The following is a 57671-nucleotide window of genomic DNA, read 5'->3' on the forward strand; positions in this document are numbered from 1 at the left end:
GCGTTGATTTTTGGCACGCTGTTGAGTTCTCAAGGAACGGACGCTTCCTTCGTACTCACCCTCTCGGGCTTTCCTCCGGGCGCTTCCCTTCGGTGATCCAAACTCTATCAGGCTTTTTCCGTCTCTCTGACCACCGTCCTGCAGGCATGCAGAAGATGATCCCGAGATAGGATCTGACAAGTATGGGTGCTGCCCGGGCAAGGCCGCCTGGTGACGTCACTCAGCCCCGAGCAGGGGTACGACTGTACATGGCCTCGCGGAGTGGGTGCAAACCGCTCCGTTTGGTGGTCTAGACCACCAACGTGAGCTGTGTAAGCTCTCGCCCGTAACCGGTACTTACCGTGACATAGCTTGCCGCCACACCACGCCGGCCCCGGCGTCGAGTGACGGCGCACATGAATCTCCACCCCTGGGAGGCTTCCCATGACCACCGTGACGTCCCCCGTCGCAGGACGCGCCATCGGACTGACGGCCGTGCCGGATCCGGTCTTCTCCGGAGCCATGGTCGGCCCCGGCACTGCGCTCGACCCGGTACGTGAGCCCGCCGACGCCGTGGCCCCCGTGGACGGCGTCATCGTCTCGCTGCACCCGCACGCCTTCGTCGTCGTCGACGACCAGGGACGCGGAGTCCTGACCCACCTCGGCATCGACACCGTGCAGCTCAACGGCGAGGGCTTCGAGCTGCTGGTGAAGAAGGGGGACACGGTCGTGCGCGGCCAGGCGGTGGTGCGCTGGAACCCCGCAGCCGTCGAAGCCGCCGGCAAGTCCCCCGTGTGCCCGATCGTGGCCCTGGAGGCCACCGCCGACAGCCTCTCCGATCTTCGCGACAGCGGAGAGGTGAAGACCGGCGACAGCCTCTTCACCTGGAAGTGACACCACTGCCTCCCCAGGGACGGTCTCCCGAGGGGCGGCGCACATCAACCACCGCGGCGGTGGGACCCGCCGCACTACCGGAGACGGGTGAGATGGAGACAACGCTGCGAGGCGTCGGTGTGAGCCACGGTGTGGCGATCGGCGAGGTTCGGCACATGGGAACGGCGGTGCTGGAGCCGCCCGCCAAGCAGATCCCCGCGGAGGAGGCGGAGCGCGAACAGGGGCGCGCCCGTCAGGCGGTGGAGGCCGTGGCGGCCGATCTGATGGCGCGCGGCCATCTGGCCGGGGGCGAGGCGCAGGCGGTGCTCGAGGCGCAGGCCCTGATGGCGCAGGACCCTGAGCTGATCGCGGACGTGGAGCGGCGTATCGCCGTCGGCAGCACGGCCGAGCGTGCCGTGTACGACGCGTTCGCCGCCTACCGGGACCTGCTCGCCGGTGCCGGCGAGTACTTCGCGGGCCGGGTGGCCGACCTGGACGACGTGCGGAATCGTATCGTCGCCCGTCTGCTCGGGGTGCCGATGCCGGGAGTGCCCGACAGCGACGAGCCTTACGTGCTGGTCGCCCGTGACCTCGCGCCGGCGGACACGGCGCTGCTGGACCCCACTCTGGTCCTGGGCTTCGTCACCGAAGAGGGCGGGCCGACGAGTCACAGCGCGATCCTGGCGCGGGCGCTCGGTGTGCCGGCCGTCGTCGCGCTGCCCGGTGCCGTCGAACTGGCCGAGGGCACGGTGATCGCCGTCGACGGCAGCACTGGCGAGATCTTCGTGAACCCCGGTGAGGACAAGAAGGCTCAGCTGGAGGCCGCGGCCGCCGAGCGCAGGGCCGTGCTGGCGTCCTCGACCGGTCCCGGTGCCACGTCGGACGGGCACAAGGTGCCGCTGCTCGCGAACATCGGCGGTCCCGCGGACGTGCCGGCGGCGCTCGAAGCCGGTGCCGAGGGTGTGGGTCTGTTCCGGACCGAGTTCCTGTTCCTGGACGACAACAAGAACGCGCCGTCCGAGGCAAAGCAGGTCGCGACCTACCGGCAGGTGCTGGAGGCCTTCCCCGAGGGCCGGGTCGTGGTGCGCGTGCTGGACGCGGGCGCGGACAAGCCGCTGGACTTCCTGACGCCGGCCGACGAGCCGAACCCGGCCCTCGGTGTGCGGGGGCTGCGGACGCTGCTCGAACACCCCGAGGTGTTGCGCACCCAGCTTTCGGCGCTCGCCAAGGCCGCCGAGGGCCTGCCGGTCTACCTCGAGGTGATGGCCCCGATGGTCGCGGACCGGACGGACGCCAGGGCGTTCGCCGACGCGTGCCGTGCCGCGGGGCTGCAGGCGAAGTTCGGTGCGATGGTCGAGATCCCGTCTGCCGCGCTGCGGGCGCGCTCGGTGCTTCAGGAGGTCGAGTTCCTTTCGCTGGGGACCAACGACCTCGCGCAGTACACCTTCGCCGCCGACCGTCAGGTGGGTGCGGTGTCGCGCCTGCAGGACCCCTGGCAGCCCGCGCTGCTCGACCTGGTCGCGATCGCCGCCGAGGCGGCACGGGCCGAGGGCAAGAGCTGCGGTGTCTGCGGTGAGGCCGCGTCCGACCCGCTGCTCGCGTGTGTGCTGACCGGTCTGGGTGTCACCTCCCTTTCCATGGGTGCGGCGTCGCTCCCCTATGTACGGGCGACGCTGGCGAAGTTCACGCTGGCGCAGTGCGAGCGTGCGGCGGCAGCGGCGCGTGCCGCGGACAGCGCCGACGAGGCGCGCGCCGCGGCGCAGGCGGTGCTGTCCGGCGAGTGACCGGGGCCGGCCGTTCGCCGGCCGGTGTGCGAGGGGCGCTCCACCTGCCGGGTGGGGCGCCCCTCGGTGTTCAGTGGTGCCGTGGAGCCGGTCCTTCTTCTCCGAGGTCGGGCGGCTCGCCGTAGTCGACGCCGGATTCCGGGGAGATGAGGTCGCCGGACTCGATGTCGGTGCAGTAGGCGTCGAACACCTCACCGGCGGTGAGGGGTTGGAGGCCGCCGGCGCGCAGACGCCAGCCGTAGACGCGGTCGGCGGTGCCGGGTGCGGTGGTGCGCATGACCAGCCCGCCGGGGCCGTCGGTCGCGATGCCGAGGGCCAGGACCGTGGTGAACTCCAGGGCTTCGGCCTCGTCGAGCCGGGTGGCGTCGCCTTCGTCGTCGGCGTGGAGGACGGCGAGGAGGGTTTCGGGTGTGCCGGTGACGCTGCACACGAGGTGCCGGTTGCCGGGCGGGGCCGTGTCGAGGACGCGGACGACGAGGTCCGCGGCTCGGGCGAAGGCGGCGCGGCCGATGTTCTCGCCGCAGGAGGCGCAGGGTCCGAGCCGGGCCAGGAGGGTGGAGGCGTACTCCCAGGTGGCCTGGCGGACGGCCTCGTCGACGAGGTCGGGGACGAGCTCGGCCAGGGGCCGGCCGTCGTAGGGAAGGGCGGGTCCCGTGCCGGCGAGTTCGGCGGTGAAGCGGGCGCGGCTGGACGGGACGTCGGGGTCGAGGCCGGTGGCCGTGCAGTATTCGGCGTACTCCTCCGGGTCGAAGAGGGCCACGGTGGTGTGGCCGCCCTGTGCGGCCACCAGCCGGAGGAGTTTCTCGACCTGGTCGAGGTAGGTGGTGTGGTCGTCGAAGGTGAAGCTGCGGTAGCGCCGCATGGCGCGGAAGTCCTGTTCGTCGGTGAGCAGGCCGATGGTGCCGGCGATCTCCCGGCGCAGGACGCGCCGCATGGTCAGGTGGTCGGTGTGCGCCATGTTTCCCCCTGTGAGCGCAGTCGATCTGTGCTCACTCACCGTAATCGGCACCACTGACAACGGGGCCGGGCAGGCGTTCGCGGGGCGTGCGGTCCCGCCGGCCGTGGGGTGGGGGGACCGGGGCGCTCAGGCGCGCTTGCGGGCCAGTTCCTCGTAGAAGCGCAGCAGGTCGAGGTCGTCGACCGAGCCGGGGTTGACCGCCTTGTCGAGCGGGGTGCCCTGGAGGAGGCGCTTGACCGGGACCTCGATGCGCTTGCCGGTGAGGGTGTGCGGGATGCCCGGCACCTCGATGACCTCGTCGGGGACGTGGCGTGGGGAGAGCTGCTCGCGGATGGTCCCCTTGATGCGGCCGAGCAGCGCGTCGTCGAGGGCGGCGCCGGGGGTCAGTTGCACGAAGAGGGGCATCCAGTAACCGCCGTCGGGCTGTTCGACGCCGATGACGAGGGATTCCTTGATCTCGGGGAGGCGTTCGACGGCTTCGTAGATGTCGGCGGAGCCCATCCGCACGCCCTGGCGGTTGAGCGTGGAGTCGGAGCGGCCGTGGATGATCACCGAGCCGTGGGAGGTGAGCGTGATCCAGTCGCCGTGCCGCCACACGCCGGGGTACATGGCGAAGTAGCTGTCGTGGTAGCGGCTGCCGTCGGGGTCGTTCCAGAAGTGGATCGGCATGGACGGCATCGGGTTGGTGACCACGAGTTCGCCGACCTCGTCGATCAGCGGTGTGCCGTCCGGGTCCCAGGACTGCAGGTCGGTGCCCAGGCAGGGGGCCTGGAGCTCGCCGATGTGGACCGGGAGGGTCGGTACGGCTCCGGCGAAGCAGGAGCACACGTCGGTGCCGCCGCTGACGGAGGCGATCCACAGGTCCTGGCGGACCTCGTCGTGCAGCCAGCGGAATCCGTCGGGCGGCAGCGGTGATCCGGTCGTGGCGACGCACCGCACCGTCGACAGGTCGAAGTCGCGCGAGGGGTGCACTCCGGCCTTGCGGCAGGCCATCACGTAGGCGGCGGAGGTGCCGAAGAGGGTGGCTCCGGTGCGTTCGGCGATACGCCACTGGGCGCCGGTGTCGGGATACCCGGGGCTGCCGTCGTACAGGATGATCGTCGTGCCGGTCAGCAGTCCGGAGACGAGGAAGTTCCACATCATCCAGCCGGTCGACGTGTACCAGAAGAAGCGGTCGCCGGGGCCCAGGTCGCAGTGCAGGCCGAGCTGTTTGAGGTGCTCGACGAGGATGCCGCCCTGGGACTGCACGATCGCCTTGGGCAGGCCGGTGGTGCCCGAGGAGTACAGCACCCACAGGGGGTGGTCGAAGGGCACCGGTTCGAAGACGGGTGCGACGTCGGCGGAGGTCAGGCCGGACCACTCCAGGGCGCCCTCGGGGGCCTCGGTGCCGAGGAGCGGGATGTGGACGACCGCGCGCAGGGTGGGCAGTTCGCGGCGCAGTTCGGCGACGACGTCGCGGCGGTCGTGCTCCTTGCCGCCGTAGCGGTAGCCGTCGACGGTGAACAGGACGACGGGTTCCACCTGCTGGAAGCGGTCGAGGACGCTGCGGGCGCCGAAGTCCGGGGCGCACGAGGTCCAGACGGCGCCGACGGCGGCCGTGGCGAGGAGGGCGACGACGGCCTCGGGGATGTTCGGCAGGTAGCCGCTGATCCTGTCCCCCGGACGTACGCCGAGGGCGCGCAGCTCGGCGGCCAGGGAGCCCACCTGGCGGCGCAGCTCGGACCAGGTGACCGGGCGCGGTTCGTGCGTCTCGTCGACGTGGAGGAGGGCGGGCTCGTCCGCGCGCGTGGCGGCCGCGCGCAGGGCGTGCTCGGCGTAGTTCACGGTGGCGCCGGGGAACCACTCGGTGCCGGGCATCGACCGGTCGCCCAGCACGCGCGCGTAGGGGCTGGTGAACCGTACGTCGAACCACTGCGTGACGGCTGTCCAGAAGGCTTCCAGCTCGTCGACGGACCAGCGGTGCAGGGCCGGGTAGCCGCCCAGGGCCGGAGCGCCGTGGTGCTCGGCCGCCCAGGCCTGGAACTTCGTGATCTGTGCCTGGGCGATCCGCTGCGGATCGGGCCGCCAGAGCGGCTGGGGGTTCGCGGTCGACATGGGGCGGCTCCCGGACTGTGCGCGTCGTGTGCGTCGGTCCGCGCACGTGCTGGGGTGTGCGCGTGACGCGGCTGACACGGACGATGCCATGTGATCGACTTCTGCACCAGGGTGCACCGCACATAGTCCGCGTCGTGAAGATGTGGTCGCGGCACGGATGAACGGCAGTTGAACGCCACGCGCGCGCACAGCCGTGAATGGCAGGGTGAGCAGCATGGACGGTCGTGACCTGGTGCGTTCGGTGAAGGCGGTCGGTTCGGCGGGGGTGGCCCACGGGCTGCGCACGGTGCGGGCCGCGTGGCGCCGGCGGCGTGCCGACGCCGGCGGCCTGCCGTCGCGTGGGGCCGAACGCGCGCGCGTGCCCGGCGCGGTGCTCGACGTGGAGCCCGGGCCCGGGGGCGGGGTCGTCCGCTTCGCCCGCTCGGAGCTCCGTATCGCCGTCGCCGCGAACGGGGCCGTGTTCTGGGGCTGGGACGGCGCCGGCCCCGAACCGTCGTACGCGCTCGGCGGCCGGTGCCCCGAGCCGGACCCGCGCGCGGTGCTGGAGCCGGACAAGGACGGGGGCTGGCGGGTCGTGGCCGAGCGGGTCACCGTCGCCGTCTCGCGGCACGGCGCGATCGAGGTCCGTACCCCCGGAGGCGTGCCGCTGCGCCGTGATCTGCCGCCCCGCTGGTGGGAGCCTGCCGGTGGGGGCCCGGCGCGGTGGTCACAGCGCTCGGAGGTGGCGGCCGACGCGCGGTTCTTCGGGCTGGGCGGCCGGGCGCGCGGTCCGCGGCTGCGCGACGGCACCTACCGCCTGTGGAACACCGATCCCGGCCACGCGTGCGGTCCCGGTGACGACCCGCTCCACATCACCATGCCGGTCCAGCTCGTCGTGGCCGACGCGGGCACGCACCTGGTGTTCCACGACAACTCCTGGGACGGCGCGGTCACCCTGCGGGAGGGGGAGGAGGGGGCCGGCTCGGGTCACGACCGGGCCGGGGCGAGCGAACTCAGGATGGCCGGGGGCCCGCTGCGCTGCTGGGTGGTCGTCGGCACCCCCGCGCGCGTGGCACACGTCTGGTCCTCCCTCACCGGACCGCCCGCGCTGCCGCCCACGTGGGCCCTGGGTCACCATCACACGCGACGGGGCTTCGGCGGCGAACAGGATGTGCGACGGGTGGTCGCGGCCCACCACGAGCACGGACTGCCGCTGGACGCCGTGCACCTGGACATAGAGCACTACGAGGCGCACCAGGTGTTCACCGTCGACGAGGACCGCTTCCCCAAGCTGCCGGTGCTGGCCGAGGAGCTGCGGCGGGACGGGATCCGGCTGGTGTCCGTCGTCGAACCGGCCGTGAGGGCCGCGCCGGGGAACGCCGTGTACGACGGCGGCACGGACGCGGACGCCTTCGTGCGGGACGCCTCGGGCCGGACGGTGCGGGGCGTCGTCCATCCCGGCGAGACGGTCTTCCCGGACTTCACGCACGCGCGCGTGCGGCAGTGGTGGGGCGGCCTGTACCGGGAGCGGCTGGACCGGGGCTTCGCCGGTTTCTGGCACGACATGAACGAGCCGACCTCCTTCGCCGCCTTCGGCGAGACGACCCTGCCCCGGTCGGCCCGGCACGCCCTGGAGGGCCGGGGCGGTGACCATCGCCAGGCGCACAACGTGTACGCCCTGTGCATGGCCGAGGCGGCGTACGAGGGGCTGCTCGGCCTGGTGCCCGAGGAGCGGCCGTTCCTCATGTCCCGCTCCGGGTGGGCCGGGATGCAGCGCTACGGCGGCGCCTTGCCGGGAGACGTGGCCACCGGCTGGCCGGGGCTGCGGGCGTCGCTGTCCCTGGTCCTGGGGCTGGGTCTGTGCGGAGTGCCGTACTCCGGCCCGGATGTGGGTGGGCCCGACGGCGGCCCCTCGCCCGAGCTGTATCTGCGTCGGCTCCAACTGGGGTCCTACCTGCCGCTGTTCCGCACGCACGCGAGCCCACGAGCGGGGCGCGGGGAGCCGTGGGAGTCCGGGCCGGAGGTCCTGGAGCACGCGCGCGTGGCGCTCGTCGAGCGCCGGCGTCTGCTGCCGTACTTCGTGACTCTCGCGCATCTGGCGCGGCGCACCGGGGCGCCCTGGGTGCGGCCGCTGTGGTGGGGCGCGCCGGAGGACCGGGCGCTGCGGGACTGCGAGGACGCCTTCCTGCTCGGCGACGGCCTTCTGGTCGCCCCGGTGCTCGACCCCGGCGCGGACCGGCGGGCGGTGCGGCTGCCGCGGGGCCGCTGGTACGACACGGCGACGGGAAGGGCGTACGAGGGGCCGGGGCAGGTGCTGGTCGACGCTCCGCTCGCGCGGATCCCGGTCTTCGCGCGCGCGGGTGCCGTGATCCCGGTGCGGGGTGAGGAAGGCGGTCTGGAACTCGAGGTGTGGGCGCCCGCGCCGGGGCGTACCGGGGGCGGCCTCGTGGTGCCGGACGCGGGCGACGGCTGGGAGGAGCCGGAGATCGAACGCTATGCGACCCGCCTGCAGGGCGGTCGGGTCGTCGTCGAGCGCGAGCGGGAGGGCGGTACCGGCGAGCCGCCTCGTCCAGTGCGCATACGGGGGCTCGGGCCGTCCTGAGTCCGGACGGGCCCGAGCCCGGGGCAGCGGCTGTTTCGGGAAGTCGCGGCCGGCTCAGGCGTAGCGGCCGTCGAACCAGGCCCGGACGGCCCGTGTGTGCAGGGGGAAGGCGAGCTCGGCGGACGTGCGCAGCAGCTGCCGGTCCTCCGTCTCGTCGGTGACGGTGAACGGCGGCAGGCCCTCGAGGGGGCGCTCCGGCAGCAGTCCGAAGAGCAGCAGATGCCCGTCGGGCGAGCTCATCGCGTCGGCGAGCCGTACGTCCCGCGCGGCCGCCTCGATGCCGGTCTCCTCCCGTAGCTCGCGGACGACGGCGTGGCGCCAGTCCTCGTGGTCGTCGATGTAGCCGCCCGGCAGGGCCGTTCCCCCGCGCGCGGGGGCGATGGCGCGGGTGATGACGACCAGGGCGGTGCCCCGGGTGTCGTACACGGGCTGGAGGGCCACCGCGACCGGCAGCGGGTTGCGGTAGGCCACGGTGCGGCAGGCCGGGCAGGTGCGGGGCCAGCCGCCGATTCCCTCGCCGTACGGCGCTCCGCAGCTCGAACAGTGGGAGTGCGGTACGGAGTTGGCGGTCGCGTGCGGGATGTCGGACACGCGCGGACTGTATCCGATCAGTGGGCGCACGTCCTCCGCCGGCGGTTGTCACCGTTGCCGCCGGCGTCCTTGACGCTCCCCGCGCGCGGGAGAACACTTCCCCGGACGTGGGCGCCCTTGCCGCTCATCCCGGGCTGATTCCGCCGATGTGGGACAAACTGTTACCAGTGAGGGCGCAGGGGATCAACGGTCCCGGCCCTCGGCCGCTTCTCCACCTCACAAGGGGTAGCCATGCCGGACAACGCCGAGAAGTTCGTGGCCGCCATCGACCAGGGCACCACTTCGAGCCGCTGCATCGTCTTCGACCACAGTGGTGCCATCGTCGCCGTCGACCAGCGCGAGCACCGCCAGATCTTCCCGAAGCCCGGCTGGGTGGAGCACGACGCCACCGAGATCTGGTCGAAGGTGCAGGCGGTGGTCGCGGGCGCGGTCGCCAAGGCGGGGCTGCGGGCCGACCAGCTCAGCGCGCTCGGCATCACCAACCAGCGCGAGACGACCGTCCTGTGGGACCGGGCCACCGGCAAGCCCGTGCACAACGCGATCGTCTGGCAGGACACGCGGACCGCGGCGCTCTGCAACGAGCTGGGCGGCTCCGAAGGGCAGGATCGTTTCCGCGAGCAGACCGGCCTGCCGCTCGCCAGCTACTTCTCCGGCCCCAAGGCGGCCTGGCTGCTGGACAACGTGCCCGGCCTGCGCGACCGCGCCGAGCGCGGTGAGATCGCCTTCGGCACGATCGACACCTGGCTCATCTGGAACCTCACCGGCGGCGTCGACGGCGGCCGGCACGTCACCGACGTGACCAACGCCGGACGCACCATGCTGATGAACCTGCAGACCCTCCAGTGGGAGCAGCCGATCCTGTCCGCCATGAACGTCCCCGAGGCGATGCTGCCCGAGATCAGATCCTCCTCCGAGGTGTACGGGTCCGCCGTCGGCCAGCTCGCCGGAGTCCCCGTGGCATCCGCCCTCGGCGACCAGCAGGCGGCCGTCTTCGGGCAGGCCTGCTACGACGTGGGCGACGCCAAGAACACGTACGGCACCGGCAGCTTCCTGCTGCTCAACACGGGCAACCGGCCCGTGCCGTCCAAGAGCGGCCTGCTCACCACCATGGGCTACAAGATCGGCGACGAGGCCCCGGTGTACTGCCTGGAGGGCGCCATCGCCATCACGGGCGCGCTGGTGCAGTGGTTCCGCGACCAGCTCGGGATCATCCGCACCGCGGACGAGATCGAGCCGCTTGCGGCGAAGGTGGAGGACAACGGCGGCGCGTACATCGTGCCCGCCTTCTCCGGCCTGTTCGCTCCGTACTGGCGCTCCGACGCGCGCGGTGTGATCACCGGCCTGACCCGGTACGTCACCAAGGCGCACCTCGCGCGGGCGGTGCTGGAGGCGACCAGCTGGCAGACGCGCGAGGTCGTGGACGCCATGTACCAGGACTCCGGGGTCCGGCTGACGACCCTGAAGGTCGACGGCGGGATGACGAAGAACAACCTGCTCATGCAGCATCAGGCGGATGTGCTGGACGTGCCGGTGATCCGGCCCCGGATCTCCGAGACCACCTGTCTGGGCGCCGCGTACGCGGCCGGGCTGGCCACGGGCGTGTGGAACGACCTAGACGAGCTCAAGTCGCACTGGCAGAAGGACGCCGAGTGGACCCCGGCCATGGACGCCTCGGTCCGTGCCCGCGAGTACCGCAACTGGCGCAAGGCCGTGGAGAAGAGCTTCGGCTGGCTGGAGGACGGAGACAGCTAGGAGTCCTCCCTTGTGCGTGGCGTCAGACGGCGGCGGCCCGGCGGCGCTGCGCGGCGTGGGCCACCGCGTGCTGGACGACCTCGATGAGGACCTCCTTCACCGACTCGCGTTCACGGGCGTCGCACAGCAGCAACGGCACGTGGTCGTCGAGGTCGAGGGCCCGGCGGACGGTGTCCACGGCATGGCGGGCGGCGCCCTCGAAGCAGTTGACGGCCACGAGGAAGGGGATGGAGCGCCGCTCGAAGTAGTCCACGGCGGCGAAGCACTCTTCCAGTCGGCGGGTGTCGGCCAGCACGACGGCGCCGAGCGCGCCCTCGGCCAGTTCGTCCCACATGAACCAGAACCGCTCCTGCCCGGGCGTGCCGAAGAGGTACAGCACGAGGTCCTCGCGCAGCGTGATACGGCCGAAGTCCATCGCCACCGTGGTGGTGTGCTTGCCCTCCACGCCGCTGAGGTCGTCGACCGGCCGCCCCGCCTCGGTCAGCAGTTCCTCGGTGCGCAGCGGTCTGATCTCGCTGACCGCGCCGACGAGGGTGGTCTTGCCCACGCCGAAGCCGCCGGCCACCAGGATCTTGAGCGTGACGGGCTCGACCGGGGGCTTGCCGCGCTCAGAACGGCCGAGGATCATCGCTTGCTTCTCCTGGTTCCTTCGTGTGGGTCTGACGACGGCGGGCCGTATCCTCCGCCGCCGGGGGTTTCGACGACGAGTACGTCACCGGGGGCGACGTCCACGGAGTCCCTTCCGCCGAGTTCGACGACCGTGCCGTCCGCGCGTTCCACCCGGTTGGCGCCGAGGGCGCCGGGCTCGCCGCCCGCCATGCCGTAGGGGCGCACCCTGCGGTGCTGGCAGAGCGTGGAGACGGTCATGGCCTCCAGGAAGCGGATGCGGCGCACCGCGCCGTCCCCTCCCTGCCATCGTCCGGCGCCGCCGCTGCCGCGCCGGACGGCGAACTCCTCGAGCCGTACGGGCAGGCGCCATTCGAGGACTTCGGGGTCGGTGAGCCGGGAGTTGGTCATATGTGTCTGGACCACACAGGCGCCGGGGAATCCGTCGCCCGCGCCCGATCCGGAGGCGACGGTCTCGTAGTACTGGTGGCGTTCGTTGCCGAAGGTGATGTTGTTCATCGTGCCGGAGCCCTCCGCCTGGACGCCGAGCGCCGCGTAGAGGGCGCCGGTGATCGCCTGTGAGGTCTCGACGTTGCCCGCGACGACGGCGGCGGGGGGCCGCGGGGAGAGCATGGAGCCGGGCGGCACGATGATCCTCAGGGGTCGCAGGCAGCCGTCGTTGAGCGGGATGTCGTCGGCGACGAGCGTGCGGAAGACGTACAGGACGACCGCGTTGACCACGGAGAACGGGGCGTTGAAGTTGGTCGTGAGCTGCGCGGAGGTGCCGGTGAAGTCGATCGTCGCCGCCCGCTGCTCGCGGTCCACGCGCACCTGTACCCGGATGACGGCGCCCGAGTCGGTCTCGTAGGCGTACTCGCCGTCGTCCAGGGCGTCGATGACGCGGCGGACGGCCTCCTCCGCGTTGTCCTGGACGTGCCGCATGTAGGCCTGGACGACGTCGAGGCCGAAGTCGTCGATCATGCGGGCGACCTCGTCGACGCCCTTCTGGTTGGCGGCGATCTGGGCGCGCAGGTCGGCGAGGTTGGTCTCCGGGTTGCGGGAGGGGTGTCGCGCGCCGGTCAGCAGGCGGCGGGTCTCGTCCTCGCGCAGGCGGCCGTTCTGGGCGAGCAGCCAGTTGTCGAAGAGGACGCCCTCCTCCTCGATGGTGCGGCTGTCGGCCGGCATGGAGCCCGGTGCGATCCCGCCGATCTCGGCGTGGTGGCCGCGCGAGGCGACGTAGAAGAGGATGCGGTCACCCTCTGTTCCGGCGGTGTCGAACACCGGGGTGATGACGGTGACGTCCGGCAGGTGCGTGCCGCCGTGGTACGGGTCGTTGACCGCGTAGGTGTCGCCCGGCCGCATCCGGGGTCCGCGGCGCCGGATGACCTCCTTGACGCTGGTGCCCATCGAGCCCAGGTGCACGGGGATGTGCGGGGCGTTGGCCACCAGGTTTCCGTCCGGGTCGAACAGGGCGCAGGAGAAGTCGAGGCGCTCCTTGATGTTGACGGACTGGGCGGTGGACTCCAGCCGGGCGCCCATCTGTTCGGCGATGGACATGAAGAGGTTGTTGAACACCTCCAGCAGCACCGGGTCCGCTTCCGTGCCGAGACCGGAACTCTGCGTGACCGCCACACGTTCCAGGAGCAGATGCCCGTCGTCCTTGGCCACGGCCCGCCAGCCGTCGTCGACGACGGTCGTCGCACTGGCCTCGGTGACGATCGCGGGGCCGGTGACGGGGTCGCCGGGGGCCAGGTCCTCCCGGCGGTGGAGTGGTACGTCGCGCCAGGCGCCGCCGGTGTGGAGGCGGACGGTCTCCGTGGCGGTGGAGCGGCCGGCGCGTGCGTGCTCGTTCGGGGCGAGGGCGGACAGATCGGGGGGTTCGGTGACGCCGGTGGCTTCCACGGAGAGGGCTTCGACGACGATCGGGCGGTCGAGCGTGAAGGAGTACGTGGCGCGATGACGTTCTTCGAAGGCGCGCCGCATGGCGGCGGGCTCGGTCAGTTCGACGGTGAGGGTGGTGTCCGTGCCGTCGTAGCGGAGCTGGGCGCGGCGGGTGACGCGGACGCGTTCCTCGGGGACGTCCTCGGCGCGCAGTTCGGCTCGGGCCGCGCCCTCCAGATCGTCGGCGGTCTTGAGCACGCCGGGCATGGCGGCGGGCTCCAGGGGTGCCTCGACGGACTGCTCGCGCATGGCCGTGGTGTCGGCGAGGCCGATGCCCAGCGCGGACAGGACGCCGGCCATGGGCGGGACGAGCACGGTGCGGATGCCGAGCGAGTCGGCGACCATGCAGGCGTGCTGGCCTCCCGCGCCGCCGAAGGTGGTGAGGGCGTAGCGGGTGACGTCGTGGCCCTTCTGCACGGAGATCCGTTTGACGGCGTTGGCGATGTTGGCGACGGCGATCCGGAGGTATCCCTCGGCGACCTGCTCGGGGGTGCGGTCGTCGCCCGTCCGCTCATGGATCTCGCGGGCGAGGGTGGTGAAGCGCTCGCGTACGAGCGCGTCGTCGAGGGGCTGGTCGCCGCCGGGGCCGAACACCTCGGGGAAGTGGGCGGGCTGGATGCGGCCGAGCATGACGTTGGCGTCGGTGACGGTGAGCGGGCCGCCGCCCCGGTAGCAGGCGGGTCCGGGGTCGGCGCCCGCCGAGTCCGGTCCGACCCGGTAGCGGGAGCCGTCGAAGTGGAGGACGGATCCGCCGCCGGCGGCCACGGTGTGGATGTCGAGCATGGGGGCGCGCAGCCGGACGCCGGCGATCTGCGTGGTGAGGACGCGTTCGTACGCGCCCGCGTAGTGGGAGACGTCGGTGGAGGTGCCGCCCATGTCGAAGCCGATGACCCGGTCGAAGCCGGCGAGCCGGGACATGCGGGCCATGCCGACGATGCCGCCCGCGGGCCCGGACAGGACGGCGTCCTTGCCGCGGAACTGTCCGGCCTCGGCGAGCCCGCCGTTGGACTGCATGAACATCAGCCGTACGCCGTCCAGTTCGGTGGAGACGTGTTCGACGTAGCAGCGCAGTCCCGGCGACAGGTAGGCGTCGACGACGGCGGTGTCGCCGCGTGGGACGAGCTTCATCAGGGGGCTGACCTCGCTGGACAGCGAGATCTGCGGGAAGCCGATCCGGGCGGCCAGTTCGCCGACGGCCCTCTCGTGCGCGGGGTGCAGATGGCTGTGCAGGCAGGCCACGGCGACGGCGCGGATCCCGTCGTCGTACGCCTGCCGGAGGGGGCCGTCCAGGGCGTCCAGATCGGGGGCGCGCAGGACGGTGCCGTCGGCCGCGATGCGCTCGTCGACCTCGACGACCCGCTCGTACAGCAGCTCGGGCAGTTCGATGCGGCGGGCGAAGATGTGCGGGCGGTTCTGGTAGGCGATGCGCAGGGCGTCACGGAAGCCGCGGGTGACGACGAGGAGGGTCCGCTCGCCGGTGCGCTCCAGCAGGGCGTTGGTGGCCACGGTGGTGCCCATGCGGACCGCCTCGATGGAACGGGCGGTGTTGTCGGAGCCGTCAAGGAGTTCGCGGATGCCCGCGACGGCCGCGTCGGCGTACCGGGCGGGGTTGTCGGACAGCAGCTTGTGCGTGACCAGACGTCCGTCCGGGCGCCGCGCCACGATGTCGGTGAAGGTGCCGCCCCGGTCGACCCAGAACTGCCAGCCCGTCATGTCACCATCCCGTTTCCTCGTGGTTCACAGCGCCCGCAGGCCGTTGATCACGTCCCGCAGGATGCTCTCGTCGGGCAGTTCCGCGGGCGGCACCGGACGTGTCACGTGAACGTACTCCTCGTCCACGAGGTCGCCGACGAGCACGCGCACCACGCCGAGGGGCAGATCGAGCTCCGCGGCGAGTTCGGCGACCGACTGCGGGGAGCGGCACAGCTCGACGATGTCCACGTGTTCCGGCGACAGCGTGACGTCCGCCTCCGCGTCGTCCACATGGGGCTCCGTGACGACGACCGCGATCAGGTCGAGGCGGTGCTGGGCCGCATGGCTGGTGCGGCCCCGCGTCATGGCGTACGGCCGGACCACCGGTCCGGCGTCGTCGTCGAACCAGTGGCTGCGTGCCTGACCGTCTCCGCTCATGTCATCCCACTACCCGCCTCAGGGCACATCGGTGCGCGGAGCGGCACCCAGATGCGCGCCGACTCGTTTGACGAGCAGGGTCATCTCGTAGGCCACCTGGCCGACGTCGGAGTCGGCGTCCGACAGGACGGCGAGGCAGCTGCCGTCGCCGGCCGCGGTCACGAACAGGAAGGCGTCGTCGAGCTCGACGACCGTCTGCCGGACGCCGCCCGCGTCGAAGTGCCGGCCCACGCCCTTGGCGAGGCTGTGGAAGCCGGAGGCCACGGCGGCCAGGTGCTCGCTGTCCTCCCGGGTCAGGTCCTTGGACACGCCGGTGGCCAGTCCGTCCCGGGACAGGACGAGGGCCTTGCGGATGCTCGCGACCCTGTCCACGAGTTCGTCGAGGAGCCAGTTCAGCTCCGCCTTGTCCGTCGCGGTGTGGCCGGTCGCCTTCGGTGCGGTCATCGACCGTCCCCCTTTGTCGTTCCTTGTGCTGTGCTGCCCTGCGGGGCCTGGTCCCCCGCGGCGTTCTCCTCGCGGCCGCGCTGCCAGCCGCGCTGGAGCGAGGCCATCCGGCTGCGTACCTCGTCGGCATCGCGTTCGACGGGGTCAGGGCCGTCCTCGGCGGGCCGGCCGGGGCTCTGTTTCAGTTGCGGGGCGAGGCTGGCCTGCCGCACGCGCCGGGGCAGCGGGTCCTCGTCGGGTCCCGGGCCGCCGGGTGCCTCGGCCGGGTCGCGCCCCTCGCCGTCCGGGCCGCCGCCCGCGAGCGCGGGACGGACGGTGCGCCGCGGAAGGGCCGGAGCCTGCCGCGGCCCCTGGCTCGTCGCCGGGGATTCCTCGGTGCTGTCGCGTTCCCCGCGGCCGTCGGCCGCGGCCGCCGCGGGTCCGAGCGGGGACTCGTCGCGGCGGCGGACCGGCAGCGGGGCTGCCGCTTCGCGCTCCGGACGGCAGGCACCCGCCGTGCTCCCGGCGTCGGCCGTCTCGCGCCCGGACCTCTGCTCGGTGACGGGACGTCCGTGGGAGCTGACCAGCTTGGGTGTCCGCCGCCGGGGCAGCGGGACCGGGCGCCCCGGTGTGTCCTCTTCGCCGGTCTCCTGCGGTGTGCCGCGACGGCCCGTGCTGTGCCGGTGCTCGGCGAGGCTGCGCGGCAGCGCCTCCTGGGCCGTCTGCCGTGCCGGGGAGGGGCGCGGCCCGAACAGTCCGCCGCGTTCGCCGGGCTCCTCGTCGAGTACGCGCGGGAAGTCCTCGATGGCGTCCAGGTCGACGGGCGCCTCCAGTTCCACCGGCCCGTCCAGGACCGAGGCGGGCAGTCCGGGAAGCCGCGCCGGCGCCTGGGCGAGAGCGGTCCCACGGCCCGGCTCGCGGTCGGCCTTCCCGGAGGGCCTGTCGAGGCGGAACCCGATGCCGTTGGTGTCCGGGACGTCGTCGGTCAGCAGCGCGTCGGGGATGAGGACGACCGCGGTGGTGCCGCCGTACGGGGAGGTCTGGAGCGAGACCCGGACGTGCTGCCGCTGGGCGAGCCGGCTGACCACGAACAGCCCGAGCCGGTCGGTGTCGGAGAGCTCGAACTCGGGTGTCTCGGCGAGCCGGAGGTTGGCGTCCAGCAGCGCCTCGGCGGCCATGCCGAGGCCCCTGTCGTGAATCTCCAGGGTGAAGCCGTTGGCGACGCGTTCGCCGATGACCTGGACCGCGGTGTGCGGCGGCGAGAACACCGTGGCGTTCTCCAGGAGTTCGGCGACGAGGTGGGTGAGGTCGGCGACGGCGGGGCCGATGACGGCGGTGCGTGGCAGCCGCCGGACCTCGATGCGTTCGTAGTCCTCGACCTCGGCGACGGCGGCGCGCACGATGTCCATCAGCTGGACGGGTTTGCGCCACTGCCGGGACGGGGCGGCGCCGGAGAGGATCACGAGGCCTTCGGCGTGCCGGCGCATCCGGGTGGTCAGATGGTCCAGCCGGAACAGGTCGGCGAGCTCGTCGGTGTCCTCGGTACGGCGTTCCATCGCGTCGAGGAGGGTGAGCTGCTTGTGCAGCAGGACCTGGCTGCGGCGGGCGAGGTTGACGAAGACCTCGGAGACACCGGCGCGCAGTTCGGCCTGTTTGACGGCGGCCTCGACGGCGGCCCGCTGCAGGGTGTTGAGCGCCTGGCCGACCTCGCCGATCTCGTTCCGGTCGTACTCCAGGCGCGGGACCTCGGTCTCGACGTCGACCTGTTCGCCGGCCGACAGACGGCGCATCACGCTGGGCAGCCGGACACCGGAGGCCTCGTGGGCGTCCAGGCGCAGTTGCCCGAGGTCGCGGATCAGGCTGCGGCCCACCCGCACGGACAGGACGAGGGAGAACAGCACGGCCATCAGGCCGAGGACGCCCGCGACGGCGGCCTCGAGTATGACGCGCAGGGCGAGCGGGCGGACACGGTCCTGGAAGCGGTCGTTGGCGTCGTCGTTGAGGGTGCCCAGCTCGTCGAGGACGTCTCCCGCCGCGGTGTCCCAGCTCTGCACGCTCACCGTCCGCGGTGTGCCCGACGTACTGGAGACGGCGGCCTGTTCGGCGGTCCGCACCGGTGCGGAGGCAACGTTCTGCCAGAAGCGGTCGTAGCGGCCGCGTTCGGAGGAGGGCAGCAGGGGCAGCTCGACGTCGTACAGCAGGGAGCGCTGGGCGACCAGGTCGGAGATGCCGCGGGTCTCGGCGCGGGTGAGGTGGCCGACGATCAGCGAGGAGCCGAGCAACGCGTCCTCGCGGGAGAGGAGTTCGCGGGCCTGGGCGAGACCGACCAGGGCGCGGTACTGCCTGGCCAGGTCGGCGTCGTCGACGACGTGGAGGTTGGCGAGCAGCGCGTAGCAGGGGTCGACGAGCCGGTTGTAGAGGTCGAGTGCCTGGGCGCGTCCGACGCTCCGGTCCTCGACACTGCGGCGCAGGGAGTCGATGCCGTCGAGGGCGTCGAGGGCGACGCTCAGACGCCCGGCGCCGTCCGAACCGAGCGCTTCGCGGACGTCGGGATTCCCGGCGGCCTTGCGGATCTTGGCGATGGCCTCGTCGGTGACGCTCCTGCTGCGGCGCAGTGCGGTGAGGCTGTCGGAGGCGCGGGGGTCGGCGAGGTGGACGAGGGTCTGACGGCGTTCCTGCTGTACGGCCCGGACGGTGTCCTCGGTGGGATAGGCGACCTTCTCCACCACGGAGGACGCGTTGAACAGCTGGGTCACGTGCCGCCCGGTGATCAGCGTGGCGAAGGCCCAGATCGCCGTGAGCGAGAGCAGCGGCACGAGAAGCAGCGCCACGATCTTCCGGCGGATGGACTTCCCGCGAAAGCGCATGGCCTCCCCCAGCTCGTCCCCCAAGGGCCCGGGGGTACACATGTGCGTCAACAAACGGCGCGAGCCTACTACCGACATGCAGTCAACTCGAAGAGCCGTCCGGAGCCTGTTCTTCCGCATTGGCGCCGGGTACGGGCGAGTTGTCGGGGCATTGCGGGAGATGCCGGTCCGGAAGGGCGGGACCGCGGGGCGCGGGAACGGGACGTGCGGCCTGGTCGGTTGACCGATTTTTTTCGTCGGCCGGGAATCTTCGTGACGTCTCGTTCGTCCTTGTCCATGCGAGATGGGGGCGGAATCGGCCACAGCACGCGCACTGCGCGTCCGGGCCGCGTAAAACAGCGCAAGCCGGGCAGCCACTGGGAAGCCGAATCTTCGGGCACCGGGGTGAGTGGTCTGCCGGCGGGGAGGGACACAGTGATGGGGACAGCGGAGCGACCGCGGGTCTACGAGCCTTCGGCGCACACGGGCGGGCGTACGGGGCCGCCGTCCTACAAGCCGTTGTGGGTCGAGGAGCCCGCGCGGCGGCGCAGGCTGCCCGATCCGGTGCGTTCGGCCGCCGTGCGGGCGGTGCTGATCGTCTCCGTGACGCTGATACAGGCCGTGGTGGCGTTCCTGTTCAGCGTCTCCGGGTCCTGGCTGGCGTTCCCGATGGTCCTGAGCAGTGTGGCCGGCACGGTGGTGGCCACCTGGGCGGCGCTCGACGTGTGGGTGACCCGCCAGGTGTGGAACCAGCGCAACGGCGTGGTGTCGGTGCCGAGCAGCACCGCGCGTACCCGGCGGCGCGAGCGGCGCCAGGCACGGCGGGAGGCGCGGGCCGCCGAGCGGGCGCGGAAGCGGATACGCGGCCGGGGCGGCGCGGGTCGGCTGTCGCATCCGTAGGGTGACCGGCCGCCGTCGGGCGGCGGCCGGCCGAACGGCCCGGCCCGGTCGAACCGGCAGGCGCACCGGCCCGATCGAACCGGGCCGGTTCTGCGACCCTGCCAAGTCGGGCGAGCGTACCGGCCCGGTCGAGTCGGGCCAGTACAGCGGCCCGGTCGAGTCAGGCAGGCGTACCGGCCCGGTCGAGTCGGGCCAGTACAGCGGCCCGGTCGAGTCAGGCAGGCGCACCGGCCCGGTCGAGTCGGGCCAGTACAGCGGCCCGGTCGAGTCGGGCGAGCGTACCTGCCGCCCGTTCGGTCTGCCGGGCCGTCAGGCCGGGCGCTTGAACATGCGGGTCGCCGTGATCTCGCTGTGCACCGCCTCCCCCGCCGGAGTCTGCTGCGGCAGCCCCGGCCTGAGGTGCTCCTCCACGCTGATGTACTTCAGCCCGGCCCTGAGGTCGGCGTCGTTGCGCAGCCGGATGACCAGCGGGAACTCGGCGAGCGCCGTCGTGTCGAACAGGCCGGTGGTGTAGAGGAGCTGCACACCGAGCGCGTCGGAGACGGCCCGCTGGAGCTCCAGCAGATAGGTGGCGTTGGCGCGGCCGATCGGGTTGTCCAGGAAGAGCGTGCCCGCGTGCCGGTGCTTGTCGCGGCCGCGGTCGTTCGACCTCAGGGCGGCCATCGTGCAGTACAGGGCGATGGCCGCGGTGAGCAGCTGGCCGCCGGAGAACACGTCGCCCATCTGTCCGACGGGGACCCGCTCGGCGCGCAGCACGGCGTCCGGCTTGAGGATCTCCACGGCGACGCCCTTGGGCTGGAGCGCCGCGCCGACCCCGCGCAGCAGCAGGGACACGCCGTCGCGCCGCAGGTCGGAGTTCTTCTTCACGGCGGCGCGGGTCGCCTCGTCGATGACCTCGCCGAGCCGCTCGGTCAGGGTGGCCTGGTCGGGTTCGTCGAAGCGGATGCGCAGGAACTCCTGCCCGGACCACTCGCCGAGCCCCTCCGGGAGGCGGGACAGGCGCTGGGCCGACCTGAGCGTGGCGAGCGCCGACTCGACCAGTCCGCGCAGGCGGTCCACGATCGAGTCCCGGTTGCGTTCCAGCTGGGTCAGCTCGTCGGTGAGGACCCGGAGGCGGGGCGCGAAGGCCTCCGCCCACTTCTGGGCGTGCTCGGGCAGGGCGGAGGCGGGCAGTTCGCGGATCTGCTGCCGGGCGGGGGTGCGCACCTGCTCGTAGCGGGTGGAGTTGGCGTGCCGGACCAGGACGTCGCCGGCCTCGCGCACGGCGGACTCCGCGGCGGACAGGTCGGCGGCGCAGCCGCGCAGTGACCTGCGGGCCTCGGCGGCCGCCTGCCGGGCTCCCTCCGGGCTGCCCGGGTACGGCTCGGGTTCCTCCTGCTCCTCGTCGCCCGCCTGCTCGCGCAGCAGGTCGCGCAGCATGGCGGCGATCTCGTCGAAGCCCCCGGCCGCGTCCTCGGCGGCGCGGTGGTCCTCCAGCAGTCCGGCGTGCGCCTCGCGGGCCTGGGCCAGTGCCTCGGTGCGGGAGGCGAGTTCGGCGGTGGCGGTGCGCAGCAGGGCCTGTGCGTGCTCGGCGTCGCGCGGGAGGAGTTCCTCCGGGAGTTCGGTGTGGGCCTCGCCGTCCTCGGGCGCGTGCCGTTCGGCCTCACCGCGCAGCCGGCCGAGCTGTTCGCTCGCGGAGGACGTCCGGGTCTCCAGGAGCTGCACCAGTTCCTCGGCGCGGGCGGCGGCGGCCTGCCGGGACGGCCCGTCGGAGCCCTCGAAGGACTCCAGGAGTTGTGCCGCGCGGGTGCGGACCTTGTTGCTGAGCCGGTCGAGTTCGGCGCGGGCGGCGCTCTCGTCGCTCTCCGCCCGGGCCTGCTCGGCCCGCAGGTCCGCGCCCACGCCGACCTTCTCGTAGACCTGGGAGGCGGCGCGGTAGGCCTCGCGCAGGGCGGGCAGGGACACCTTGGGCGCGTCCGCGTCGCCCTCCGGGACGTCGTCGGGGGCACCGGCGATCTCGGAGCGCTCGGCGCGCAGCGCCCGTGCGGTGCGGCGGGTGTCGTCGGCGGCGCGCTGAGCGGCGCGCCGGTCCTCGTCGGCGGCGCGGGCGCGTTCCAGGCAGGCCTGGGCGCGGGCCTCGGACTCGGCGGCCTCTTCGGCGAGTTCGCGCAGCCGGGCCTGCCAGCCGGCCCGCTCACGCAGCCGGAACGCGAGCCCGGCGAGGGCGTCGGCGGCGCGCCGTGCCCTCTGGGCGGCCTCCTGCCGTTCGTCGCGCTCCTGGGCGGCCTCGGCGGCGGCCTCCTCGGCCTCCGCGCGCAGGCTCCGTGCCTCGGCCAGCTCGGCCTCGGCCTCCTCGGCGAACACGCGCGTGTCCTCGGCGGACCGTGCCAGCTCCAGCAGCCGGCCGGCGGGGCAGCCGGCGCGCCAGGAGGCGAGCCGCGCGGCCAGCTCCCGGTCCTTGCCGAGCCGGGCGGCGAGCCGGCGGATCTCCTCGTCCCGCTCGGTGGCCCGTACGCGCAGCGCCTGCCGTTCCTCGTCGGCCGCGAGTTCGTCGTGCATGGCCGGGTTCGGCGGGACGAGGAAGACGTCGCCCTCGGGCGCGCCGTCGGCCGGGGTGGGGGCGAGCAGTGCGGCGGCGGTGCCGACGGCCACGGTGGAGCGGGGCAGCAGGGCGGCGTCCGCGAGGGCCGCACGGGCACGCGCGTGCGTGTCCGGGTCGGTGATGATCACGCCGTCGACCAGCTCGGGCCGGGCCGCCAGTACGCGCGCGTGGTCGGCGGGGGCGACGGACTGGGCGAGGTAGCGCCAGCCGGGCAGCGCGGGGATGCCGTGCTCGCCGAGGAACTCCACGGTGGCCAGGACGTCCGGACTGGGCGGCAGCAGCCCGCCGTCGCCGAGCGCGCCGAGGATCCTGGAGTCGTCGGCGGCGGCGGTGCGCAGCTCGAACAGGTGCCGCTCGGCGGAGGAGACGGTGTCGTCGAGCAGTTCGCGCAGCTCGTCGGCGAAGCGGTCGAGGTCCTCGGGGGTGAGCGTGCCCTCGGACCCGGCCGGGTCCGCCGGCGCTTCTCCCTGCCCCGCGGTGTCGTACGGCGCCTCCGCGGTGCGGTGGGCCTCCTCGGCGCCCGGGGCGGTGGCGCCCGTGGTGTCCGGTCCGGTCCGGGGCGCCGGTACCCCTGCCCGCGTGGTCGCGGTCGCGCCGGGCAGGCTCAGCAGTTCCGCGAGCCGTCCCTCGGCCGCCAGCGCCTCGGCGATACGGCGTTCGGTCTCGTGGGCGCGCCGGGCCGCCGTCGCCGCGTCGGCGGCGCGGGCCGCGGTGAGCTCCGCGCGGGACTCGGCCGAGGCGGCCTCGCGCGCGTGTTCCGTGGCCTTCCTGGCGGCCTCGCGGGCCTGGTCCCAGGCGGCCACGGCGGTCTTCTCCGCGTCGCTGGCGGCCAGGGCCGCACGGGCCGGGTCGGCGTCGGGGGCGCTGTCGTCCAGCCAGCCGGCGCGGACCGCCTCGGCGGTCTCCTGCTCGACCTCGGCGAGGCGCTGGCGCAGATGCCCGGCCTCGCTGCGGGCGCGCTGCGCCTCGGTCGCGGCGGCGGTCTGGTCCCGGTACGCGGACTCGCCGATCTCCTGGAGCTGTGCGGACCGCTCCTCGCCCTCGTTGGCGAGGGTCTCGGCGCTCTCGGCGGCGGCGTGCAGGGCCCGTACGAGGTCGGTGGCGGCCTTGGCGCGCGCGGCGAGGGCCGGGGCCGCGTCCCGCTCGGCCTCCTGGATCGCGGCGGAGACACGGGCCACGCGGTCGGCGGCGGCGCGGTGGCGCAGCACGGCCTCGGCGGCCTGCCACGCCGAGTACAGGGTGCGCGCGTCGGCGAGTTCCCGCTTCTGCGCGGCCGCGGACTTCTCGGCGGCGGCGAGGGCCAGCGAGGCATGCCGGTAGGCGAGTTCGGCGGCGATCAGGGAGCTGCGCTCGCGGGCTCCCTCGGAGTGGGTGACGGCGTACGCGGCGGCCGTGACGCGCTGGGCGAGGTCGGCGGCCCGGACCCGCTCCCGCACCGCCCGGGCGGACAGCCGCCGTGCCAGCGTGCGGGTGCGCCGCTCGGCCCCGGCGTGGATGTCACGCGCGCGTGCGCGGGCCTCCGCGGCCTCCACGATCCGGCCGAGCAGGTCGACCGAGCCGGCGGTGAAGTCCCGTTCGGCGATCAGCTCGGCGCGCCGGCCCAGCTTGTTGCCGAACCCGCTGACCAGGTCGGCGAGCCCGTCGGTGTCGCGGGTGTCGGTGACCGCGCGCAGCAGCAGGTCGGTGAAGTCGGAGTCCTTCTTCACCGCGAACAGGCCGGCCGCCTCGCCCTCGTCGGCGTTCATCTCCCGCTGGTAGCGGAAGAGTTCGGGGTCGAGGCCGAGATCGCCCAGGTGCTCGGTCCAGCGCTCGTGGATCTCCTCGAAGTGGACCTCGAGGTGCGGGTACGTCTTCCCCGCCTCGGTGATGGCGTCCCGGAAGCCCTTCATGGTGCGGCGGCGGCCCCGCGCGCCCGACTGGCCCTCGGCGGGCGGCCGTACGGACGTGGCCTCGGCGACCGGGAGGTTGTCCAGGGTGAGTCCGGGGCCGGGCCGGAAGGAGTACCAGGCTTCGGCGAACTTCCGTGGGTCGTTGGAGACTTGGCGCCCGCGCCACTCGCTGGCCTTGCCGACGACGACGCACTCGCCGGTCTGCACGTGCTGCCACTCCAGTGCCACGTGCCCGCAGTCGTCGGCGAGCAGGAACTTGCGCAGCACGCCGGAACTGGCGCCGCCGAGGGTGTTGCGGTGGCCGGGCAGCATCACCGAGAAGATCAGCTTGAGCAGTACGGACTTGCCGCCGCCGTTCTCCAGGAAGAGCACACCGGCGGGGGCGGGCCGGCGGGGCGGGCCGACCGGCTCCTCCTCGAAGAACTCCGCCTGGATGGGCGCGGGGTCGGGCACCGGCCGGCCCACGCCCCGCAGGTCAAGCACGGTGTCGGCGTAGCGCGCACCGGCGGGCCCGATGGAGTAGAGGCGGACCCGGGACAGCTCGTACATGGCGGACTCTCGTCAGTCTTCTTGCAGTTGGGGGTGGCGGGCTTCGTGCGTAGGAAGGGCGGGGAGGCTGAGAGGTCTCGGGCCTCAGGAGTGGAACGGCAGCCCCGCGTCGGCCACCAGGTCCAGGTCGTCGGTGTCCTCGGCGGGCAGCAGGCTCGGGGTGCCGCCGGTGACCGGGACGACGCCCAGTTCGAGGAGTTCGGCCAGGGCGGCGCTGCCCGCCATGTCGCGCACCTGGAGCTGGTAGCGGGCCGTCGTGCGGTACGTGCCGCCGCTCTCGTCGCCGGTGCGCTGGAGGAACCCGGAGTCGGTCAGGAACGCCAGGGCCTTGGCGACGATGCCCGTGGTCGAGGCGGCCGGGCGGCGCGCGTCCTTGGTGGCGCCGGTGGCACTGCGTCTCGCCCAGATCCGCCAGGCGGCCTCAAGCCCTGGCGCGTCGGTGGCCGGGTCGGTGTTCTCGCCGCGCTGCTCGGCGCGTTCCTCAAGTCGGCGGCAGGCCTGGCGGACGAAGGCGTCGACGCCGTTGACGGTGACGCGCCCGATGTAGCCGTCGTCGGCGAGGTCCTCGGGGCGCGGGAACGCCAGGGCGGCGACCGCGAGGTGGGCCAGTCCGTGCAGGAAGCGGTCGGCGGAGTCGGCGGCCGTGCGGCGCGCGTAGTCGCTCATGCGGACGGCGAACACCGAGTCCTCGGCGGCGGTGACCGCCATCCCGGCGCGCGGGGACACCTCGAGCACGACCAGCCCGAGTCCGGCGGCCACGGCGTCCGCGAGCCGCGCGAACGCCGGGTCCTCGCGGTGGCGGCGCAGCAGATCCGCGTACTCCTGGTCCCGGGCGGGCTGCAGCTTGGGCTGGAGCCCGAAGGCGACGAGCCGGGCCGCGTCGGCGGCGTCGGCGGGTGTGACGGCGACCGCCGTGGGCGCGCCTGCGGCTTCCGGCTCACTCCGGTCGACGTGCTCGGTCACGGTTGGGGCTCCTTGCTGCGGTGTCGCTCGTGCGTGGGGTTGCCGGCGGGGCTCACGCCGCCTCCGTCCGGTCGGCCGCCATGCCCGCCGCGTCCAGCAGTGCCGTGCCGACGATGAGGTCGGCGCCGCCGAACTCCTGATCGTCCAGTGCGGTCCCGTCGTCCACGGCGAACAGCAGCTTCTCCTCGCCCTGCCGGTAGGCGGTGCCGACCGGGGGGCTGGCCGCGTGGACGGCCAGCAGGGCGACCAGGTACGGCAGGTCGGGGTCCTGGTCGCGGGCCTCGGCGAGCAGGCCCGACAGCCGTCGCGGGGCGTCGGCCGGCAGGTCGAGGAGTTCCATGGCGGCCGCGAGCTGCTCCTCGCTGAACCGGCTGTCGTCCGGGGTGGCGATCAGGTCGGGCTCGGGCATCTCGGCGCCGAGGTGCTCCCGCTCGACGGGCGGCGTCAGCAGGATGTCCACGAGGTCGGTGACGCGGACGGACACAGGAGTGCGCAGCCCCGTCCCGCGCGCGAAGAAGGCGTCCGTGACCCGGATGGCCTGCTCGAGCGGCAGCGGGAGGGTGGGCGCGAGCAGATGGCCGTAGAGGTCGGTGCCCGAGGTGGTCAGGGGGGTGGCGAAGGCCTGCCGGTCCTGCTCGGCGCGGAACAGGGGGCCGGCCTCGAGGAGCCGGGACTGCAGCTGGGTGTGTCTGCGGATGCAGTCCTTGACGATGTCCACCAGCTCGGCGGCGCGCCGCTTGTGCTCGGGTTCCTCGGACTCGTCGCGCGCCCTGCGGATGTTGGTCAGGATCGCGTTCTCGTGGCGGTAGCGGTCGGCGACGTGGTCAAGGGCCTCGGCGATCATGTCGGGGACGGCGCCGAGCCAGTCCACCGCCCGGACGTTGCGCCGGGTCGCCTCCAGGGCCCTGCGCAGGGTCTCCGAGTACTGCACAGTCCGGTAGCGGGCCTGTTCGGCGGCGAGCTGGGCGTCCGCGAGGCGGCCGCGGCTGATCAGCACCTCCAGCTTGACCTCGGCGGCGATCTGGGCGCTGGTGACGTCGGTGTCGAGGGCGCCGACGAGGACGTTGACCGCCTCGTCCGTCGTGCGCAGGTAGACGGTGCCGCCGGGTCCAGGGACCTCCTCGATCAGCTTGAAGTCGTAGTCCCGGCGGACATATGTGCCATCCGTGCCGAAGGTGCCGTACACCGCGCGGAAGCCGCGGTCGACGCTGCCGACGTTGATCAGGTTCTCCAGGACCCAGCGGGCCACGCGCTCGTGCTCGCCGGCCGGGCGCCGCGGGGCCTGTGCGGCGACGCGCGGGAGGAGCCGGGCGACGACCTGGTCGTGGTCGGCGCCGGTGTCGAAGTCCATGTTGAGGGTGACGAGGTCGATGGCGGCGAGCGCGACCTCCGCCATGCCGTACCCCGAGTACTCGCCGGCGAGATTGGCCTTGCGGGCGTCCAGGTCGTGCAGCGGCGCGGTGCAGGCGAGCGCGCGCAGCCGCCGCGCCAGCCCCTCGTCGGCGGCCGGCCCCTGGGCGGGGCGCGGCCCCGCGCTGAGCTGGGGCGGAACACTGTCCGTCGATGCAGGCGAAGTCACGGTGCACAGATTAGGTCCTTGGTCCGACAAGGACCCAAACGGCGCGGACCAGGCCGGCGCCGTGCGTCTTCGCGCCCGCCCTCGGGCGGGCCCGGAGGAGTCGCGGCTGGTGCACGGCCCGTCGGCCGCCGTCGGCCGTGCCGGGTCACGCGCGACGAGGCGGGCGAGGGCGGTTCGGCGTCCACCGAGAAGTTCGGCGTCCACCGAGGAGACCGGCTCGTCCCCGCGGCGCGGCCACTTCGGGCTCGGGCCGAGCCGGGCTCAGCCCAGTGGGGCCCGGCTCACGCCACTTCCGGCTCCGGCCCCTCCGGTGCCGACAGTGCGGCCAGTGCCGCCGACACCGATGCCGACGACCGCAGGTCGAGGCGGGTGCTGGTGCCGCGGGCCCGGTGGCGGAGTTCGTCGGCGGCCAGGGTGAGGAGCTGGGGCAGCAGGTCGGTGCAGCGGCGGGCCACCCAGCCGGTGCCCGCCGTGGCCAGCCACCACAGGCTCGCCGACCTGGTGGGCGCGGGGAACTCCGGCTCGGGCGAGGGGGCGGGTCCGCTCGCCACGCCCGCCTCCGCGAGCAAAGCGTGGAAGCGCACGGCGAGTTGGCGGTGCCCGCGCTCCCCCGGGTGCAGCCGGTCCGCGCTCCACATCGCGCGGTCGGTCAGCCACTGGCCCGCCTCGGCGTGCAGGTGCACGGCCCCGTACCGCTCCGACAGGGCGTGCACCACCGTGTTGACCGCCCGCTGCCGCCGGGCCAGCGGACGGGCCAGCGCGCCGGGCAGGCCGAGCATGGCCCCGGGGTCGGGCAGACAGGCCGTCAGGAGGACCGCGCGCCGGTGCGTGAAGGCCGCGTAGACCTGGTCGAGGCGGGCGGCCACGGCGTGGATGTCGAAGGTGCGGCGCAGTGTGTCGTTGACGCCGACGACGACCGACACGACGTCCGGGTCCAGGTCGAGCCCGGCCGGGGTCTGCCGCTCCAGCACGTCGCGGGTCTGCGCCCCGCTGACCGCGAGGTTGGTGAACTCCACGGCCGCGGGCCTCTCGGCGAGGCCGCCGGCGAGCAGGGCCGCCCAGCCGCGCCATCCGTCGCCCGTGGGATCTCCGACGCCCTCGGTCAGCGAGTCCCCGAGGGCGACGAAGCGCACCGGTCTCATGCCACGCCCTCCGTCTGCGGGCGCCGTACCGGTGCCGGGACGTCGTGCGCGGCGAGGAACGCGTCCACGGAGGCCGTCCAACCGAAGCACTCCGCACGCGCGCGTGCGGCCTCGCGCCGCTCCCGCTCCGGGCGGGCCAGCAGGCCCTCCACGGCGTCGGCGAACGCCTCGCCGTGGTCCGCCGCGCTGTCGCCGGCCGAGCCGATCACCTCCGGCAGCGCGGAGGAGGCGCTGGCCACCACGGGGGTGCCGCAGGCCATCGCCTCCAGCGCGGCGAGCCCGAAGGTCTCGGCCGGGCCGGGCGCCAGGCACACGTCGGCGGAGGCCTGGAGCGCGGCGAGCCCGCCGCGGTCGCGGACGTGCCCGAGGAACGTGACCGGCAGCGCCCGCTCACGGGCCCGCTGCTCCAGTCGCGCCCGCAGCGGACCGTCCCCGGCCACCACCAGCACCGCCCGCCGTCCGCGCCGCAGCAGCGCCTCCAGCGCGTCCAGGGCGTTGCCGGGCCGCTTCTCCACGGACAGCCGGGAGCACATCACCAGCAGCGCCTCGTCGTCGCGCGCGTGCCGGGCGCGCTGTGCCGCGTCCCGCAGCGCGGGGTGCCGCTCCACCAGGTCGACGCCCAGGGGCGCGCGTACGACGTTGCGCGCGCCGACGCGCACGAACTCTCGCTCGGCGAACTCGGTGGTGCACACCACGCGCGCGTAGGTGTGCGCGGTGCGGAGGTTGAGGGCGTCGGCTGCCCGCAGGGACAGGGCCTGCGGCACGCCCCAGGTGCGCAGTACGCCGTCGGCGGTCTCGTGGGAGACCATCACGGCCGGGACCCGGGCGCGCCTGGCCCACTTGCCGGTCCACCGCAGCGTCGTGCGGTCGGACACCTCGAGGCGGTCCGGTGCGAGTTCCTCCAGGAGGGAGGCGACCCGCCGCTTGTCGGTGAGGACGCGGTAGCCGCCGGTGCCGGGCAGCAACGGCCCGGGCAGGGTGATCACCCGGCCCTGGTCGGTCTCCTCGTCGGTGTGGCGGTCGCCGGGAATGACGAGCACCGGTTCGTGGCCGGCCGCCTTGTAGCCCTTGCCGAGTTCACGCAGGGCGGTGCGCAGTCCGCCGGAGGCGGGGGCGACGAAGTTCGCGAGCCGTACGAGGGTGAGCGGCGTGGTGGTCATGCCGCCACCGCCGTCCGCCGCGCGGCGAGCACGTCCTCGTAGTGGTCGATGAGCTGGTCGCCGATCGCCGCCCAGGTGCGCCCCTCGACCGCGGTGCGGCCGGCCGCGGCGAACGACGCCCGCAGCGCCGGGTCGGCGGCCAGCGCCCACACGGCGTCGCGGACGGCGGCCGCGTCGCGCGGCGGGACCAGGAACCCGGTGCGGCCGTGGTCGACCAGGTCGAGCGGGCCGCCCGCGGCGGGTGCGACGACGGGCACCCCGGAGGCCATGGCCTCCTGCACGGTCTGGCAGAACGTCTCGAAGGGCCCGGTGTGCACGAAGACGTCCAGCGAGGCGAAGACCCGCGCGAGGTCGTCGCCGGTGCGGCGGCCCAGGAAGACGGCGCCGGGCAGGGCCTCGGTGAGCTGGGGCCGGCTGGGCCCGTCGCCCACGACGACGACCCGGACGCCGTTCATCCGGCTTGCCCCGGCGAGCAGTTCGACCTGCTTCTCGGGGGCGAGCCGGCCGACGTAGCCGACGATCAGCTCACCGTTCGGGGCGAGTTCACGGCGCAGTGCCTCGTCGCGGTGCTCGGGGCGGAAGCGGACGGTGTCCACTCCGCGGCCCCACAGCCTGACCCGGGGCACGCCGTGCGCCTCCAGGTCCTTGAGGGCGGCGCTGGAGGGGGCGAGCGTGAGGTCGGCGGCCGCGTGGACGGAGCGGATGCGCCGCCAGGCCGCGGCCTCTCCTGCGCCCATGTAGGTGCGGGCGTAGCCGGCGAGGTCGGTCTGGTAGACGGCGACGGCGGGGATGCCGAGCCGGGTGGCGGCGGCCATGCCGCGGACGCCGAGGACGAAGGGGCCGGCCAGGTGGACGAGGTCGGCGCGGTGCTCGGTGATCGCCGCCGCGACGCGCCGGCTGGGCAGGGCGACGCGGACCTGGGGGTAGCCCGGGAGCGGGAGGGAGGGGACGCGGACGACGGGGCACGGCGCGGGGGCGTCGGGCCCCATCGAGGCGGCGGTGGCGGGAGCCACGACGAGGGGGGCGTGACCGCGATCGACGAGGTGCCGGGCGGTCTGGAGCGCGCAGTGGGCCACGCCGTTCACATCGGGGGGAAAGGATTCGGTCACGATGACGACACGCATACCCGTGTTGTCGCCGTGCTGGACGTGCCCGCGTCAACGTGGATCTTTCCTGGCGTGGAACGTCCCATGAGCGTTGGGCTGTGGGGCCCGGTCGGACCGCCCCCGGCCACGCGCTCCTGGCCCCCGGGTCACCGGGGGTTCACACGGCGGGCGCGTCCGGTCCGATCCGGCTGCGTACGGCGGTCTGGACCTCGTCCTCCTCGGCCGGGTCGGCGGCGAGTCTGCGCAGTCGCTCGACGACGCGCGTGTCGCCGGTCTCGGCGTGCCGGGCGGCGATCTCGCGGGTGGTCTCCTCGCAGTCCCACAGGCATTCGACGGCGAATCCGGCGGGGAAGGAGGGGTCGGTGGCGGCGAGGGCGCGGGCGGCGCGACCGCGCAGATGGGAGGAGGCGGTCTCGCGGTAGATGTGGCGCAGCACGGGCGCGGCGCAGGTGATGCCGAGCCGTCCGGCGCCGTCGACCAGGGTCCACAGGGTGGGAGCGTCGGGGCCTTCGCCCCGGACCGCCTCGCGGAGGGCGGCGAGGACGAGGTCGCGGTCCCGGACCGTGCCGCGGCAGGCGAGCACACGTCCGGCGGCGGCGCCGAGCGGGTCGGGGCGGCGGGCCCAGCCGCGTGCCCGGTCGACGGCGGCGGCGCCGCGCATGCGTTCGAAGGCGTCGACGGCGGCCTCCACCACGGTGGCCGAGCCGTCGGACACCGCGGACTCGACGAGGTCCAGGGCCTCGGGGTCGTCGCCGTCGGCGAGGTAGCGCAGCGCGGTGCAGCGGGCCGCGTCGGTGCCCGCCCGGGCGGCGCGCAGGATCTCGGGCCGGTCCTCGGGGCCCGCGACTGCGGTGAGACAGCGGGCGGCCGGAACATGGCGGGCCGCGCCGCGTTCAGCGCCCTGCTGGGCCCAGTCGAACACCGCCTGCACGCTCCACCCGGGCCGGGGTCCGGTGGGGCGCATCTGGCGCTGCCAGAGGTCGAAGGAGCCTGTCTCGTGCGCGGCACGCACGCGTGTGGCGACCGACTCGCGCGGGTCGTCGGCCCACAGCCGCCACGGCCGGGGCTCGAAGGCGTCGCGCACCGCGGCGGCCAGCTCGGCCTCGCCCTCGGCGTCGGTGGAGAAGCGCGCAAGAACCGGCGCGGCGAGGGCGCGCAGCCCCGCGTCGTCGTCCCTGAGCGCCAGTTCGTCCAGGGCCCAGGCCCAGTTGGCGCCCGTGGCGGCGTACCGGCGCAGCAGGGCGAGCGCGTCCCGCCTGCCGTAGGAGGCGAGGTGCCCGAGCACGGCGAGGGCGAGTCCGGTGCGTGACTCGTCGGTGTCGAGGGCGTCCTCGGGGTCGAGGAGGTGCTCCTCGATCCGGTCCAGTTCGCCGTCGAGGTCGAGGAAGAGCCGGGCGTAGTAGAGGGAGCGGTTCTCCACCTGCCAGTCGTGGCGGGGGTCGCTCAGCACGCAGTGGTTCAGCGCCGCCAGCGCCTCGGCGCGGGGGGCGGTGAGCGCGTGCAGCGTGCCGTCGCCGCGGCCCCGCTGAAGCAGGCCGAGCAGCGTACCGCTGGGCGCTATGACCGGATCGAACATGGGAAACAGCCTCACATCAAGCGTCGACGCAACCGGGGATCTCGCACTACCTGGCCGCGCGACAACACGTCGGGGCGCCCGCCGTCCGCTGCTTGCTGTAGACCATCTTCCTCTGCCTCTCGTCGGTGGCCCAGGCGGGCCGGATCACGGCCCGCGCGGTGCGGCAACACCTGCCCAGCCATCGCGTCCGTGAACCACGACGTCATGATGACCCGGCGCCCGCGCTGCCGCGACCGAAATTTCGGGCGGCCCCGTACCGCCTCCCCCGTTGTTCGTGTCGTTCCTGGTCAGAAGGGCCGGAGCGAACCGCTCGCGGCCCGGGGATCAGCTCTCGCCGAACATCTCCAGCAGCTCCGCCCTGCCGAACATCCGGGCCGTGTCGACGGCCGAGGGGGTGCCGGCGGACGGGTCCGCGCCGCCCTCCAGGAGGGCCTCGATCACTTCCTGCTCGCCCTTGAAGACCGCTCCGGCGAGCGGGGTCTGGCCCCGGTCGTTGACGCGGTCGGCGTCGGCGCCCCTGGCCAGCAGCGCGCGGACGGCGGACGCGTGGCCGTGGTAGGCGGCGAGCATCACCAGGGAGTCGCCGCGGTCGTTGGTGAGGTCGGCCGGGACGCCCGCGTCGACGTACGCCACGAGGGCCTCGGTCCGCCCCTGCCGGGCCAGATCGAAGATCTTGGTCGCCAGCTCCACGACCTCGGGGTCGGGGGCTTCACTCATCGGCCGGACCGCCTCTCACTGCGAACGTTCGGTACTGCGGGGAGCAAGCGTACGGCGGTCCGCGCAGGTCGGCCGTACGGGTGAATCGCCAGCGTACTGGCTTGTGCGCCACATGACCGGGGGTGCCCGAGGTAATGATCTCCACGGACGCGGTCGGACGTCACAGTGCCGCTCAGGCACCCCAGGGGACTCCGCCACCCGAAGGAAATCGAACGAAATTCACCCATTTGCACCTTTTGTCATATGGATACATGCTGTGATGCTGGAAGAACCTAGGGTGACAGTCCCCACTCGACACCAGGAGACCTCCCATGATCCTCTCCGTCTCAGGCGTGATCCTGTTCGGCATCGTCACTGTCGTCTTCTTCCGCAAGGACGGACTGAAGCCGTCGCACGCGTGCGTGTCCGCCATGTTCGGCTTCTACCTCTCGAGCACGGCCATCGCCCCGAGCATCAAGGCCGGCGGCGAGAGTCTGGCGAGCCTTCTGGGCGGCATGAGGTTCTGACGACGTCCGTCCCTCCCGTACGCATCTCCAGGAGGCAGCAGTGACCCGGCGCCCCCTCCCCCGCATTCTGAGCACAGGCAGCGCGCAGCTCACCCGGAGCCGGGAACTGGCACGGACGGCGGCGGACAGCGCCACCGACGTCCTCCACCCGCTGATCACCATCACGCGTGGTCTGCGCCGGCTGGCCTCGGCCGGACGGCGCAAGTGGTCGGACACGCCGAAGGACCGGCGCGGCCCCCTGATGTTCCTCGTGGTGTCGCTGTTCCTGGTCGTGGCGCTGATGCCGTACGGCCCGCTGCTCGCCGCCGTCGTGCTGATGGCGGCGGCGGCCTGGCACGGCCGCGACCGCACCCCGCCGAAGACCGAGGGCCCGGACGAATCGCGCGTCCAGCGCCTGACCTCCCTGTACGAGGCCCTGGTTCCCTACTTCTCGGCCGCCGAGGACCCGGCGCCGCTGTACGCGCACGGCGGTGCCTGGGAGAAGGCGTTCCCCGCCTTCGAGTTCGACGACTCGGGGCGCGTGCGCCACCTGGTGATCCGGTACCCCGGGTACTTCACCGACGGCGAGACCGAGTCCCGCGCGCGGATCGAGCGCCTGCTCACCCTCAAGGCCGGCCGCGGCCGCGAGTACCTCTTCTCCTGGGACGAGGAGGGCAACCAGCTCACCTTCACCGCGCTCGCCCCGCTGCCCGTGGACATCGCCGCGCAGCGCTTCGTCACGGCGCCGGGCGAGACCGTGCTCGGCTTCACCGACCCCACCGAGGTCCAGCGCACGCTCCCCCTCGGCTACGGGGAGGAGCGGCGCGACGTGCCGCCGGTCGTCTGGCGCACGGGCCTGCGCTCCACCGAGCCGCACCTGCTGGCCCTCGGCCAGGCGGGCAGCGGCACCTCGACGCTGCTGCGTTCCGTCGCGCTCCAGGCCCTCCAGCACGGCGACGTGCTGATCGTGGACGGCGGCGGCACCGGCGAGTTCGCCTGCCTGACCGGACGGGACGGGGTGCTCGCGGTCGAGTGCGGGCTGGCCGGGGTGCTGGCGAGCCTGGAGTGGGCGGCCACCGAGACCGAGCGCCGGCTGATCGCCGTCAACCGCGCGCGGCAGGCGGGCCATCCCCCGCCGGAGGACACCAAGCGGCCGCTGTGGCTGCTGCTCGACCGGCCCACCGCGTTCACGCACCTGGCCGCCGCGGACGGCCGCAAGGATCCGCAGGCGCTGCTCCAGGTGCCGCTGCGGCACGGACGCGCGGTCGGCGTGGCGGTGGTCGTGGCCGAGCAGTTCGACTGCGCGGAGGCGCTGAGCGACGCGGTACGGCAGCACACGCGTGCGCGTGTCGTGCTCGGGCCGGCGACCGCGGAGCAGCTCAAGGCGGTGCTGGGGGCGCCCCCGCACACGACGCCGCCGCCCGTCGTCCCGGCGGGACGCGGGTACGCCCGGCTGGGGACGAAGCCGGTCCACCGGCTCCAGGTGCCGGCCACGCCCGACCCCTACGACGACGCGACGAACGACGCCCATCGCCAGGCCGTGCTCGATCTCCTGCCGCCGAAGACCACACCGGCGGACGGGGAGCGGGTGCCGGAGCCCACGGAGGCCGTGACGGAGGAGGTCGTGGAGTCCTCGTGAGGGCCGGGGCCCTCACGACCCCCGCGGAGCCGCGCGCTCAGGCGACGAACGTGCGAGGCGACTCGCTCCCACCGGACGTTCCCGCCGCCACCAGCCGGGCCGCCGCCGCGAGCCGTGCGGCCGCCTCCTCCGCCACCGCTCCCGCGACCGTGAACGGCAGCCGGACATAGCCCTCGAAGGCCCCGTCGACACCGAAACGCGGGCCGGAGGGGACGCGGACGCCCACCCGCTCGCCCGCCTCGGCGACGCGGGAGCCCGACAGGCCGCCGGTGCGCACCCACAGCGTGAGCCCGCCGCCGGGCACCTCGAACTCCCAGTCGGGCAGCTCGCGCCGGACCGCCGCCACCAGCGCGTCCCGGTTGTCGCGGGCCTGGCCCCGCCGGAGCTCCAGGGCCTCCTCCCAACCCCCGGTGCTGAACAGCCAGTTCACGGCCAGCTGCTCCAGCACGGGGGTGCCCAGGTCGGCGTAGGCCCGCGCGGCGATCAGGCTGCGGATCACGTCGGGGGCGGCCCGCACCCAGCCGATGCGCATCCCGGCCCAGAAGGCCTTGCTGGCCGAGCCGACGGTGATCACCGTGGATCCGGCCGGGTCGAAGGCGCACACCCGCCGCGGCATCCGGAGCCCCGGGTCCAGGTACAGCTCGCTCATCGTCTCGTCGACGACGAGCACCGTCCCCGCCGACCGCGCCGCCTCCACGAGCCGGCGCCGCTGCTCCTCGTCGGCGAGCGCGCCGGTCGGGTTGTGGAAGTCGGCGACGACGTAGGCGATCCGGGGCGCGGCCTCCCGCAGCACCTGGCGCCAGCGGTCCAGGTCCCACCCGGTGAGCCCCTCGGCCATGGCGACGGGCACGAGGCGGGCGCCCGCCTCCCGCATGAGCTGGAGGATGTTGGCGTAGGACGGCGACTCGACGGCGATGCGCTCGCCGCGGCCCCCGAAGAGATGGCAGATGGCGTCGATGGCGCCCATGGCGCCGGTCGTCACCATGATCTGCTCGGGCATGGTGGGGATCCCGCGGGCGGTGTACCGCTCGGCGATCATCGACCGCAGTGCGGGCAGCCCGGCCGGATAGTCGCCGTGGGTGTGGGCGTACGGCGGAAGTTCCTCCAGCGCGCCCTGCACGGCGCGGGTGAGCCACGGCTCCGGGGCCGGCAGCGCCGCGGTGCCCAGGTCGATCATCGAGCCCAGTGCCTCCGGCGGCAGGGGTTCCAGTCCTCGCGCGGGCAGCGGATTCCCGGCCGGTACGGCGGTCCAGCTGCCCGCGCCGCGCCGGGACTCCAGGAAGCCCTCGGTGCGCAGGGCCTCGTACGCGGCGGCGACCGTGGTGCGGCTGACGGAGAGGGACAGCGCGAGTTCGCGCTCGGCGGGCAGCCGGGCGGCCACCGGGACCCGTCCTTCGAGCACCAGCAGCCGGATGCCGTCGGCGAGCGCGCGGTAGGCGGGCGGGCGGCGTGAGCCCGGTCCCGCCGGGCGTTCCTGCTGGGACTTGAGCAGCCGAGCGAGCTGCGCGGCTCCCACCGCCGAGGTCCACTGCGCCATGACGACCAGTCCACCTTCCTCGAATTGGCCATGGATGGAACATCTCCCCCCGCCACAGAGTGTCATCCACCAGGCCACTTCCACCACCAGGGGGACGCTTTGTCCGCACCGGCCCGCCTAGGGCGTCGACTGACCCAGCTCTACGCCGGCCTCGTGCTGTACGGCGCGAGCTCCGCGCTCCTCGTCCGGGCCGGCCTGGGTCTGGAACCGTGGAACGTGCTGCACCAGGGCCTGTCCGAACTGACCGGCCTGACGATCGGCACGGTCGCGATCGTCGTCGGCGCGGTCGTGCTGCTCCTGTGGGTCCCGCTGCGCCAGCGCCCCGGCCTCGGCACGGTCTCCAACGTCTTCGTCGTCGGCCTCGCCATGGACGGCACCCTCGCCCTGCTGCCCGACGCCCGCGGCCTGGTCGTCCAGGTTCCGCTGCTCATGGCGGGCATCGTGCTCAACGGGGTGGCCACCGGCCTCTACATATCCGCCCGCTTCGGAGCCGGCCCCCGCGACGGGCTGATGACGGGGCTGCACCAGCGCACCGGCCGCTCGATCCGGCTGATGCGGACGGCCGTGGAGGTGGCGGTCGTGGTCACCGGCTTCGCCCTCGGCGGCACGATCGGCGTCGGCACGGTGCTGTACGCGATCTCCATCGGGCCACTGGCCCAGCTCTTCCTGCGGCTGTTCGCCGTTCCGGCGCCGGCCGGAGACAACGCCGTTGCCGCCGGGACACCCTGACGAGCCATACTGCGTCCGTGACCACGCCCGTACGCCACCCCTACCTCGACCATCCGGGACCCATCCCGTTCGCGCACCGCGGCGGGGCGGCCGACGGGCTGGAGAACACCCTGGCGCAGTTCCGGCGCGCGGCCGGACTGGGCTACCGCTACATGGAGACCGACGTCCACGCCACGGCGGACGGCCGGCTCGTCGCCTTCCACGACGCGACCCTGGACCGGGTGACCGACGGGGCGGGCCGCATCGCGGACCTGCCGTGGGACGACGTGTGCCGGGCACGCGTGGCGGGCCGGGAGCCGGTACCGCTCTTCGCGGAACTCCTGGAGGCCTTCCCCGAGGTCCGCTGGAACGTCGACGTCAAGGCCGAGCCCGCGCTGCGCCCCCTGCTTGACCTGATCGAGCGGACGAACGCCTGGGACCGTGTCTGCGTCGGCTCGTTCTCCGAGGCCCGCGTGGTCCGGGCGCGGCGGCTGGCCGGGCCGCGCCTCGCGACCTCGTACGGCACCCGCGGCGTGCTGGCCCTGCGGCTGCGCTCCTGGGGCCTGCCGGCGGTGCCGCGCCGGTCCGCGGTGGCCGCGCAGGTGCCCGTGTCCCAGTACGGCGTCCCGGTGGTCGACCGGCGGTTCGTCCGCACCGCCCACGCGCGCGGGCTGCACGTGCACGTGTGGACGATCAACGAACCCGCGGAGATGCACCGGCTCCTGGACCTCGGTGTCGATGGCATCATGACCGATCACATCGAGACGTTGCGCAAGGTCATGGAGGAGCGGGGCGTCTGGGCCTGAGGCCCGGAGCGCCCCCGTCCGTCTTCGCGGACCGTCGGCAACAGGGGAAGCAGCGGGGAAGCGAGGGCGCGGGGTGGGCAGTGACACCGTGCGGGCAGGGCAGGCCGGCGACGAGGCCGCCGACCGGCGCCGCGAGCAGCGCGGCTGGTACTTCTACGACTGGGCGTGCTCCGTCTACTCGACGAGCGTGCTCACCGTGTTCCTCGGCCCCTATGTCACGGCGGTCGCCGAGTCGGCGGCCGACCCGGACGGGTTCGTGCACCCGCTGGGCATCCCGGTGCGGGCCGGGTCGTTCTTCGCCTACTGCGTCTCGGCGTCCGTGATCGTGGCGATCGTGCTGATGCCGATGGCCGGAGCGGCGGCCGACCGCACCGGCCGCAAGAAGCCGCTCCTCGCGGCCGCCGCCTATGTGGGCGCCGGCGCCACCGCGGGCCTGTTCTTCCTGGACGGCCACCGCTATCTGCTGGGCGGTCTGCTGCTGGTCGTCGCCAACGCGTCGGTGGCCGTCTCGATGGTCCTCTACAACTCCTACCTGCCGCAGATCGCCCCGCCCGAGGAGCGCGACGCGGTCTCCTCGCGCGGCTGGGCCTTCGGCTACGCGGCCGGCTCACTGGTGCTGGTGGCGAACCTCGTCCTGTTCACCGCCCACGACCGCTTCGGTGTCTCCGAGTCGACGGCCGTGCGCATCTGCCTCGCCTCGGCCGGTCTGTGGTGGGGTGTCTTCACCCTCGTCCCGCTGAGGCGGCTGCGCGACCGCCGCACCGCGCCCGCCACGAAACCGGTCCACGGCTGGCGCCAACTCGCCGCCACCGTCCGGGACATGCGGGGCAAACCGCTCACTCTGTCCTTCCTGCTCGCCTACCTCGTCTACAACGACGGCATCCAGACGGTGATCTCGCAGGCCTCGGTGTACGGCTCACGGGAGCTGGGCCTGAGCCAGTCGACGCTCATCACGGCGGTGCTGATGGTGCAGGTGCTGGCGATCGCGGGGGCGCTCGGCATGGGACGGCTGGCCCACAGGTACGGGGCCAAGCGCACGATCCTCGGCTCGCTGGCCGCGTGGACGGTGATCCTGGCGGCCGGGTACTTCCTGCCGGCCGGGGCGCCGATGTGGTTCTTCGTGCTGGCCGCCGGAATCGGGCTGGTCCTCGGCGGCAGCCAGGCGCTGTCCCGGTCGCTGTTCTCGCACCTGGTCCCGCCCGGCAAGGAAGCCGAGTACTTCTCGGCGTACGAGATGAGCGACCGGGGCATGAGCTGGCTGGGACCACTGCTGTTCGGGATCACCTACCAGCTCACCGGCAGCTACCGGGACGCGATCCTCTCGCTGGTGGCGTTCTTCGCGATCGGGTTCGTACTGCTCGCCCGGGTTCCGGTGCGCCGCGCGATCGGCGACGCGGGCAATCCGGTTCCCGAGCGGATTTAGCGCTCGGGGCGAAAGGGCGGTAGTGTACGCGTTTGGCCTGCCAGGCGTACCGTTACTGCGTGTCAAAGATGCCGAAACGCTGGGTGACATCTCCTTACAGATGTGACAAACCGGGCGCCGGTGGGTACTGCACTGGTTGACAAGGCTGCGGCTACGACGGCGACGCATGACCCGGAACGGGACATCGGAACGGGAATCTTTACCGCCGACCGGACGTTGACCGGATGACGACGACAGCGACACCTGTCCTGTGGGCGACAAGCCCGGGAGGCACGATTCATGAGTGAGCGAGCTCTTCGCGGCACGCGCCTCGTGGTGACCAGCTACGAGACCGACCGCGGTATCGACCTGGCCCCGCGCCAGGCCGTGGAGTACGCATGCGAGAAGGGGCATCGTTTCGAGATGCCCTTCTCGGTCGAGGCGGAGATCCCGCCGGAGTGGGAGTGCAAGGTCTGCGGGGCCCAGGCACTCCTGGTGGATGGCGACGGGCCGGAGGAGAAGAAGGCGAAGCCGGCGCGTACGCACTGGGACATGCTGATGGAGCGGCGCACCCGCGAGGAGCTCGAAGAGGTCCTCGAGGAGCGTCTCGCCGTGCTGCGGTCCGGCGCGATGAACATCGCCGTCCATCCCCGGGACAGCCGCAAGAGCGCGTAGTCCCCGCCGGGGGCCGGGCCGATTCGCAGCGCACGCCACGCATGCACATGGCAGCGGGCGCCGTACGATTCTGTACGGCGCCCGCTGCCATGTCTTCTTCCGGCTTCCGGGGTGTCAGCGGGTCAGCGGCGGGCGCTGCTCGTCCGGGGCGTCCGGCTCGTCCCGGATCACCTCGCCCTGGACCACCTTGCCGTCGGGGCGGTGGATGCGGGCCTGCTGGAACGCGTCGCCCAAGGTGCCGGGCCCGGCCTCGCGCAGCCTGCGGTCGACGGTCCGCCCGGCATAGCGGCTCACCGCCTGCTGGACCGGCGGAAGCAGCAGGAGCAGGCCCACCGCGTCCGAGATCACACCGGGGATCATCAGCAGCAGGCCGCCCAGCATCATCAGGCCGTTGCCACCGCGGCGCGCGGAGGGGGCGCCGCCCTGCTGGAGTGCCTCGTTCAGGTTCTGGAAGGCACGGCGGCCCGCCCGCTTGATCACCACCGCGCCAAGGACGACGCCGGCGACCAGCAGCGCGAAGACCGTGATCCCGCCGGCCGCTCCGGCGACCACCGTCAGCAGCCAGATCTCCAGCACGATCCACACCGCGAGAGCAAGCGGCAGATACCGGCGGGGCCCGGAAGGCCGGGGCCGGGCCGAGTACGAAGAGGTCGGAGCGCCAGTCGTCATGCATCCAGTGTGCCTGGCCGCTGCTCAATGCCGGATAAGGGCCGGCGCCTCCCGCCCGGACCGGACCGGGCCGGATCCGGACGAAGGAGCCTATGCCTGGGGCTTGCCGCCCCGGCCGGTGATCTTGGTCACCCGCTCCCCCACGCCCCACGCGGTGACCCGCCACAGCGCCTCGACGAGGATGTCCTTGCTCATCTTGGAGTCGCCGTGCTCGCGCTCGACGAAGGTGATGGGAACCTCGACGACGTGGTAGCCGGCCTTCACGGCGCGGCGGGCCAGGTCGACCTGGAAGCAGTAGCCCTGCGAGGCGACCTCGTCCAGGCCCAGGCCCTCCAGCGTCTCCCGGCGGAAGGCGCGGTAGCCGCCGGTGATGTCCCGCAGGGGCAGGTCGAGGGCGAGGCGCGAGTAGGTGCTGCCCCCGCGGGAGATGAACTCGCGGGACTTCGGCCAGTTCACCACGCGCCCGCCGGGCACCCATCGGGATCCGAGGACCAGGTCGGCGCCCCTGAGGGCGGTCAGCAGCCGGGGCAGTTCCTCGGGCTGGTGGGAGCCGTCGGCGTCCATCTCGATCAGGACGCCGTAGTCGCGCTCCAGGCCCCAGTGGAACCCTGCGAGGTAGGCGGCGCCGAGGCCCTCCTTGCCCTTGCGGTGCAGCACGTGCACGTGCCCGTCCTCGGCCGCCAGTTCGTCCGCGAGCTTGCCCGTGCCGTCGGGGCTGTTGTCGTCGGCCACGAGGACGTGCGCCTCGGGGACGGAGGTGCGCACCCGGCTCACGATCGTCTTGATGTTCTCCGCCTCGTTGTAGGTCGGAATGATCACCAAGGCCGTGCCGAGAGGGCCGAGTCGCCCGTCCCGGGAGCCGGCCGCGGGGTTGCCGTCGCCGTCGTTCACTGCTGCCCCTTCATGTCCGTGCGCAGGGGACCACCATAGTGGCCCCGGCCTGCGAGGACGTGACATCGCAGGCGTACGGGGGTGTCGATTCGGCAAGAGCGGGGTAAGAGCGTCCCGTCCCGATCGTGCCATGGCTCCGCCCGTGCGGCGGAATGGGGGCCCGGCGCCCTTCGGGCCGACCTGGGACCCGCTGGCTGCGGATCGACCGAAAGCCGTTGTCTACTGAGCGCCCGGGCCCCACCCGGGTCACACCTTGCCGACCTCCGGAACGTTCCCCCGCGGACGCGGGCGCTGAGCCTGGCTGCCAGCGACGGTGACCCGGTGCGGCACACCGTCCCTGACCCAGCGGCGCCGTGACGCGGGTACGGAAGTTCCCCGGCCGGGCGTCCGGTGGTGGACCCGGCAGAACCTACCGGCCCGCTGCCGTCGCCTGTCAACCAGTGCCTTGACCTGTACAAACGCCCATCACCACCGGGCCGGTGCGGAGGATGCGCAGGTCGCGCGACCGGGCGCCGGGCGCAGGGCGGCACCGCGCGCCCACGGGAGATCACTCGCCCGGCCGTACGAACACCGTCCGTCCGCCCACCACGGTCCGCAGGCAGACGGGCAGGTCACGGCCCGGAGTGAGGTCGGGCAGCCCGGGTGTGCCCGAGCGCGGGTCGGTCGACCAGCGCGCGACCCGGTCGTCGGGGGCCTGGACGACGAGTTCGCCGGTGCTCCAGACGGCGTAGTCGGCGGGGGCGCCGGGCACCAGGACGCCCGCGTCGTCCCGTCCGACCGCCCGCCAGCCGCCGCGGGTGTGCGCGGTGAACGCGGCACGCACGGAGACGCGGTGCTCGGGGGTGCGGTGGAAGGCCGCCGCCCTCACCGTGCCCCACGGGTCCAGGGGTGTGACGGGGCTGTCGGAGCCGAAGGCAAGGGGGACGCCGGCGCGCAGCAGGGCCGCGAAGGGGTTCAGCGTCCGGGCCCGCTCGGTGCCGAGACGCTGGGCGTACATGCCCTCCTCGCCGCCCCACAGGGCGTCGAAGGCGGGCTGCACGGACGCGGTGAGGCCGAGTTCGGCGAAGGCGGCGACGGTCTCCGGGGTGAGCATCTCGGCGTGCTCGACACGGTGCCGGGCGGCGCGCACGCGGGCCGGGCCCACCTTCTCGGCGGCGGCGCGCACACCGTCGACGACCGCGGTGACGGCGGCGTCGCCGATGGCGTGGAAGCCCGCCTGGAGGCCCGCCTCGGTGCAGGCGGCGACATGGGCGGCGACAGCGGCCGCGTCCAGGTAGGCGGTGCCGGTGTGGGCGGCGTCCGTGTACGGCGCGTGCAGGCAGGCGGTGTGCGAGCCGATGGAGCCGTCCACGAAGAGGTCTCCGGCGGCACCGTGGGCGCCCAGCCCGCGTGCCTTGTCGACGTCCGCCTCCGCCCAGTAGCCGACGACCCGGGGGCCCGGTTCCCCGGCGGCGAGCCGCAGCAGGCCCGTGAAGTCGTCCTCGGAGGAGATGCGCGGGCCTCCGCACTCGTGCACCGAGCCGATGCCCAGGGAAGCGGCGCGGGCGAGCGCGGCCCGCTGCGCCGTGGCGCGCTGGGCGGGGGTGACCGCGGCGAACGCGGCGGCCCGCACGGCGTGGTGGGCGTCGGCGGTCAGCGGCCCGTCCACGGGTCCGCGGACCTCCGGTACGAGGTCGAGCAGCGCCGTGGTGACGACCGCGGAGTGCACGTCGATACGGCTGAGGTAGAGCGGTCGGCCGCCGGTGGCCTCGTCGAGTTCGGCGCGCGCCGGGGGACGTCCGCCGGGCCAGCGGGCCGCGTCCCATCCGTGGCCGAGCAGGACGCGGTCGTCCGGGCGGGCGGCGGCGAAGTCCCGTACCAGGGCGAGCGCCGCCTCCAGGGAGGGGGCGTCGGACAGGTCCAGACCGGTGAGGGCGAGGCCGGTCGCGGTGGTGTGCACATGGGCGTCGGTGAACGCCGGGGTGACGAGGGCGCCGTCCAGGTGGACCACCTCGTCGACGCCGTCGGCGAACGCGTCCGCCGCCCCCTCCGAGCCGACCCAGGCGACCTGGCCGGCCTCCACGACCATGGCGGTCGCGAACGGGTCGGCGGGACTGTGGATCTCCCCTCTGCGCAGCAGGACGGTCCGGACCTCGGCAGCACGCTCACTCATGCCACCAGTCTCCCGCCTCCCCCGGACCCGCCCGCACGCAGGTCGCCCCGGCACGCTCCGGAGCTCCGCCGCGGGCCTGCCGGGTGGCGTCAGACGCGGGGCGGGCGGGCTTCGTACGGGGTGGAGAGGACCACCGTCGTGCGGGTCGAGACGCCCGCCAACGTGCGGACGCGGGCGAGCAGTTCCTCCAGCTCGTGCGGGGTGGAGACACGCACCTTGAGGATGTAGTTCTCGTCTCCGGCGACGCTGTGGCAGGCCTCGATCTCGGGGACCCCGGCCAGGCGGTCGGCGATGTCGTCGGGGGCGCTGGGGTCGAAGGGTTTGACCGAGATGAAGGCGGTCATGGGCAGCCCCACGGCCTCGGCGTCGACGACCGCGGCGTAGCCGCGGATGACGCCGCGCTGCTCCAGCCGCCGCACCCGCTGGTGCACGGCCGACGTGGACAGACCGGTGGCCTTGCCCAGGTCGGTGTAGCTCATCCGCCCGTCCTTGACGAGCAGCTGCACGATCTGTCGGTCCAGCTCCTCCATGGCGCAAGAACCTACAGGGCGCCCGATCTCCCAGGACAGTGGAGCGGCCCGGGTCGTGCGCCGTCGGCGGACAAACACACCACGGCGGGCACCTGCGCACGGCATGTGACCAACGCCACACGCCCCGAAGCCCCTCCGTGATGCTCTCGTGATTACCGGCGAGAGCGGACGGGAAGTGCTTGCTGTGGTCGAGGCCGCAGCGCCTTCACGGCCCAGCCTTAGGGGGAGAATCCCATGCAGAGTCTCAAGCGCCCTGGTCGTTCTGTGCCCAGGCGACGGCAGTCGGTCGTCGAACTCCAGCCGGAGTGGCTGGAATCCGATACCGACGACGATGTGGACGGCGCGGAAGCCGACGCCTACGACACCTTCGAGATGTACCGGGTGATGTGCCCGGAGTGCGCGCAGCCCATCGCCCTGCTGGCGGACGAGGAGGTGCTTCCGGAGCACGCGCTGTGCGCCTCGCCGTGGAACCCGTTCGGGCTCACGGTCTGCGCCGGTACGGGCCTCTGGGCGTCCGAGGCCCGGCCCGCGGACGAGTCCTTCGGTCCCCAGGAGCAGGGCACCGCGCTGCTGCTGACGCTCCCGCAGGGCCTCGACTGGCGCACACAGCCCTTCTCGCACGTCGGCGGCCCGGGCTCCCGCCCGATGCGCGTGCCGCAGCTTCGCCGGTACGCCGCCTGAGCGGCGCCCCGGCAGTGCCGGGCGCCCTCGTCCGTCCGTGCGCCACGGCCCTGGCACGCAGGCCGCCGTGGTGCTCAGCAGCCCACCCGCTTCCCGGAGGCCGCCGGCCCGGACGCCGGTGAACTCACGCTCGATTCCGCCGGGCGGTGACCTGTCCGCCGCACTCCGCGTTGCCCGGGTATGACCACCACGCATCCGGCGGCCGGACGACGGCGGCGGCGGGTCTTCGTGCCACCGCCGCCCGCAGAATCGGTTCCGCCCGTGCCTCCGCAGCTCACGAACCCGCCGATCTACCGCGATCTGATGCGTGCCTGGGCCGACCGGGGCCGCACCCTGCCGGGACGGCACGACCCGGAGTGGGTCCGCCTGGCGGCGCCGCCGGCCCCGCTCGCGCGGCTCAGCGGGTCTCGGGACCCGCTACGTGACGGGCGATGACCATCCGCTGGATCTGGTTGGTGCCCTCGACGATCTGCAGGACCTTGGCCTCGCGCATGTAGCGCTCGGTCGGGAAGTCCGTGGTGTAGCCGTATCCGCCGAGCACCTGGACGGCGTCCGTGGTGACCTTCATGGCCGTGTCCGTGCAGAACAGCTTGGCCATGGCCGCCTGCCGCGCGAACGGCAGGCCCGCGTCCCGGAGCCGCGCCGCCGCCAGGTACAGCGCGCGGCCCGCCTCGATCTGCGTCGCCATGTCGGCGAGCATGAAGCGCAGGCCCTGGAAGTCGGAGATCGGCCGGCCGAACTGCTGCCGTCCGGCGGCGTAGCCGACCGCCTCGTCGAGCGCGGCCTGCGCGAGGCCGATGGCACAGGCCGCGATGCCGAGCCGTCCGGAGTCGAGTGCGGACAGTGCGATGGCGAAGCCCTGGCCCTCCTCCCCCAGGCGCCGGTCGTCGCCGACCCGGACGCCGTCGAGGTGGATCTGCGCGGTGGGCGAGCCCTTGAGGCCCATCTTCTTCTCCGGGGCCGCGGCACTCAGGCCCTCGGCGTCGCCCGGCACCAGGAAGGCGGTGATGCCGCGCGGGCCCCGCTCTCCGGTGCGGGCCATCACCGTGTAGAAGTCGGCGACCCCGCCGTGGGTGATCCAGGACTTGGTCCCGGTGAGCACCCAGCCGTCGCCGTCCCGGACCGCCTTGGTGCTGAGCGAGGCGGCGTCGGAGCCGGAGGCCGGCTCGGAGAGGGCGTACGCGCCGAGCAGTCCGCCGCCCAGCATCGCGGGCAGATGCTCCACCTGCTGCTTCTTGGTGCCGTAGGCGGCAAGCCCGTAGGAGGCGAGAGTGTGCACGCTCAGGCCGAGGCCGACGGTGAGGCGGGCCGCGGCCAGTTCCTCCAGGACCTGGAGGTAGACCTCGTAGGGCTGGTCGCCTCCGCCGTACGCGGAGTCGTAGGGCAGGCCGAGCAGGCCGGAGCGGGAGAGCAGGGTGAAGACCTCGCGCGGGAAGAGTCCCGCGTCCTCCTCCTCGGCCGCCTTCGGGGCGATCTCGTGCTGCGCGATGTCGCGGACGAGCGAGATCAGATCCCGGGCCTCCTCCGTGGGCAGTTGCCGGTCCACCGGCTGCGGGGCGCGGTCGGGCATGGCGACGCTCTCCTCCCTTTCGGGCACATCGGCGGATGTGCGCCTTGGGTGGGGCGGCTCCGCCGGGGTCGTTCTCGGGCCCAGCCGGGTCGGCGATCCCGGGTCACGGTAGCTGCTGACCAGCGGCTGTGCGCTGTGAGTATGCCCGATCCGGGGCATCGCGTCACCGGTTAACGAGCGCTTACTTCAAGAAATCATCGGGGTCCGAAATTGGTCCGCACCATTGACCCACTGGTCTAGTCCTCCTAGGGTGCCGCGGACCGACGCATTCCGCGTCCATGCCAATCGGCACGATCCCCTCTCCCCCACGAGGAGACACCGATGCACACTCCGCACCGCCTCCGGGCGCTGCTGTCCACCGCCTGTACCGTCGCCCTCGGCGCCGGACTGCTCGCCGGTGCGAGCACGGCCACCGCCTCCCCCACCCGGTCCGCCGCCCCGTCGGCCGCCGAGGGCTCCAAAGTGGTCGGCTACTTCACCGAATGGGGCGTCTACGACCGCGGCTACCACGTCAGGAACATCGAGACCTCCGGTTCCGCGGCGAAGCTCACCCACATCAACTACGCCTTCGGCAACGTCACCGGCGGCCGGTGCGCCATGGGCGACGCCTACGCGGCGACCGACCGCGCCTACACCGCCGACGAGTCGGTGGACGGCGTCGCCGACACCTGGGACCAGCCGCTGCGCGGCAACTTCAACCAGCTCCTGAAACTGAAGGAGAAGCACCCCGGCCTGAAAGTGCTGTGGTCGTTCGGCGGCTGGAGCTGGTCGGGCGGCTTCGGCGACGCCGCGAAGGACCCGGCCGCCTTCGCCCGGTCCTGCTACGACCTGGTCAACGACTCCAGGTGGGCGGGGGTCTTCGACGGCATCGACATCGACTGGGAGTACCCCAACGCCTGCGGTGACACCTGCGACACCAGCGGCCGCGAGGCCTTCACGAACCTGATGGCGGCGCTGCGCGCCAAGTTCGGCGGCGACGCCCTGGTCACCGCGGCGATCCCGGCGGACGCGAGCGACGGCGGCAAGATCGACGCGGCCGACTACGCGGGCGCCGCGGCCCAGGTCGACTGGTACAACCCCATGACCTACGACTACTTCGGCGCCTGGGACGCGGCCGGGCCGACGGCTCCGCACTCGCCGCTGACCTCGTACTCCGGCATCCCGAAGGAGGAGTACACCACCTCGGCGACCATCAGCAAGCTCAAGGACCTCGGCGTCCCGGCCTCGAAGCTGCTGCTCGGCATCGGCTTCTACGGCCGCGGCTGGACCGGCGTCACCCAGGACGCCCCGGGAGGCACCGCCACGGGCCCGGCGAACGGCACGTACGAACAGGGCATCGACGACTACAAGGTGCTCAAGGACAGGTGCCCGGCGACCGGCGTGGCGGGCGGCACCGCGTACGCCAAGTGCGGCAGCGAATGGTGGAGTTACGACACTCCGGAGACCATCGCGACCAAGATGGCGTACAAGAACGAACAGGGCCTCGGCGGAACGTTCCTCTGGGAACTGAGCGGGGACACGGCGAGCGGCGAGCTGATCAAGGCGATCGGCTAGTACCGCGCCCTGGACGCGGGGCGGAGGGTGAGTCCCCCTCCGCCCCGTCTTTTCCCGTCCCTCGCTTCTCAGCCGTCGCGGCGGGCCGGTGCGGGGGCCGGGTGGGTCGGGTCGATCTCCTCGATGGCGCGCAACGCGCCGCCGAGGGTCTTCACCAGCAGGTCGCGCATGGTGTCCCGGGAGAGTCCTGGCCGGCCGATCCAGTCCAGGGTGGCGCCCTCGACACTGCACACCCAGGCGAGCAGGCCCATACGGGCCACCGGGGCGATGGCGGTACGGCCGTAGGCGCCCTCCGCGATGGTCGCGACGATGGCCTCGCGCACGCCGTCCCGGATCGAGTGCACCTCGGTGTCGAAGCCGACGCCGCCGCTGACGATGGTGCGATAGGCGGCCTGGTTGTGCTCCGCGTAGCGCAGATAGGCCTCTATGGTGCGGTGCACCCGGTCCACGGCCGGCATGTCCAGGCCGCGCGCCGCGAAGCTGACCAGATCGGCGACGGAGTCCTCGATGATCGCCAGGTAGTAGCCGCGCTTGGACCGGAAATAGTAGTAGATCAGCCCCTTGGCCACATGGGCCTGCCGGGCGATGTCGTCCATCGAGAGGGCGTCGTAGGAGGTGTCGGCGAACAACCGCCGCCCGATGGCGAGGAGTTCGGCGCGACGACCCGCGGAGCGCTCGGTGCCGCGCACCCGGCTGGGGGCCCTTTCCGCTCGAACGGAGTCGAGGGCGTGCGGGAGGGCGGTCTCACGCGGTTGCCTGATATTCAATTCGACCCTGGCCTCCAACTGGCGGTCGGACAACCGCAGTATGGCAGGCCGGCCGGGCGCGGAGGCAGAGCGCCGGGAGGGCCCCGGTGGCCCGGGGCCCTCGTAGGCGCGCGGTTTCGGTCAGCTCACGCCCACGGCGGCGAGCGCCTTGCGCTGGGGGCCGGTGAGGTGGGCCGGGAAGTACAGGTAGCAGATGCCGCCGGAGCCGGAGGCCACCTTGCCGGAGGCGTTGTAGCGCTTGGTCCTGAGCCAGATGTTCTCGAACTCCCGGCGCCGGTACACCCGCCGTACCGCCGCATCGCTCGGTGAGGCCGGGTCGTTGGCGATCACGTCGCCGTCGGCGGTGAAGCCGATGACGGTCATGAGGTGGCCGTTGGTGCCGTAACCGGCGCCGGTCAGCTCGGTGCTGAGGAAGGACTGGGAGGTTATGGCGGGGATCCCGGCCGCGATCAGCGTCTCCAGGTCGGTGAGCGAGCCGAGCCGGGTCACCACCCCTTGCAGGTCCTTGAACGTGGCGGCGTAGGCGGCGTTGAACGGCCAGTTCCCGCAGCCCTCGTACTGGTGGTCATAGGTGTACCGGGCCGCGTTGCACACCTGCGGGTCGGCGTAGGACGGGTCGACCCAGGACAGTTGCCCGGGGGTGAGCCGCCCGCCCCAGTACTCGATGATCATCTGCGAGGAGGTGGGGCTGCACCAGGCCTCGCCGCCGTTGTCGTACTCGGGGTACTGGCCGGAGTGGATCGACTGCGAGTAGCGCGGGACGGTCAGCTCCCCGGCCGGGCCGGGCGTGGAGGCCGGGACGGTGAAACGGTCGGGGACGTCGGAGCCCATGGCGCCGATCCGCCGGACGGTCGGGGTGAGCCGGGTGCCGGGCCTGCGGTGCAGGGTGAGCCGCAGCCGGTAGGAGGCGAGGCGCAGCCCGGAGGCCGGGTCGTCCAGGGAGAAGGTGTCCGTCCGGATCGTGCTGCGGCCGTCGCTCTGGCCGTCGACGGAGGTCCGTTTGATGTCCTGGTCGCCGGAGGCCCAGCGGCCCATCACGTACCAGGGGGTGTCCGTGCCGTCGGAGTACGTGCCGCGCAGTTCGACCTGGACCCAGGTGCCGGCCGGGGTGTGCGCGTTCCAGGAGGCGACCGCCTCCGTGGCCGGTACGGACAGCCGGTGCGCCGGGCTGGTCCAGGTGCCGTACTCCCAGGCCGCGGTCGTGCCGGTGTGCGGGTCGGTGTAGTCGGTGGTGCCCGCGGGCTTCTCGATCTCCAGGCCGGGCCGGGCGCCGGCGACGGCGTGCGTGCCGCGGGTCGTGCCCGAGCGCCAGTCGGTGTACGTGGTCCAGGCGCGGTAGTCGACCGGGCGGGCCGGGGCGGCTCCGGCGCCCTTGGCGCCGGTGGCGGGGGCGGCCGGGGCCGCGGCGGCCACCGGGGCCGCACCACCCGCCATCGCCGCCGCGGCGACCGCGACGGCGAGAACGGATCTGCGGGACGGCTGTTCGGCTCTGCTCATGGGTGGATGACCCCCAGGTGTCCGACGTCGGGGCGGGTCCGTGGCTGGGCCCACTATGGCCGCGCCACCCGGCTCCTGCCAGCACTTCGACAGACGCCACGCCCACCAATATTGGTCTCCACCACTGGCATGACCTGCGCCGGAACCCCGCGGCGCCGAATACGCGAGGGCCGGTGGCGCGGAGAGCGGTCACTAGACTGACCACCGAGAACACACCGTCGCCCTCCTCGCTCACCGGGAACCGCCATCCGCGCCCTCGCCGCCTTCCTCCGTGCCGCACCGCCGTCCTGCGGGACCGTGCGGCTGATCGGTGTCGACGGGCACGCGGGATCCGGGAAGTCCACGTTCACGGGGAAGTTGGCCGCGGCACTGGGGGGCGCGCCGGTGCTGCACCTGGACGACGTCGCGAGCCATGAGGAGCTGTTCGGCTGGGAGGGACGGCTGCTGCGCGAGGTCGTCGGACCGCTCGGGCGGGGGGAGGCGGCGCGCTATGCCCCCTACGACTGGTGGGAGCGGCGGTTCGGGGCCGCACGGGTGCTGCCGCCGGCGCCCGTGATCCTGGTCGAGGGTGTGGGCGCCGGACGACGGGCACTGCGCCCGCACCTGGCGCACCTGCTGTGGATGGATCTGCCGCACGAGGAGGCCTGGGCGCGGGGCCGCTCGCGGGACGGGGAGGAGCAGCGGGAGTTCTGGTCCGGGTGGGTCGGGGCCGAGCGGCGGCACTTCGCCGAGGACCCCTCGCGGCCGTTCTCGGATCTTCTGGTACGGCAGTTGCCGGAGGGGTACTCGGTGCTTCCGGGGCCCGCCGGGGTCGTTGGACCGGACCAGTTCGTCACCGACGGTGACGGGTCGTCGGCAATGTGCTGAACTCGTGAAGATCCGCGCCGGGCAACTTCCCCGAGTCACTCAACTCCGCTTGACCCGGGGACCGTACAGGTCTTACGTTCTCAATGAGCGGTCATCGCGTACCGCCCGCAAACACGAAGCCCCCGGTTGTTCCCCCGTGATCGGGGGCTTCGTTCTGCCCTTTTCGCGTTCTCCGGACGCTGCGTGACGCCATTTGCTCACACTCGGTCACCACGCACGGTGCGTTCCGCCCTCCGCTCCCTCGCCGAACGGCCTGTGCGGCACCCTTCGGCGACCGGCGGCCCCACGGGTACCATGCCCTCGGTGCGACCTTCGAACGACTGCTTCGCGCACCTGCAACTCCGGTCCGCGGTACAGCGGTTCGACCACAGGAAGCCGTCAGGTGGATGCCTGCCGGCGAACCTTCGGGGGCACGGTTTGTGGGGGACGTGATGGACTTCGGCACGCAGGGCCCGAAGGCCCCGGCCGACCTCGCGTGGCTGCGAGGCGTGGACGCCTACACCATGGGGGCCTATCCACAGGCGGAGGAGGAGTTCCGGGCCGCGGTGCGGCTGGACCCCGCGATGGCCGACGGCTGGCTCGGCCTGCACGCGCTGCGCGTCGACACGACCACCGCGCTGCTGAGGATGCACCGGCACCGCGAACGCTTCGGCGAACAGCGCGCCCGGCACCGCCGCACCCTCAACTCCTGGTACTGGCTGGGCTGGTGGGTGCAGCCCGTGCTGGAGAGCCCGCGCGATCTGCTGCTCGCGCACGCCTCGCACTGGCTGGACGGCCGCCACGTCCCCGAGCTGGACCGCGCCCTTGCCGGGCTGCCGCCGGTGGACACCGACGCCCAGGTCCGCTTCCTGCACGCCTGCCGCGCCTACCTCGTCAAGGACTGGGAGCAGCTCGTCCGGCACACCGACCCGCTGCTCGATGATCCGCTGCTCGGCATAGAGGCCGGACTGTTCGGCGGCATGGCCCGGGTGCGCCTGGAGATGTACGGGCAGGCCGAGCCGATGCTGTCGGCCGCGCTGATGCGCTGCCGCAGCGAGCAGCCGCAGCGCAAGGAGCTCAGGTACTGGCTGGCACGGGCGCACGAGGGCACCGGGCGCAGCGCCGCGGCGCTCCCCCTGTACCGGGCGGTGCACCGGGTCGATCCGGCCTTCATGGACACCTCGGCACGGCTCGCGGCGATCGCCGAGGGCGACGGGTACGAGGACACGGCCGGGCTCGCCGCGATCACCCTCGGCCTCGGGCAGGACCTCATGGACGGCCCGGACCTGCTGGACCCGCTGTTCGGCGGCGAGGGCCGGGACCTGAAGCTGTCCGGGACCGATCTGCCGGTGGGCGGTCCGCTGCCGTCGGTGGCCGATCCGTCGGTGCGCCGGCGCGCACCGGCCGCCGACCCGCTGCTGCCCACCGGGCCCACCGACCCCGCGTTACTGGAGGAGGCACTCGCCGAACTCGAGCGCATGGTGGGTCTGGAACCGGTGAAACGGCAGGTCAAGGCGCTGTCGGCGCAGCTGAACATGGCGCGGCTGCGGGCCGGGCAGGGGCTGCCCGTGCAGCCGCCCAAGCGCCACTTCGTCTTCTCCGGCCCCTCCGGCACCGGCAAGACGACCGTCGCCCGCATCCTGGGCCGCGTCTTCTACGCGCTCGGCCTGCTCGGCGGCGACCACCTGGTGGAGGCGCAGCGGGCCGACCTGGTCGGCGAGTACCTCGGGCAGACCGCCGTCAAGGCCAACGAGCTGATCGACTCCGCGATCGGCGGCGTGCTCTTCCTCGACGAGGCCTACGCCCTGTCCAATTCCGGCTACGGCAAGGGCGACGCGTACGGCGACGAGGCCCTCCAGGTGCTGCTCAAGCGGGCCGAGGACAACCGCGACCACCTGGTGGTGATCCTGGCCGGCTATCCCGAGGGCATGGACCGCCTGCTGGCCGCCAACCCCGGGCTGTCGTCGCGCTTCACCACCCGCGTGGACTTCCCCTCGTACCGGCCCGCGGAACTCACCGAGATCGGCAAGGTGCTCGCCTCGGACAACGGCGACCTGTGGGACGACGAGGCCCGCGACGAGCTGCACTCGATCGCCGGGCACGTGGTCGACCAGGGCTGGATCGACGAGCTCGGCAACGGGCGCTTCCTGCGGACCCTGTACGAGAAGAGCTGCGCCTACCGGGACCTCAGGTTGTCGACGTACCCGGGCACGCCGACCCGGGACGACCTGGCGACACTGCGGCTGCCGGACCTGATGCAGGCGTACGGGGAGGTGCTGTCGGGGCGGGGGCCCCAGGATCCGTCGGCCCTGTGACGGACGGATCCCGGAGCCCCCGGGGCCTCACGGGGCCTGGGCGGCCAGGGCCTCCTCCGGCTCGCCGCTGACCCGTGGCTCGGTCAGCCGTACCTCGGTCGCCAGGCGGTGCGCGGGGTCGTGCACCTCGCCCACGAGGAGTTCCAGCACGTCCTCCAGGGCCACCAGGCCCAGCACCGTGCCGGAGGCGTCCGCCACCTGGGCCAGGTGGGTGGCGGCCCGGCGCATGACGGTCAGGGCGTCGTCCAGGGGCAGCTCGGCCCGCAGGGTCGCCATCGGGCGCCACGTCCGCTGCGGCACGGCCTGCCCGGCGTCCTCCACGTCGAGCACGTCCTTGACGTGCACATAGCCCAGGAAGGCTCCGCCGGGGGCGGCGACCGGGAAGCGGGAGTAGCCGGTGCGGGCGGTGAGCGCGACGATCTCGGCCGAGGTGACCGACGGACCGACCGTGACCAGTGCCTCGGGCGGGAGCAGGACGTCCGTCACCGGGCGCGAGCCCAGCTCCAGGGCGTCCTCCAGGCGCTCCTGCTCCTCGGGGTCGAGGAGCCCCGCCTGGCGGGAGTCCTCGACCAGCCGGCCCAGCTGCACGCTGGTGAAGGCGGCCTCGACCTCGTCCTTGGGCTCGACGCGGAAGAGCCGCAGGACGCCCTTGGCGCAGGCGCCGAGCGCCGCCGTGATCGGCCGGCACAGCCGGGCGAAGGCGACCAGACCGGGGCCGAGCCACAGCGCGGCCTTCTCCGGCGCGGCCATGGCGAGGTTCTTCGGCACCATCTCGCCGATGACGAGGTGGAAGAAGACCACGGCCGCGAGCGCGATGACGTAGCCGAGCGGGTGGACCACGCCGCTGGGCAGGCGCAGCCAGGCGAACACCGGCTCCAGCAGGCGGGCCACCGTGGGTTCGGCGACGGCGCCCAGGGTGAGCGAGCAGACGGTGATGCCGAACTGGGCGGCGGCCATCATCTGCGGCAGCCGCTCGAGACCGTGCAGCACCTGGCGGGCCCGGGCGGTGCCGAGCGGTTCGATCTGGCTGCGGCGGACGGAGACGAGGGCGAACTCGGCGCCGACGAAGAAGCCGTTGGCGAGGACGAGAAGTCCGGCGAACAGCAGTTGGATCACGCTCATCGGACGGCCTCCGCCACGGCCGGGACCGGGTCGGTCACGGTGGCGGTGCGGACCAGCCGGACCCGCTCCGCGCGGTAGTGGCCGACCTGGCGCACGGCCAGCCGCCAGCCCGGCAGCTCGGCGCGGTCGCCGGGGGCCGGGATACGGCCGAGCAGGTCGGCGACCAGTCCGGCGACGGTCTCGTACGGGCCCTCGGGCGCGTCCAGGCCGATCCGCCGGAGCAGGTCGACACGGCAGCCGCCGTCGACGTCCCAGGCGGGGCTGCCGTCCTCGGGCGGGGCCGGTGCCACTTCCGGCACGTCGGTGGCGTCGTGCTCGTCACGGACCTCGCCGACGAGCTCCTCGACGATGTCCTCCAGGGTGACGACGCCCGCGGTGCCGCCGTACTCGTCGACGACGACCGCGATCGGCTGCTCGTTGCGGAGCTGGGCGAGCAGCGGCTGCACCGGCAGGGTCTCGGGGACCAGCAGCGCCGGGCGGGCGATACGGCCCACCGCGGTGTGCAGCCACTCGTCGGACGGCACCGCGAGGGCGTCCTTGAGGTGGACCATGCCCACGACCTCGTCGATCTTCTCGTGGTAGACGGGGAAGCGGGACAGCCCGGTGGCACGGGTGAGGTTGACCACGTCCTCGGCGGTCGCCGAGGACTGGAGGGCGCTGACCTTCACCCGCGGGGTCATGACGTGCTGTGCGGTCAGGTCGCCCAGGGACAGGGTGCGCACGAAGAGGTCCGCGGTGTCCTGTTCGAGGGCGCCGGCCCGGGCCGAGTGGCGGGCCAGGGAGACCAGCTCGCCGGGGGTGCGGGCCGAGGCCAGCTCCTCGGTGGGTTCGACGCCCATGGCGCGCACCAGCCGGTTGGCGACCGTGTCGAGCGCGGCGATCACCGGGTGGAACAGGCGCGAGAAGAGGTGCTGGGGGCCGGCCACGAAGCGCGCCACCTGGAGAGGCCGGGAGACCGCCCAGTTCTTGGGCACGAGCTCGCCGATCACCATCTGGACCGCCGAGGCCAGCAGCATGCCGACGACGACGGCGACCCCGGAGACGGCTCCGCCGGGGACACCGGCGGCCGCGAACGGGCCGCGCAGCAGCCCGGCCAGCGCGGGTTCGGCGAGCATGCCGACGACCAGGGAGGTGATGGTGATGCCGAGCTGGGTGCCGGAGAGCTGGAAGGACAGCTCCCTGAGGGATTCGACGACCCTGTGGGCCCGTCTGTCGCCCTCCTCTGCGGCCTTCTCGGCGTCCGGGCGCTCGACCGTGACCAGGCCGAACTCTGCCGCGACGAAGAAGCCGTTGGCGAGAATGAGCAGGAACGCCGCTCCGAGGAGCAGCAGGGGGGTGGTCATGATGCCGCCGCCTCCGCGTTCACGCGGACCAGGTCCGCGCTATGTCGGCAGGGGGCGGCGCAGGTACTGCAGGACGATCCGTCCATCGCCGGAGGGACTCACTCCTCGGGTAGCAGGAGCCCCTGGCACCGGTCTTGGGACCCAGGGGCGGAGGCGCAGCGAAAACGCGTCCGCAACCAGATTAATCAAGACACCGGCCGATGCGGCAGGGTGGACGCCCCGAGTCAGCTATGACGTTCGTCGCCGGACCGCTCCCGGCCCGGGAGCGAACGGGCCTCCACGAGCGCGCGCAGGGCGCGCGCGTCGGCGATGGCCTGCTGTTTCGCGATGCCCGGCTGTATGCCGAGGGCGGCCAGGCTGGTGCCGTCGCTGAGGTTCAGGAACACCCATGGATCACCCGGGCGCAGGTTGACCTGTATTATCTCCGCCCACTCCAGACGGCGGCGGCCGACGATGTTGACGACGGTGACGCCCGAGTCGTCGGCGACGACCTTCGGCCGGGCCAGCAGGACGAGGACCCCGGCCAGGAGCGCGCCGGTGAAGGCGAAACTCACCCGTTCGCCGGGGCTGAGCTGCTCCAGCAGCAGCCCCACGGTGGTGATCACCACGAATATGACGGCCCCCGCGGTGAGCAGGACGGCCCGGGTGCGGCCGGGGCGGAAGGTGACGGGAAGTGCGGGCAGCTCGGACATCTCTGATTGCCTCCTCGTCGCTCAGAGGCGGCAGGCGTGGATGGCCGTGGTGAGAATGGCCCGGGCGCCCAGCTCGTACAGGTCGTCCATGATCCGCTGCGCCTCCTTGGCGGGGACCATGGCGCGCACGGCGACCCAGCCCTCGTTGTGCAGCGGGGAGACGGTCGGGGACTCCAGGCCGGGGGTGAGCGCGACGGCCCTCTCCAACTGCTCGACCCGGCAGTCGTAGTCCATCATCACGTACGTCCGGGCCACCAGGACGCCCTGGAGACGGCGCAGGAACTGCTGCACCTTGGGCTCCTCGGCGTCGGCGCCGGTGCGGCGGACGACGGTCGCCTCGGACTTCATGATCGACTCGCCGACGATCTCCAGCCCGGCGTTCCGCAGGGAGGTGCCGGTCTCGACGACGTCCGCGATGGCGTCGGCGACCCCGAGTTCGATGGCGGTCTCGACGGCGCCGTCCAGGTGGACGACGGAGGCGTCGATGCCGCTGTCGGCGAGGTGCTTGCTGACGATGCCCTCGTAGGACGTGGCGACCGTCCTGCCGTTCAGGTCCGCGATGCCGCCGACCGTGCCGGGCTTGGCCGCGTAGTGGAAGGTGGAGCGGGCGAAGCCGAGCGGCAGGATCTCCTCGGCGCCGGCTCCGGAGTCGATGAGCAGGTCGCGGCCGGTGATGCCGATGTCCAGGCGGCCGGTGGACACGTAGATCGCGATGTCGCGGGGGCGGAGGTAGAAGAACTCCACCTCGTTGACCGGGTCGACGATCCGCAGTTCCTTGGACTCCCGCCGCTGCTGGTAGCCGGCCTCATGCAGCATGTCCGCCGCAGGGCCGGAGAGTGAACCCTTGTTGGGGACGGCAATGCGCAGCATGAGGTCGGCTTCCTTTGTTTCGTCTCGTACGGGAGTGTGTGCGGTTGCTCGGAGTGCTCAGAGGTGGGCGTAGACGTCGTCCAGGGAGATGCCGCGGGCGACCATCATCACCTGAACGTGGTACAGCAGCTGCGAGATCTCCTCGGCGGCCGCCTCCTTGCCCTCGTACTCGGCGGCCATCCAGACCTCGGCGGCCTCCT

Annotated in this window: 44 protein-coding genes (1 of these 44 running past the window's edge); 15 read left to right on the forward strand and 29 right to left on the reverse strand. The window is 73.2% G+C overall.

Features of this window, described 5'->3' with window-relative positions:
* Positions 1–423: 423 nt before the first annotated feature.
* Complete coding sequence (locus tag ACIP4X_RS14515; RefSeq protein WP_391456620.1) at positions 424–873, forward strand: PTS glucose transporter subunit IIA; 450 nt, start codon at positions 424–426, stop codon at positions 871–873.
* Between the two features lie 92 nt (positions 874–965).
* Positions 966–2636, forward strand: coding sequence for a phosphoenolpyruvate--protein phosphotransferase (gene ptsP / locus ACIP4X_RS14520; protein WP_401348551.1), 1671 nt, complete (start codon positions 966–968; stop codon positions 2634–2636).
* Between the two features lie 70 nt (positions 2637–2706).
* Here ptsP and ACIP4X_RS14525 read toward each other — a convergent pair whose 3' ends face one another.
* Together ACIP4X_RS14525 and ACIP4X_RS14530 are read right to left on the reverse strand one after the other, a co-directional pair.
* Positions 2707–3594, reverse strand: a complete 888-nt coding sequence (locus ACIP4X_RS14525) for a hypothetical protein (protein WP_391456616.1) — start codon at positions 3592–3594, stop codon at positions 2707–2709.
* A 126-nt stretch (positions 3595–3720) separates the two neighbouring features.
* Positions 3721–5688, reverse strand: coding sequence for an acetoacetate--CoA ligase (locus ACIP4X_RS14530; protein ID WP_401348554.1), 1968 nt, complete (start codon positions 5686–5688; stop codon positions 3721–3723).
* A gap of 214 nt (positions 5689–5902) precedes the next feature.
* Between ACIP4X_RS14530 and ACIP4X_RS14535 the strand changes: the two genes are divergently transcribed.
* Positions 5903–8269: a glycoside hydrolase family 31 protein gene (locus tag ACIP4X_RS14535; protein WP_401348557.1), complete on the forward strand. Its 2367-nt coding sequence runs from the start codon at positions 5903–5905 to the stop codon at positions 8267–8269.
* 54 nt (positions 8270–8323) lie between these two features.
* Here the strand turns inward: ACIP4X_RS14535 and ACIP4X_RS14540 are convergent, their stop codons facing one another.
* A complete protein-coding gene (locus tag ACIP4X_RS14540) occupies positions 8324–8860 on the reverse strand; it encodes an NUDIX domain-containing protein (protein WP_401348560.1) in 537 nt (178 codons plus the stop codon).
* A gap of 231 nt (positions 8861–9091) precedes the next feature.
* On the opposite strand from ACIP4X_RS14540, the gene glpK reads away from it, so the two are divergent.
* Positions 9092–10612: a glycerol kinase GlpK gene (gene glpK, locus ACIP4X_RS14545; protein ID WP_358735887.1), complete on the forward strand. Its 1521-nt coding sequence runs from the start codon at positions 9092–9094 to the stop codon at positions 10610–10612.
* Between the two features lie 22 nt (positions 10613–10634).
* On the opposite strand, the gene ACIP4X_RS14550 is transcribed toward glpK, so the two are convergent.
* From ACIP4X_RS14550 to ACIP4X_RS14570, 5 genes are read right to left on the reverse strand one after another with little or no spacing between them, the layout of a single operon-like run.
* Complete coding sequence (locus ACIP4X_RS14550) at positions 10635–11240, reverse strand: ATP/GTP-binding protein (protein ID WP_391456607.1); 606 nt, start codon at positions 11238–11240, stop codon at positions 10635–10637.
* Positions 11237–14872, reverse strand: a complete 3636-nt coding sequence (locus ACIP4X_RS14555) for a hydantoinase B/oxoprolinase family protein (RefSeq protein ID WP_401348564.1) — start codon at positions 14870–14872, stop codon at positions 11237–11239. The genes ACIP4X_RS14550 and ACIP4X_RS14555 overlap by 4 nt, the downstream gene beginning before the upstream one ends.
* A 24-nt stretch (positions 14873–14896) precedes the next feature.
* A complete protein-coding gene (locus tag ACIP4X_RS14560) occupies positions 14897–15289 on the reverse strand; it encodes a DUF742 domain-containing protein (RefSeq protein ID WP_358735883.1) in 393 nt (130 codons plus the stop codon).
* Between the two features lie 18 nt (positions 15290–15307).
* Positions 15308–15733, reverse strand: coding sequence for a roadblock/LC7 domain-containing protein (locus tag ACIP4X_RS14565; protein ID WP_358735881.1), 426 nt, complete (start codon positions 15731–15733; stop codon positions 15308–15310).
* Positions 15730–18579, reverse strand: a complete 2850-nt coding sequence (locus tag ACIP4X_RS14570) for a nitrate- and nitrite sensing domain-containing protein (protein WP_391456638.1) — start codon at positions 18577–18579, stop codon at positions 15730–15732. The genes ACIP4X_RS14565 and ACIP4X_RS14570 overlap by 4 nt, the downstream gene beginning before the upstream one ends.
* A 417-nt stretch (positions 18580–18996) precedes the next feature.
* On the opposite strand from ACIP4X_RS14570, the gene ACIP4X_RS14575 reads away from it, so the two are divergent.
* Positions 18997–19458, forward strand: coding sequence for a hypothetical protein (locus tag ACIP4X_RS14575; RefSeq protein ID WP_401348567.1), 462 nt, complete (start codon positions 18997–18999; stop codon positions 19456–19458).
* A 309-nt stretch (positions 19459–19767) separates the two neighbouring features.
* Here the strand turns inward: ACIP4X_RS14575 and ACIP4X_RS14580 are convergent, their stop codons facing one another.
* The 8 genes from ACIP4X_RS14580 to ACIP4X_RS14615 all read right to left on the reverse strand — a co-directional run bounded on the left by ACIP4X_RS14580 (position 19768) and on the right by ACIP4X_RS14615 (position 32720).
* The gene (locus ACIP4X_RS14580; protein WP_401348570.1) at positions 19768–24477 is read right to left on the reverse strand and encodes a hypothetical protein; all 4710 of its coding nucleotides are present in this window, start codon (positions 24475–24477) and stop codon (positions 19768–19770) included.
* An 84-nt stretch (positions 24478–24561) separates the two neighbouring features.
* Entirely contained in the window at positions 24562–25440 is an 879-nt protein-coding gene (locus tag ACIP4X_RS14585) for a hypothetical protein (RefSeq protein ID WP_358735876.1), read from the reverse strand.
* Between the two features lie 52 nt (positions 25441–25492).
* The gene (locus tag ACIP4X_RS14590) at positions 25493–27019 is read right to left on the reverse strand and encodes a hypothetical protein (RefSeq protein WP_401348573.1); all 1527 of its coding nucleotides are present in this window, start codon (positions 27017–27019) and stop codon (positions 25493–25495) included.
* A 281-nt stretch (positions 27020–27300) separates the two neighbouring features.
* A complete protein-coding gene (locus ACIP4X_RS14595) occupies positions 27301–28161 on the reverse strand; it encodes a GDSL-type esterase/lipase family protein (protein ID WP_391456597.1) in 861 nt (286 codons plus the stop codon).
* Positions 28158–29321, reverse strand: coding sequence for a glycosyltransferase (locus tag ACIP4X_RS14600; protein WP_358735871.1), 1164 nt, complete (start codon positions 29319–29321; stop codon positions 28158–28160). Before ACIP4X_RS14600 ends, ACIP4X_RS14595 begins: the two co-directional genes overlap by 4 nt.
* The gene (locus ACIP4X_RS14605) at positions 29318–30445 is read right to left on the reverse strand and encodes a glycosyltransferase family 1 protein (RefSeq protein ID WP_358735869.1); all 1128 of its coding nucleotides are present in this window, start codon (positions 30443–30445) and stop codon (positions 29318–29320) included. The genes ACIP4X_RS14600 and ACIP4X_RS14605 overlap by 4 nt, the downstream gene beginning before the upstream one ends.
* A 139-nt stretch (positions 30446–30584) precedes the next feature.
* Positions 30585–32003, reverse strand: a complete 1419-nt coding sequence (locus tag ACIP4X_RS14610; RefSeq protein ID WP_391456592.1) for a HEAT repeat domain-containing protein — start codon at positions 32001–32003, stop codon at positions 30585–30587.
* 324 nt (positions 32004–32327) lie between these two features.
* Entirely contained in the window at positions 32328–32720 is a 393-nt protein-coding gene (locus tag ACIP4X_RS14615) for an ankyrin repeat domain-containing protein (protein WP_401348578.1), read from the reverse strand.
* A 311-nt stretch (positions 32721–33031) separates the two neighbouring features.
* Between ACIP4X_RS14615 and ACIP4X_RS14620 the strand changes: the two genes are divergently transcribed.
* The gene (locus tag ACIP4X_RS14620) at positions 33032–33226 is read left to right on the forward strand and encodes a hypothetical protein (RefSeq protein WP_100567939.1); all 195 of its coding nucleotides are present in this window, start codon (positions 33032–33034) and stop codon (positions 33224–33226) included.
* 40 nt (positions 33227–33266) lie between these two features.
* Positions 33267–34844 carry a hypothetical protein gene (locus ACIP4X_RS14625; protein ID WP_391456590.1) on the forward strand — a complete coding sequence of 526 codons (1578 nt, stop codon included), beginning with the start codon at positions 33267–33269 and terminating at the stop codon, positions 34842–34844.
* Between the two features lie 37 nt (positions 34845–34881).
* Here the strand turns inward: ACIP4X_RS14625 and ACIP4X_RS14630 are convergent, their stop codons facing one another.
* The gene (locus ACIP4X_RS14630; RefSeq protein ID WP_358735861.1) at positions 34882–36381 is read right to left on the reverse strand and encodes a PLP-dependent aminotransferase family protein; all 1500 of its coding nucleotides are present in this window, start codon (positions 36379–36381) and stop codon (positions 34882–34884) included.
* A gap of 99 nt (positions 36382–36480) precedes the next feature.
* On the opposite strand from ACIP4X_RS14630, the gene ACIP4X_RS14635 reads away from it, so the two are divergent.
* The 4 genes from ACIP4X_RS14635 (at position 36481) to ACIP4X_RS14650 (ending at position 39972) form a co-directional block, all read left to right on the forward strand.
* On the forward strand, positions 36481–37110 hold the full coding sequence (locus ACIP4X_RS14635) for a hypothetical protein (RefSeq protein WP_358735860.1): 630 nt from the start codon (positions 36481–36483) through the stop codon (positions 37108–37110).
* 17 nt (positions 37111–37127) lie between these two features.
* Positions 37128–37895, forward strand: coding sequence for a glycerophosphodiester phosphodiesterase (locus ACIP4X_RS14640; protein WP_401348583.1), 768 nt, complete (start codon positions 37128–37130; stop codon positions 37893–37895).
* A gap of 73 nt (positions 37896–37968) precedes the next feature.
* Complete coding sequence (locus tag ACIP4X_RS14645) at positions 37969–39318, forward strand: MFS transporter (RefSeq protein ID WP_401348586.1); 1350 nt, start codon at positions 37969–37971, stop codon at positions 39316–39318.
* Between the two features lie 279 nt (positions 39319–39597).
* A complete protein-coding gene (locus ACIP4X_RS14650; protein WP_003977404.1) occupies positions 39598–39972 on the forward strand; it encodes an RNA polymerase-binding protein RbpA in 375 nt (124 codons plus the stop codon).
* A gap of 114 nt (positions 39973–40086) precedes the next feature.
* Here the strand turns inward: ACIP4X_RS14650 and fxsA are convergent, their stop codons facing one another.
* The 4 genes from fxsA to ACIP4X_RS14670 all read right to left on the reverse strand — a co-directional run bounded on the left by fxsA (position 40087) and on the right by ACIP4X_RS14670 (position 44214).
* Positions 40087–40641 carry an FxsA family membrane protein gene (gene fxsA, locus ACIP4X_RS14655; RefSeq protein WP_358735854.1) on the reverse strand — a complete coding sequence of 185 codons (555 nt, stop codon included), beginning with the start codon at positions 40639–40641 and terminating at the stop codon, positions 40087–40089.
* Positions 40642–40731: 90 nt separating this feature from the next.
* Positions 40732–41532: a polyprenol monophosphomannose synthase gene (locus ACIP4X_RS14660; protein ID WP_358735852.1), complete on the reverse strand. Its 801-nt coding sequence runs from the start codon at positions 41530–41532 to the stop codon at positions 40732–40734.
* Between the two features lie 547 nt (positions 41533–42079).
* On the reverse strand, positions 42080–43684 hold the full coding sequence (locus ACIP4X_RS14665; protein ID WP_401348589.1) for an amidohydrolase: 1605 nt from the start codon (positions 43682–43684) through the stop codon (positions 42080–42082).
* 89 nt (positions 43685–43773) lie between these two features.
* Positions 43774–44214, reverse strand: a complete 441-nt coding sequence (locus tag ACIP4X_RS14670) for an Lrp/AsnC family transcriptional regulator (protein ID WP_100567930.1) — start codon at positions 44212–44214, stop codon at positions 43774–43776.
* A 234-nt stretch (positions 44215–44448) separates the two neighbouring features.
* Here ACIP4X_RS14670 and ACIP4X_RS14675 point away from each other — a divergent pair, with 234 nt between their 5' ends.
* Positions 44449–44895 carry a hypothetical protein gene (locus tag ACIP4X_RS14675; RefSeq protein WP_358735848.1) on the forward strand — a complete coding sequence of 149 codons (447 nt, stop codon included), beginning with the start codon at positions 44449–44451 and terminating at the stop codon, positions 44893–44895.
* A 397-nt stretch (positions 44896–45292) separates the two neighbouring features.
* Here ACIP4X_RS14675 and ACIP4X_RS14680 read toward each other — a convergent pair whose 3' ends face one another.
* Positions 45293–46465 carry an acyl-CoA dehydrogenase family protein gene (locus ACIP4X_RS14680; RefSeq protein WP_358735845.1) on the reverse strand — a complete coding sequence of 391 codons (1173 nt, stop codon included), beginning with the start codon at positions 46463–46465 and terminating at the stop codon, positions 45293–45295.
* A 321-nt stretch (positions 46466–46786) separates the two neighbouring features.
* Between ACIP4X_RS14680 and ACIP4X_RS14685 the strand changes: the two genes are divergently transcribed.
* Positions 46787–48019, forward strand: a complete 1233-nt coding sequence (locus ACIP4X_RS14685; protein WP_358735843.1) for a glycoside hydrolase family 18 protein — start codon at positions 46787–46789, stop codon at positions 48017–48019.
* A gap of 68 nt (positions 48020–48087) precedes the next feature.
* On the opposite strand, the gene ACIP4X_RS14690 is transcribed toward ACIP4X_RS14685, so the two are convergent.
* The gene (locus tag ACIP4X_RS14690; RefSeq protein WP_358735842.1) at positions 48088–48708 is read right to left on the reverse strand and encodes a TetR/AcrR family transcriptional regulator; all 621 of its coding nucleotides are present in this window, start codon (positions 48706–48708) and stop codon (positions 48088–48090) included.
* A 198-nt stretch (positions 48709–48906) separates the two neighbouring features.
* On the reverse strand, positions 48907–50283 hold the full coding sequence (locus ACIP4X_RS14695) for a peptidase C39 family protein (protein WP_401348594.1): 1377 nt from the start codon (positions 50281–50283) through the stop codon (positions 48907–48909).
* Between the two features lie 246 nt (positions 50284–50529).
* Between ACIP4X_RS14695 and ACIP4X_RS14700 the strand changes: the two genes are divergently transcribed.
* Complete coding sequence (locus tag ACIP4X_RS14700) at positions 50530–51150, forward strand: hypothetical protein (RefSeq protein ID WP_358735900.1); 621 nt, start codon at positions 50530–50532, stop codon at positions 51148–51150.
* 431 nt (positions 51151–51581) lie between these two features.
* Positions 51582–53444, forward strand: a complete 1863-nt coding sequence (locus tag ACIP4X_RS14705; RefSeq protein ID WP_358735838.1) for an AAA family ATPase — start codon at positions 51582–51584, stop codon at positions 53442–53444.
* Positions 53445–53471: 27 nt separating this feature from the next.
* Here ACIP4X_RS14705 and ACIP4X_RS14710 read toward each other — a convergent pair whose 3' ends face one another.
* From ACIP4X_RS14710 to ACIP4X_RS14730, 5 genes are all read right to left on the reverse strand, one after another.
* Positions 53472–54566, reverse strand: coding sequence for a hemolysin family protein (locus ACIP4X_RS14710; protein ID WP_358735837.1), 1095 nt, complete (start codon positions 54564–54566; stop codon positions 53472–53474).
* The gene (locus tag ACIP4X_RS14715; protein WP_401348598.1) at positions 54563–55909 is read right to left on the reverse strand and encodes a hemolysin family protein; all 1347 of its coding nucleotides are present in this window, start codon (positions 55907–55909) and stop codon (positions 54563–54565) included. Before ACIP4X_RS14715 ends, ACIP4X_RS14710 begins: the two co-directional genes overlap by 4 nt.
* A gap of 224 nt (positions 55910–56133) precedes the next feature.
* Positions 56134–56601 (reverse strand): PH domain-containing protein, encoded by a 468-nt coding sequence (locus tag ACIP4X_RS14720; protein WP_401348601.1) that lies wholly within the window; start codon positions 56599–56601, stop codon positions 56134–56136.
* Between the two features lie 21 nt (positions 56602–56622).
* Positions 56623–57471, reverse strand: a complete 849-nt coding sequence (gene hisG, locus ACIP4X_RS14725) for an ATP phosphoribosyltransferase (protein WP_358735831.1) — start codon at positions 57469–57471, stop codon at positions 56623–56625.
* 57 nt (positions 57472–57528) lie between these two features.
* Positions 57529–57671, reverse strand: partial view of a phosphoribosyl-ATP diphosphatase gene (locus ACIP4X_RS14730; protein ID WP_031486114.1) — the 3' portion only. It continues 130 nt past the right edge of the window; the window shows 143 of its 273 coding nt (coding positions 131–273); the start codon falls outside the window, past its right edge; the stop codon is at positions 57529–57531.

This window comes from Streptomyces sp. NPDC088817, assembly GCF_044750345.1.
Taxonomy (GTDB): Bacteria; Actinomycetota; Actinomycetes; order Streptomycetales; family Streptomycetaceae; genus Streptomyces.

What these genes read in the sequence shown, in the direction of transcription:
- ACIP4X_RS14515 (WP_391456620.1), top strand. Translation starts at nt 424, where the DNA reads ATGACCACCGTGACGTCCCCCGTCGCAGGACGCGCCATCGGACTGACG.
- ptsP (WP_401348551.1), top strand. Translation starts at nt 966, where the DNA reads ATGGAGACAACGCTGCGAGGCGTCGGTGTGAGCCACGGTGTGGCGATC.
- ACIP4X_RS14525 (WP_391456616.1), bottom strand. Translation starts at nt 3,594, where the DNA reads ATGGCGCACACCGACCACCTGACCATGCGGCGCGTCCTGCGCCGGGAG.
- ACIP4X_RS14530 (WP_401348554.1), bottom strand. Translation starts at nt 5,688, where the DNA reads ATGTCGACCGCGAACCCCCAGCCGCTCTGGCGGCCCGATCCGCAGCGG.
- ACIP4X_RS14535 (WP_401348557.1), top strand. Translation starts at nt 5,903, where the DNA reads ATGGACGGTCGTGACCTGGTGCGTTCGGTGAAGGCGGTCGGTTCGGCG.
- glpK (WP_358735887.1), top strand. Translation starts at nt 9,092, where the DNA reads ATGCCGGACAACGCCGAGAAGTTCGTGGCCGCCATCGACCAGGGCACC.
- ACIP4X_RS14550 (WP_391456607.1), bottom strand. Translation starts at nt 11,240, where the DNA reads ATGATCCTCGGCCGTTCTGAGCGCGGCAAGCCCCCGGTCGAGCCCGTC.
- ACIP4X_RS14555 (WP_401348564.1), bottom strand. Translation starts at nt 14,872, where the DNA reads ATGACGGGCTGGCAGTTCTGGGTCGACCGGGGCGGCACCTTCACCGAC.
- ACIP4X_RS14560 (WP_358735883.1), bottom strand. Translation starts at nt 15,289, where the DNA reads ATGAGCGGAGACGGTCAGGCACGCAGCCACTGGTTCGACGACGACGCC.
- ACIP4X_RS14565 (WP_358735881.1), bottom strand. Translation starts at nt 15,733, where the DNA reads ATGACCGCACCGAAGGCGACCGGCCACACCGCGACGGACAAGGCGGAG.
- ACIP4X_RS14570 (WP_391456638.1), bottom strand. Translation starts at nt 18,579, where the DNA reads ATGCGCTTTCGCGGGAAGTCCATCCGCCGGAAGATCGTGGCGCTGCTT.
- ACIP4X_RS14575 (WP_401348567.1), top strand. Translation starts at nt 18,997, where the DNA reads ATGGGGACAGCGGAGCGACCGCGGGTCTACGAGCCTTCGGCGCACACG.
- ACIP4X_RS14580 (WP_401348570.1), bottom strand. Translation starts at nt 24,477, where the DNA reads ATGTACGAGCTGTCCCGGGTCCGCCTCTACTCCATCGGGCCCGCCGGT.
- ACIP4X_RS14595 (WP_391456597.1), bottom strand. Translation starts at nt 28,161, where the DNA reads ATGAGACCGGTGCGCTTCGTCGCCCTCGGGGACTCGCTGACCGAGGGC.
- ACIP4X_RS14600 (WP_358735871.1), bottom strand. Translation starts at nt 29,321, where the DNA reads ATGACCACCACGCCGCTCACCCTCGTACGGCTCGCGAACTTCGTCGCC.
- ACIP4X_RS14605 (WP_358735869.1), bottom strand. Translation starts at nt 30,445, where the DNA reads ATGCGTGTCGTCATCGTGACCGAATCCTTTCCCCCCGATGTGAACGGC.
- ACIP4X_RS14610 (WP_391456592.1), bottom strand. Translation starts at nt 32,003, where the DNA reads ATGTTCGATCCGGTCATAGCGCCCAGCGGTACGCTGCTCGGCCTGCTT.
- ACIP4X_RS14615 (WP_401348578.1), bottom strand. Translation starts at nt 32,720, where the DNA reads ATGAGTGAAGCCCCCGACCCCGAGGTCGTGGAGCTGGCGACCAAGATC.
- ACIP4X_RS14620 (WP_100567939.1), top strand. Translation starts at nt 33,032, where the DNA reads ATGATCCTCTCCGTCTCAGGCGTGATCCTGTTCGGCATCGTCACTGTC.
- ACIP4X_RS14630 (WP_358735861.1), bottom strand. Translation starts at nt 36,381, where the DNA reads ATGGCGCAGTGGACCTCGGCGGTGGGAGCCGCGCAGCTCGCTCGGCTG.
- ACIP4X_RS14650 (WP_003977404.1), top strand. Translation starts at nt 39,598, where the DNA reads ATGAGTGAGCGAGCTCTTCGCGGCACGCGCCTCGTGGTGACCAGCTAC.
- fxsA (WP_358735854.1), bottom strand. Translation starts at nt 40,641, where the DNA reads ATGACGACTGGCGCTCCGACCTCTTCGTACTCGGCCCGGCCCCGGCCT.
- ACIP4X_RS14665 (WP_401348589.1), bottom strand. Translation starts at nt 43,684, where the DNA reads ATGAGTGAGCGTGCTGCCGAGGTCCGGACCGTCCTGCTGCGCAGAGGG.
- ACIP4X_RS14670 (WP_100567930.1), bottom strand. Translation starts at nt 44,214, where the DNA reads ATGGAGGAGCTGGACCGACAGATCGTGCAGCTGCTCGTCAAGGACGGG.
- ACIP4X_RS14675 (WP_358735848.1), top strand. Translation starts at nt 44,449, where the DNA reads ATGCAGAGTCTCAAGCGCCCTGGTCGTTCTGTGCCCAGGCGACGGCAG.
- ACIP4X_RS14680 (WP_358735845.1), bottom strand. Translation starts at nt 46,465, where the DNA reads ATGCCCGACCGCGCCCCGCAGCCGGTGGACCGGCAACTGCCCACGGAG.
- ACIP4X_RS14685 (WP_358735843.1), top strand. Translation starts at nt 46,787, where the DNA reads ATGCACACTCCGCACCGCCTCCGGGCGCTGCTGTCCACCGCCTGTACC.
- ACIP4X_RS14695 (WP_401348594.1), bottom strand. Translation starts at nt 50,283, where the DNA reads ATGAGCAGAGCCGAACAGCCGTCCCGCAGATCCGTTCTCGCCGTCGCG.
- ACIP4X_RS14705 (WP_358735838.1), top strand. Translation starts at nt 51,582, where the DNA reads ATGGACTTCGGCACGCAGGGCCCGAAGGCCCCGGCCGACCTCGCGTGG.
- ACIP4X_RS14710 (WP_358735837.1), bottom strand. Translation starts at nt 54,566, where the DNA reads ATGAGCGTGATCCAACTGCTGTTCGCCGGACTTCTCGTCCTCGCCAAC.
- ACIP4X_RS14715 (WP_401348598.1), bottom strand. Translation starts at nt 55,909, where the DNA reads ATGACCACCCCCCTGCTGCTCCTCGGAGCGGCGTTCCTGCTCATTCTC.
- ACIP4X_RS14720 (WP_401348601.1), bottom strand. Translation starts at nt 56,601, where the DNA reads ATGTCCGAGCTGCCCGCACTTCCCGTCACCTTCCGCCCCGGCCGCACC.
- hisG (WP_358735831.1), bottom strand. Translation starts at nt 57,471, where the DNA reads ATGCTGCGCATTGCCGTCCCCAACAAGGGTTCACTCTCCGGCCCTGCG.